Source organism: Breoghania sp. (assembly GCF_030066895.1).
In the GTDB taxonomy this organism is placed as follows: domain Bacteria; phylum Pseudomonadota; class Alphaproteobacteria; order Rhizobiales; family Stappiaceae; genus Breoghania.
In genome coordinates this window covers 337,084-391,702 of sequence record NZ_JASJAV010000001.1, presented here as the reverse complement: position 1 = coordinate 391,702, position 54,619 = coordinate 337,084, and the positions used below count along the sequence as shown (strand labels likewise).

Genomic DNA, 54,619 nt, shown 5'->3' with positions numbered 1-54,619 from the left:
CGGTCCCGGCGAAGGCGTGCTGAAGGTCGGCATCAAGCGTGTGGGCGGTGGTGCCTTTTCCACCTTCGCCAAGTCCGAACTTCACGTCGGCGACACGCTTGAGGCGATGCCTCCGCAGGGTCGTTTCGGCATTCCGGCGGGCACGAAGGCGCATCACTATCTGGGCTTTGCCGCGGGCCTCGGCATCACGCCGATCCTGTCCATCATCAAGTCGGTGCTGGAAGGGGACGTGAAGGCCGAGTTCACACTGGTCTACGTCAACCGCTCGGTGGCGCAGGTCATGTTCCGGCGCGAGCTGGCCGATCTGAAGGACCGCTTTCTCGACCGTCTCAACGTCATCCACGTCTTTTCTGGCGAGGCGCAGGAGATCGAGCTGTTCTCCGGGCGCATCGACAAGGACAAGTGCAAGGCGCTGTTCGGCTCCTGGGTGCAGCCGGAAAACGCCGATCTCGCCTTCATCTGCGGCCCGTAGGGCATGATGGAGAGCGTGTCGGAGGCGCTCTGCAGGAAGCGGGCATGGCGAAGGAGCGGATTAAGTTCGAACTGTTCGGTGCCGCGCAGCCCGGTCGTGCCAAACGTGCTGCGGATGCGGAAGCGGTCCGGGCGGTCGGTGACATGGTCAAGGCGACCGTCATCATCGACGGCAATCCGCACACTTTCGAGATGCCGCGCAAGGGGCAGTCCGTCCTGGAAGCCGCGCGCGAGCACGATATCGACGCGCCGCATTCGTGCTGCAACAGCGTCTGCTCCACCTGCATGGCCCGGGTGAAGTCGGGCGAGGTGGAAATGGCGCAGAACTTCGCGACGCTCGGTACCGCCGGTCTCGACATGAAGGCCGCACTCGACTACGGCCGCCAGGTGGGTTCCTCCGCCTTGCGTTCCATGCGCATTCGCCAGCGCGCATTGATGATGAAAGCGATCGGTCTGAAGCTACTGGAACTTAAGGAAGAGTTCTACGAGCTTTCCGCAGCCACTGGCGCGACGTGCAGCGATAGCTGGGTCGATATCGAGGGCGGTATCGGCACGTTGCTGTCCTATGCCTCGCTCGGTCGTCGCGAATTGCCGAACGGCCACGTCATTCCCGACTGCAAGCTGGAGATCCTGTCCAAGGACGGCAGCTTCATCGGTCAGCGTGTGCTTACGCCGCTGGAAGGCGTCGCGATCCACATCAACGCCTTCAACTTCCCCGTCTGTGGCATGTTGGAGAAGTTGGCGCCGACTTGGCTTGCGGGGATGCCCGCCATCGTCAAGCCGGCGAGTCAGACGACCTATCTGACCGAACTGGTCGTGCATCGCATTCTGGAAATGGGCATCCTGCCCGATGGCGTGCTACAGCTTATCTGCGGGTCCACTGGAGATCTTCTCGATCACGTAACCTGTCAGGACGTGGTGACCTTCACCGGGTTGGCCAAGACAGCGGAGATGCTCAGCCAGACGCCTGCGATCGTGAAGAATTCCGTTCGCTTCACAGCCGAAGCCGATAGCCTGAATGCTTCCATCCTGGCGCCCGACGCGGGGCCGGGGACGGAAGAGTTCGATCTCTACATCAAGGAAGTCCATCGCGAGATGACGGCGAAGGCGGGTCAGAAATGCACCGCCATCCGCCGCGCCATCGTTCCGGCCGAACATCTGGACGCGGTGATCGAGGCGCTTCGCGCGCGCATCGAGAAGACGTGGATCGGTGATCCGGCCGAGAATGATACGCGGATGGGGCCGCTTGCCTCGCTCGCGCAGCTTGAAGACGTCCGCGGTGCCGTTCGTCCCCTTGCCGCGGAAGCCGATCTGGTGAGCGTGGACCCGGAAGTCGAACCGGTTTCCGGCGGCGCTTTCATGGCGCCTTGCGTGTTGGTGTGCAAAGACCCGCTCAATGCCTCCACGCCGCATGAGATCGAGGCCTTCGGTCCGGTCTGCACGTTGATGCCGTATTCGCGTCTGGAAGATGCCGTCACCATTGCCAATCGCGGCGCGGGGCCTCTCGTGGCCTCGATCTTCACCGATGATGCCGAGAATGCACGTGCGCTCGGCCTTGGCATCGCGCGGTTGCACGGTCGGGTCATGTTCGGCAACCGGGCTTCGGCCAAAAACTAGACCGGTCACGGCTCTCCCTTGCCGCAACTCGTCCATGGCGGCCCGGGTCGCGCTGGCGGTGGCGAGGAACTAGGCGGTATCCGCTCCGTCTTCCATTTCATGCAGCGGACCGCCTTGCAGGGAATGCGGGACCTTATCACGGCGGTTGCGGGAAAATGGATGCCGGGGGCTGCGCGCAACACGGACGGTCCTCATCCCTTCCGCAAGTCGCTGGCCAAGCTGGAAATCGGCGACACGATCGTCACCGACAGCCGCGTTGTCGCGCTGGAGGATATCGAGCATTTCGCCAAGTTCACCGGCGACACGTTCTATGTCCACATGGACGAGGCCGCCGCCGCCCGCAATCCCTTCTTCGAGGGGTGCGTCGCGCATGGCTATCTGATTGTCTCGTTTGCCGCCGGTCTGTTCGTGGAGCCGAACGAGGGGCCGGTTCTCGCAAATTACGGCGTCGACAATCTGTGCTTCATGACGCCGGTCTATGCGGGCAATGCGCTGCAGGTGCAATTGACCTGCAAGCAGATCGTCGAACGCGAGAGTGAGGATTACGGCGAAGTGCGCTGGGATTGCACGGTGACCCGCGACGGCGGCGAGGTCGTTGCGCAATACGACGTGCTGACCATGGTCGCGAAGACCTGGCCGCGCGACTGAAACACGCATTGAGGCGGGCGGCGGCATCCTTGCCGCCCGCCTCATATCTCCTCCGAGAGCTACTTCTCCGTGAACAATTCCGCCCAACGCTCTTCCACGCGCTTGGCGACATCCTTGTCCATCGTCAGCAATTCGCCCCACTCGCGGTCCGTCTCGCTGCCGATCTTCTTCGTTGCGTCGATGCCGAGCTTTCCGCCCAGGCCCTCAAGCACGGAAGCGAAGTCGAGATGGTCGATCAGGGTGCGATCGATGGTCATGAGATCACGGGAAGGATCCATCCGGGTCGCCACCGCCCACATTACGTCGTCCCACGAACGGATGTCGATGTCCTCGTCCACGACGATGAGAAGCTTCGTCATGGTGAATTGCGGCAGCAGTGACCAAAGTCCCATCATCACCCGTCGCGTCTGACCGGGATAGCGCTTGTCGATGGCCAGTACCGCGATGCGGTAGGAACACGCTTCCGGCGGCAGCCAGAGATCCCTGATCTCCGGGATCTGCTGTTTCAGCAGCGGCAGGAAGATGTCGGCCATCGTGTCGCCCATCACCGAGGGCTCGTCCGGCGCACGTCCCGTGAAGGTCGTCAGGTAGGACGCATTCTCGCGCAGCCGCATGTGCTTGGCGGTAAAGACAGGATAGGTCTCCGGCACATTGTAGTAGCCGGTATGGTCGCCGAACGGGCCTTCCAGTGTGCTCTCGGTGTGAGAGACGGTTCCTTCCAGAACGATCTTGGCTTCCGCCGGCACATGCAGCGGAATGATCTTGCATTTCGTGATCTGCGCGCGCTGGCCGCCGAGAATTCCGGCAAGAGCCAGTTCGCTGATGCTTTCGGGTGCGGGCATGACCGAGGCCAAGATCGTGGCCGGCGCCGCGCGCCGATGACGATCGCTGCAGGCGTGTCCTTGCCCGTCTTGGCCCACTACGCGTGATGACCTGCACCGCCGCGCATGGAGGGCCAACGTATGACCGCGCGGCGTTCGTCCAGCACCTGCATCCGGTAGATGCCGAGATTGTATTTCGCCGGGTCGTCGGGCCCTGGCGGACGGGTCACCACGATCGCCCATGTGATGAGCGGATCGGCATCGCCCGGCCAGCATGTCTGGATCGGGAGGAGGCTTAAATCAGGGGATAAGTCGGTATGCGGCACCGTGTCGCGCACCACGCGGGGGCGAGATTTGAGCCCGGCACGGGCGGAGGGTCAGAGCGCGCGCGCTTCGCTGAGAGAGGCCGGCGGCGGCGAGCGCATCCAGGCCATCATCTCGCCGAGTGCGGTAAGTCCTTGCCTCATCGGTTCCCATGCCCGCGGCGACGCGGGCGCGCGTTCCGAACAGGTTTGCAATCGCGGGAATTGTCGAAGGGCGGCCGGAAATCTGCGGTTGATTGAAGCGGAGGACGGGGTCACCGGAGGCGATCACCCGGCGGTGAAACTCGGTGGCTTCGAGCGCCATGTCGATCGGTGCGTCGATCGTCGTTACCTCGCCCTTTGTGGAGAGGCGATCGAGAAAACTACGGATTTAGGGGAAAGGGGGAGATTACGTCGATACATTCAATGGGGTTCCGATTTGAGCGCAGACTGCCTTATCGGATTTAAATTCTCCTTGCGATGGCGCATTTACACCCGCCCCGTTCGGGCTTTATCGCAAGGGCGATGAGGAGAGTCACATGCTCGAACAAAGAATGCCGGAGCTGCCGCATCCCGCCCGTTGGCTTGCAGCAGCTCTCCTCTCGTGGCCGTTGGAAATGATTCTGACGCGGACTCTGCACGACCTTGCAGAACGTCGGCCGGAACTGTTCGAACGCCTCGGGGACCATTCCCGTTGCGTTTTCGTGGTTCGTCCCACGGATCCCGATTTTGCCTTTTTCGTCGTTCCCCATCGCTGGCAGGGGAAAGTGAGCCTGGTTCGCCCCGAAACGTGCGGCGATGTCCATATCGAAGGTCCGTTGCTTGGTCTTCTGGGTTTGCTCGACGGCACGCTCGACGGTGATGCGCTGTTCTTCAACCGGGTGATTTCGGTGAGCGGGCGCACGGATGCTCTGCTGGCTCTGCGCAACGCCATCGAGGAAGTGGAACTGCGTCCTTCCAATCTGCTCGGCGTCAGCGGCCGTCCCGGCGAGATCGCCGACATGGCCGTTCTTCGCGCTCTGGAGGCCCTGCAACGCATGGGTGAACCCAAGGACGGGACTGCCGAACCCGCCGAAGCATTCTGAATGGCAGGAGCATTCTGAATGGCACTAGAACTCGTATGCTCCGCCGGTACGCCGTCCGCCTTGCGGTCGGCCGTCGATGCCGGAGCGCACTCGGTCTATTGCGGCTTTGCCGACGAGACCAACGCGCGCAACTTTCCGGGCCTGAATTTTTCGCCCAAGGAGATGATCAAAGGCGTGGCCTACGCCGATGAGCATGGCTCCAAGGTTCTGACGACGATCAATACCTTCCCCAAGGCCCGGATGTTCGATCTCTGGCGCCGGGCGCTGGCTGCGGCGGAAGAGGCCGGGGTGGATGCGGTGATCATCTCAGATATGGCGGTGCTCGATTATGCCGTCACGCATCATCCGAACCTGAGATTGCACCTGTCGATGCAGGCAGCCGCCAATACGCCGGAAGCCATCGGCTTTTACGCCGAGACCTTCGGCATCAAGCACGTGGTGCTGCCGCGCGTGCTCTCGGTGGAAGAGATCGCCAAGCTCAATGCCGAGATCAACGTTGAGACCGAGGTCTTCGTCTTCGGCGGGCTGTGCCTGATGACCGAAGGGCGTTGCTCGCTGTCGTCCTATGCGACCGGTCGCTCTCCGAACCTGTCCGACGTCTACTCCTCTAATGAGTATGTTAAATATTTCGAGGAAGAGGACAGCATCGCCGTGAAGCTTGCGGGCTTCACGATCGATCGCTTCGGCCGCGACCAGGCCGCTGGGTATCCCACGCTGTGTAAGGGGTGCTTAGTGGCCGGGGCAAGTCCAGTCACCTGTTTGAGGATCCGGTCAGCCTGAATGCTGCCGGTCTGCTCGGCCGGTTGGCTGATGCCGGGGTGACGGCTTTCAAGATCGAGGGACGCCAGCGCGGCAAGGGCTATGTCGCGGAGGTGGTACGCACCTTCCGTGCCGTTGTCGATGCGTTGGAAGCGGGCAGGGACCCGGTTGAGGCGGAACGGCTTCTGGCCGATCTGGTCGAAGGCGGACGCCAGACTTCCGGCGCCTACCGCAAACAGTGGAGATGACCGACATGGATCGTACTGAAGGCCGTGTCGGCCTGACGCTTGGGCCTATGCTCTTCAACTGGAGCGCGGACCGGTTGCACGACTTCTACGCTTCGATCGCGGCAAGCTCGGTCTATGACCGCGTGCATGTCGGCGAAGTCGTTTGCGAAAAGCACATGCCGTTCAACGATCCGGTCTGGCCGGACGTGATCGCGATGCTGGAAGAGGCGGGCAAGGAAGTCGTCGTCTCCGCATTGGCCCTGCCGTTCACCGTGCGCGAGCGCAAGTCCGTGACCGGCGTTTGCGGCGTGGAGCAACTGGTGTTGAGATCAACGACGTGATCGCGTTGTCAAAGTGCAACGGCCGTCCCTTCGTCAACGTCTACAATGAGGGCACGGTTCGCCTGATGGCGGCGCGTGGGGCTCGCACGATCTGTGTTCCCGTGGAGCTGCCGCTCGCCTCGCTCACGACGATGGCGCAGAACTGTCCCGATATCGAGTTCGAGGCCTTTGCCTTCGGTCGCCTGCCGCTGGCATTGTCGAGCCGCTGCTATCACGCGCGTCTTCATGGTCTGCACAAGGATTCGTGCCGTTTCATCTGCGAGCAGGGTCCGGATGGCCTAGAAGTGTATACGCTCGACGGTCAGCCATTCCTGGCGGCAAACGGCATCCAGACGCTCTCGTACGGCGTGCAGGCGTTCTGTCCGACCGCTCAGGAGGCGAAGGGCGCCGGTTTGAGCCGTCTGCGCCTGTCGCCGCATACCGTGGACATGGTTGCCGCGGGCGATGTCTATCGCGCGTTACTGGACGGCAAGATCGAACCGGCGGAAGCGCTCAATCGCTTGCGCGGTCTGAATCTGCCCGGAGAGCTTGTCGATGGATATCCGCACGGCAAGGCCGGGTGTGAGGCCAATTGACTGCGTCTGACGAGCCGCGCAGCGTCTAAATCGAACCAATGAGATTGCAAAACGCGTCTTGTGAGCCTTCAGGCCGCAGGGCGCGTTTTTTGTTGATGCCGGATTTCGCGAGCGCGGCTTAGAAACGCGCATCGACATGAACGTGCGGAGGTCGCGACGAGCATCAATTCATATGAAAATTGAAAGGGGGAAGAAGGGCGGTACGCCCAAGGGGAATCGAACCCCTGTTTCCGCCGTGAAAGGGCGGCGTCCTAACCGCTAGACGATGGGCGCACACGGCTGCCCCCCTCGACCGAGCGGTTCATGGGAGCGGCTTGTGGGTCGGCTTATAGTGGCGTTTGCCGGCCGCCTCAAGAGGCTGTGGAATAATCCCCATGATGTTTTCAAAAGAGAAGTGACGTATCGGCGGCAAAGCAGCCCAATGCCCCATCGTCACCGGTCCGACGCACCCGGGAAATGGTTCCCGGAGCGTCGATTTTTCAAACAGGGGACGTCTGTGATTCCCTGAGAGCGGGGAGTGCCTACCACTCGCCCGTGTTGGCCATGGAGGCCCAGGGCTCCTGCGGGGGCAGGGCATCGCTCTTCCGCAGCAACTCGATGGAGATGGTGTCGGGGGAACGGATGAAGGCCATGCGGCCGTCGCGCGGCGGGCGGTTGATGGTCACACCCTGGCTGCGCAGCCGCTCGCAGGTCTCGTAGATATTGTCCACCTCATAGGCGAGATGACCGAAATTGCGCCCGTCCGTATAGGTCTCCGGATCCCAGTTGTAGGCGAGTTCCAGAAGCGGTGCGGCTTTTTCCTTGCCCATCGCCTCGTCGTCGGGGGCGGCGAGAAAGATCAGCGTGAACCGGCCTTTTTCACTTTCCGTGCGGCGGACTTCGGTCATGCCGAACTTGTTGCAATAGAAATCGAGTGCCGCATCAATGTCGGAAATCCGGACCATTGTGTGAAGATATCGCATGGCATCATCTTTTGATTTGAAGGAGGATTCGGGCGGATGACTGGTCTATCGGACCCGGTCGTTACATGATGCCCCGTCCAGACCCAGGATATGGAAATTCGAAACGCAAGATATGCCCTTTGTCTCCGACATCAATGGCGGTCGACAGACTTTATCCGGGCTCATCGAGCAAAGCCGGCAGTGTGTTTTCTTTACCGGCGCTGGAATGTCGACCGAATCCGGCATCCCCGATTTTCGCAGTCCCGGAGAAATCTGGTCGCGTATGGATCCCATCGAATTCGATGAATTCGTAGCTGACGAGGCAACGCGGCTAGAGGATTGGCGCCGACGTTTCGAAATGAACGAGCAGTTCACCGCCGCCAAGCCGAATTCAGGCCACCGCACCGTCGCTGCGCTTGCCGGGCGTGGCAAGGTTGCTGCCGTCATCACGCAGAATATCGACGGATTGCACCAGCGTGCCGGATGCGCTCCTGAAATGGTGATCGAACTGCACGGGAATGCAACGTACGGTGCGTGTCTCAACTGCGGCAGCCGGCATGAACTGGACGAGGTTCGCGCCATCATCGATCGATCCGGTTCGTCTCCGCGCTGCGACTCGTGCGGCGATCTGGTGAAGTCGGCGGTGATCAATTTCGGTCAGGCCATGCCGGTCGAGGCGATGGAAGGGGCGCTGGAGTTTTCCGAATCCTGCGATCTGTTTATCGTCGTGGGGTCGTCGTTTGGCCGTCCAGCCAGCCGCTTCCCTACCGTTGGTTGCGGAGCGGCAGGGCGCACATCTAGTTATAATTAACCGAGATCCAACACCCCTTGACGACGCTGCGGAACTTGTTTTGCGAGGCAGTATCGGGGATTTTCTCGGGGATATTGCGTAATTTCCGGGTTAAACTCTCAGAAATTTGCTTTTTTTCACGATTAGCGCTGGCGGTTCGGATCTTGAATGCTATACTTTGCGGTAGGAGTCGGTGTGCCGATCTACCTGTTGATTGCTGTTTGGATACGAGGCGGAGACCAAATGGGGGCCAAGCTAGCTTCGGACTTGCGTCCATTTGAGGGCCGATCGGAAATCGATGGTGCTTCAGTCGAGGTCCTTGAAGTCGCCGGGTCTATCAAGTGGTTCGATGTTGCCAAAGGGTATGGATTCATTGTTCCCGACGATGGCGCCGACGACGTCCTTCTGCATGTGACCTGCTTGCGGTGCGACGGTTTTCAGACCGCATATGAAGGCGCACGTGTCGTTTGCGAAGTGTTGAGCCGGCCCAAGGGGCTGCAGGCCTTCCGCGTCCTGTCCATGGACGAGTCGACGGCCGTTCATCCCTCGCAGCTTCCTCCGTCACGCACCCATGTTCAGGTGATGCCGTCCGGCGGCTTCGAGCGGGCGACGGTGAAGTGGTTCAACCGGCTCAAGGGCTACGGCTTCCTGACGCGTGGCGATGGCACGCCGGACATCTTTATCCACATGGAAACCCTGCGCCGGTTCGGTATCGCGGAATTGCGCCCCAGACAGACCGTCATGGTTCGTTTCGGTGAAGGGTCCAAGGGTCTGATGGTCGCCGAAATCCGTCCGGACGGGCCGAACCATATCCCTCAGTCCCACTGAGCTGGAGGTGCGAGCGGCGAGGCAGTTTCTCGCGTGCTCGTGCGGCTGAACTTCGGAATTCGTTGGATCGGATCGTGTCGATCGTCTCTTGGGCGCGTCGCGGATAGTCCTGTCTCTCAAGCAAAGGGCGGGCGATCTGTGTCGTCAGGCGACCTTGTGCGTGCGCTCTGGATCGGGCATGAAAATGCGGCGGCATGCCGGGGAACATGCCGCCGCTGAGGTCAGGAAATCCGCCGCGCGTGGCTGCGGACACTGTTCAACCCGGCGCTTGACCAGAATGGTCGTGTTCGCGCCGTCTTGAAGGGCAATGGTCTCGTAAGACACACCTGGTTTCGTCCACGGGCTGTTACCGACTAAGGTTCAGCAGCCGCCTCCGGCGTCGGAAATGATGTCCGAACCGCAGGCAACCGTAACTTCCGTTCTCAAGCAGTCGCTCTTCTTGACGACGCCGTTATCGGATCCGGAAAATCCTCCGATCGCGGCGAAAGTCAGAGCGGAGCCGCCAATGGCGATGGCAAATGCCAGACGCCCTGCGTTGCTCTTCATTTTCGCCTCCCTGGCATTAGAGCAGCGTAATATCACAAACTGACGTTACGTCTCATAAAAATTTTGCATGTTGTGAATCTGCAACGTTCCCCGAAGCTTGAAAACTCTGCGTCATGGTGCCTCGTTGCTAGGTATTCGCGATATTAACGATATCTCCCATTGTCTCGGCCGTGAAAGGTCGATAGAGAAAGGCGCATGACACGCACTGCGCTTTATCCCGGTTCTTTCGACCCGATTACCAACGGCCATATCGACATTCTGGGCCATGCGCTCGGTCTTGCCGACCGGATCGTCGTTGCCATCGGTATTCATCCCGGCAAGAAGCCGATGTTCACGCTCGATAAGCGCCGCGCGATGATCCGCATGGTCGCACAGGAGCGGTTCGGTGAGGATGCCGGACGGATCGAAGTTGTGGCGTTCGACAATCTGGTTGTCGATGCGGCCCGCGAGCAGGGGGCAACCATTCTCATTCGTGGCCTGCGGGACGGGACCGATCTCGACTACGAGATGCAGATGGCGGGCACCAACGGGGCTATCGCGCCGGATGTTCAGACGGTCTTTCTCCCCGCGTCTCCGGATGTTCGCCATATCGCCGCCACGCTTGTGCGGCAGATCGCCGCAATGGGCGGGGACGTTTCGCACTTCGTGTCCGCGAGCGTTGCGCTGGAACTTGGCCGCAAGCGCGCAATGTGATGGTCTTTGCCCGTCGGGCGTGAAAACGCGGGCGGCCTTTCAACTCAAGGAGTGAATTACGTGCTGCGCACTCTATTCTTCGCTGCCGCGCTGGCCACGGCCTTCGTCGGCGCCGTTCGCGCCCAGGATACGGATCCGGAAAACACTCTGGTCCTGCAACTGAAGATCCGCCCGGTCGTGATCAAGATGCTGCCCGACGTTGTGCCCAAGCATGTGGCGCAGATCAAGAAGCTGGTGCGCCAGAAATTCTACGACGGCATCATCTTCCATCGCGTGATCGACGGCTTCATGGCCCAGACTGGCGATCCGACAGGCACCGGCACCGGTGGCTCCGGCAAGAAGCTGAAGGCGGAATTCTCCAAGGAGCCGCATGTGCGCGGCACCGTTTCCATGGCACGCGCGGCCAACCCCGATTCCGGTGACAGCCAGTTCTTCATCTGCTTTGCCGACAGTGTCTGGCTGAATGGGCCAGTACACGGTATGGGGCAAGGTGATCGAAGGCATGGAGAATGTCGACAAGATCAAGCGCGGCGAGCCCGTGCGCGACCCGGACAACATTGTCTCGCTGAAGGTCGCGGCCGAACGCGGTCTGAGCGAGAGATGCCTTTCAAGGCACTCTTTGAGGCGGCGGTGCAGGGTTCTGCGCCGCCGTCTTCGTGTTGACCGGTTCGCACCTCGGGCCTAAGACAGCGCCCTTGTAGCTGGGTGCCCCCTGAAAATGCGCCTCCGTACCGGCTCGACGGCCTTTCATTCCCATTTCAGGCACTGACATGCGTGTCGACGATTTCGATTTCGAGCTTCCCGAGGACCGAATTGCGCTGCGGCCCGCGCGTCCACGCGACAGTGCGCGGCAATTGATCGTGGCGCCCGGCGCCGAGCCAGAACTGAGCGACGACATCGTTGCCAATCTGGCAAACCATCTGCGCCCCGGCGATGCGCTCGTTTTCAACGATACCAAGGTGATCCCGGCACAACTTGAAGGCACGCGCGAGCGCAATGGCTCGGTTGCCCATATCGGCGTGACGCTGCACATGCGCGTGGCGGCGGATCGCTGGAGGGCTTTCGTCCGTCCGGCCAAGAAGTTGCAGGTCGGCGAGCGCGTTCGCTTCGGTGCGGGGGAAGGAAACACATGTTTCGCCGGTCAGCTCGATGCGGTCGTGGTGGAAAAAGGCGAGGGCGGGGAAGTCGAATTCGCTTTCGACCTTTCCGGTCCCGATCTCGATATCGCCATTGCGACCGCAGGCCATGTCCCGCTTCCTCCCTACATCGCCTCAAAGCGTGGAGAGGATGCACAGGATAGGAAGGACTATCAGACCGTCTATGCGCGTCATGACGGGGCTGTTGCCGCTTCGACCGGGGGCTTGCACTTCACCGACGATCTGCTCAAGCGTCTGCGCGAGATGGGTGTGGAAGAGCATTTCGTGACGCTCCATGTGGGAGCGGGTACGTTTCTGCCGGTGAAGGTCGACGATGTCGCCGATCATCACATGCATTCGGAACTGTGCGACGTGGATGCGGCGACGGCGGATGCGTTGAACGCTGTCAGGGCGCGCGGCGGTCGCATCGTGGCGGTGGGCACCACCAGTCTGCGCCTACTGGAAAGTGCAGCGGACGAGATCGGCATCATCCATCCCATGCGCGGGCCGACCGATATCTTCATCACGCCCGGCTATCGCTTCCGTGCCGTCGATATCCTGATGACCAACTTCCATCTGCCGCGCTCGACGCTGTTCATGCTCGTCTCGGCCTTCTCCGGCCTGGACACCATACGCCGCGCCTATGCTCATGCGATCGCGAACGGCTATCGCTTCTATTCCTACGGAGACTCCTCCCTGCTCTTTTCTTAGGATCCGAAATGACCACCGAGGCTTTTTCCTTTTCGCTTCTCGCCAAAGATGGATTGGCTCGTCGCGGTGAGATCAAGACTCCGCACGGCACCGTGCGTACCCCCGCCTTCATGCCGGTGGGGACGCAGGCGACCGTCAAGGCGATGTATCCTGAGCAGGTGCGCGAACTGGGGGCGGACGTGGTGCTGGGCAATACCTATCACTTGATGCTGCGCCCGTCCGCAGAGCGTGTCGCCCGTCTCGGCGGCTTGCACAAGTTCGTGAACTGGCCGCATACGATCCTCACCGATTCCGGCGGGTTCCAGGTCATGTCGCTTGCTCAGATCCGCAAGCTCAGCGAAAAGGGCGTGACGTTCCAGAGCCATATCGACGGTTCGCGTCATGAGATGACGCCGGAGCGCTCCGTCGAGATCCAGGGGCTTCTGGGATCCGATATCCAGATGCAGCTCGATGAATGTCTGCGGCTTCCTGCCGAGCGCAAGGAAGTTGAACGTGCGATGCAATTGTCTTTGCGCTGGGCGGAGCGTTCTCGCGCGCAATTCGAGAAGATGGGCGGTCCGGCCAAGGGGCAGGAGCTCTACGGCATCGTTCAGGGCGGCGATGTGGCGGATTTGCGCGTCGCCTCAGCCGAGGCACTGTTGCAGATGCCGTTCGAAGGCTACTCGATCGGCGGTCTCGCCGTGGGCGAGCCGCAGGACGTGATGCTTCGGATGCTGGATATCACCACTCCGGTTCTGCCGGAAACGAAGCCACGCTATCTGATGGGGGTCGGCACGCCCGACGATATCGTGGAATCGGTTGCGCGCGGTGTCGACATGTTCGACTGCGTGATGCCGACCCGCGCCGGGCGGCACGGGCTCGCCTATACCCGGTTCGGCAAGATCAACCTGAAGAACGCCCGCCATGCGGATGACCCGCGTCCGCTCGATCCGGAATCCCCATGTCCGGCCGCCAGCACCTATTCACGAGCCTATCTGCACCATCTGGTGCGCGCCGGTGAAGGGCTCGCCGGAATGCTCGTGACCTGGAACAACCTGCACTATTACCAGAGCTTGATGCAGGGTATCCGCGATGCGATCGAGGCGGGCCGATACGCGAACTTCAAGGCCCAGGTTAAGGAAGGCTGGGTTAAGGGCGATATCCCCGCACTGGCCTGAGACCGTCTGCCCGCGCCCTTAAAGCCGCCACAGGCGCATCGCGCCAGGTTTCGTGTCGCCGCGCGGCAGGAATCGCCGGAATATCGGCGACGACGCCTGCTCCGCCCTTCAGAAATGAACAGACGAGCGCCCAATCCGGAGCACGGTTTTTTGCGAAAGCTTCGTGTGGTACGGCGAGTACCACAGCGTCAGCCGGTGTCGCGGCCCCGGCTGGAACAAGATCTAGTCCGTATTCTTCGCGGGTTTGTCTAGGATCTGCCAAAGGATCCACAACCTGCACATGGACGCTGAACTTCCCCAGCTCGCGCACAAGATTGACGACCTTGGAATTGCGTGTGTTCGGTACGTTGGCTTTGTAGGTCACGCCAAGCACCGTCACGATCAAAGGACCGGCAAGCCCGCTCGCGGCTGTCTCCTGAACGATGCTGGTCACCACGAAGTTTGCCATGTATTCGTTGATGCCGCGTTCCGCAAGGACCACCTGCGGTGTGTGGCCGATCGCCAGGGCCTTTTGTGCGTGAGGTAGTAGGGGTCGACTCCGATACAGTGGCCGCCGACGAGTCCCGGTTGGAAATTCAGGAAATTCCACTTGGTTCCTGCGAGCTTCGAGCACGTCGCGCGTGTCGATGCCGAGCGTGTGAAAGACGACGGAAAGCTCGTTCATCAGCGCGATGTTGAGATCGCGTTGGGTGTTTTCGATAACCTTGGCGGCTTCCGCCACGCGTATCGAGGTGGCCCGATGGATCGGCGCGGTTATGACGGATCCGTAGAGTGCAATGAGCAACTCTGCTGCTTCGTCTGTGCTGGCGGAGACAACCTTGGCGATCGTGGAGAAGTCGTGGTCATTGTCACCCGGGTTGATGCGCTCGGGAGAATAGCCGATCTAGAAGTCCTGGCCGAAGACGAGACCTGAGCCTTCTTCCGGTATCGGGAGCGCTACTTCTTCCGTCGTGCCGGGGTAGACAGTTGATTCAAACATCACGACCGCGCCGCGCTTCATATGGCTTGCAACGGTCCGGGCCGCGGAAGTCAAGGGACGCAGGTCCGGTTGTTTTGCGACATCAATGGGAGTCGGGACCGCAACGATGTGGACGTCGATGTCATTGAGGCATTGAGGGTCATCTGAAAGATGAAGGGTCTTGCTGCTCAACGCGTCGCCGGAGACGGCACCTGTGATATCTCGTCCCGCTTTGAGTTCGCCGATACGCTCTCGGTCGATATCGAAGCCGGTTATCAAGAATCCGGCTTGTGCGAATGCCGTTGCGACCGGCAGGTCCACATAACCAAGCCCGATGATAGCGATTTTCTTGCTGATAAGGTCATGTCTCATAATAAATCCGATACCAGTCTACAAATGCCTTAACGCCGCCCTGAACGGAAGTGGACGGTTTGAAATTGGTTGTCGCCTCAAGGTCGCTCGTGTCGGCCCATGTTGCAGCGACATCGCCCGGCTGCATCGGCATGAAATTGCGGATTGCCGTTTTGCCGAGGGCCGTCTCAATAGCTTCTAGATAGACCAGAAGAGGGACAAGCTGTGAATTGCCGATGTTAAAAATACGGTAGGGTGCAGAGCTGGTTGCGGGATCAGCTGCCTTTGCATCCCAATTGGCAACGGGCGATGCCGGTTTGACTGCAACTCGGACGATGCCTTCGACGATGTCGTCGACGAAGGTGAAGTCTCGCACCATGTTGCCGTTGTTGTAGAGATCGACGGGCTCTCCCGCCAAGATCGCCTTGGTGAACTTGAACAGCGCCATGTCCGGCCGCCCCCACGGGCCGTAGACTGTGAAAAAACGTAGTCCGGTCAGCGGGATATGGAAGAGATGAGCGTAGGAATGCGCTATCGCCTCGTTGGCCTTCTTGGTGGCTGCGTAGAAGGAGATGGGATGACTGGCTCCGCGATGCTCGGACAAAGGCATCGCGCCGTCGAGCCCGTAGACGGAGGATGTGGAGGCAAAGACGACGTGCTCCGGCTTGTAGGTTCGGGCGGCCTCCAGAATAGACAGAAAACCGGTGATGTTGGAATCGACGTATGTCTGCGGAGCTTCCAGAGAGTACCTGACGCCGGCCTGCGCGGCCAAGTGGATGACCCGGTCAGGCTTATGGCGCTCAAAAATCGAGAAGACCTTGTCGCGTTCTTCCAGGGAGACGCGTTCCTCGATGAAATGATCGTGCGTCTTAAGCAGTGCCAACCGCGCTTCCTTCAGCGCGGGATCGTAGTAGCCGTTGAGGTTGTCCAGCCCAATGACCGTATCGCCTGCGGCCAGCAGCTTTTCTGCCACATGATATCCAATGAAGCCGGCCGATCCGGTTACCAGTACGCACGCCATTTTTTCCCAAGCTCCCGTTGATCGAGGCAAACAAAACCGGAGCGGTCGTTTTGGAAGGAGGGTGCCTTGGCAAAGAGAACTCCGGACAGTCGGACCTATGCCCAGACTCGGTGAAAAATCAACGACTGTTGGAAAGCGGACCCTCTATTCGAGGATCTTTTTGCGGAAGACGCGTTCAAGCGCCAAGGCCAAAAACAGGCTGGTGAACGTGAAGGCGAGAACGTAACGCACGTCGACGAAGTTGCTTTGGAATTTCGGGAATAGACCGCTTCGAAGCCATTCGATGCAATGCATGATCGGGTTCCAGTAGAGAACGTTGCGTGCTTCAGTTGGCAGATTCTCTGCCAGGTAGAAAATTCCGGATAGAATAAAAAGAGGGCGCGAGATCACATCCAATATCTGTTCCCAAATTCGAAATAAAGACGCTATCACGCAATTGATGATTCCAACAGAAAATCCCATGAATTATATTAAATATAAGTTAATAATCACGTTTATCCAATCGTCATGAGGTCGCGATTTGTAAACGAAGCTGTGAATGGTGATGATGATTGTAAACACGGTGATCTGTGTCAGCGTTTCCAGAACAGCACGCGATACGAAGGTGTCGATAGGCTTGATGATCGGGAAGAAGAGAAGGGGTTTGTTCTGCTGGATGGCTTTTCGTACAACGTTGCTTGTGTTCTTGAAGGCTGAGAATGGCACCAGTTCTGAGGAAAAGAACACGAGGAAACTATCGCTGACCGGCGGTAGATGCGATCCCATTGCCATGAAGATCGCCGACATCATCAGAACCCAGCCGAGAGGTTCCAGCAGAGCCCAGGCGTAACTGAGTTTTTGTTCGCCAAATTTTGAGCGCATTTCGCGCAAGACCATTGATGAGGTGTTGCGAACGAAAATCTGCAGCGGTGAACCTAGGCCGTTCATTAGGAATGCTTGCCTGATCGGTTTGTCAGATCTGTCGGGTCTGTTCGTTTTGCCCCGCCCACTCTACACCATGCGTGGCGACAAAATGGAAAGGCTTTTCATCGAACCCCGCCCGCCATGCCATTGCGAAGACGCGGGCTGCGCGGTATCAGTCCGGGCGTTGCGACGCGCACGCACTATATGCAGTCATGAAAGGCAGACTTGTGACGCACTGCAATGCCACCGTCGAGATCGGATCCGTCCGTTTTTCGAACACTCTTCCGCTCTCGCTGATTTGCGGCCCGTGTCAGATGGAAAGCCGCGAAAACGCTCTCGAAATGGCCTACGCGATCAAGGAGATCGCCGATAGCCTGAATATGGGGGTCGTTTTCAAGACGTCCTTCGATAAGGCCAATCGTACGAGCCTGACCAGTGCCCGTGGTCTCGGTTTCAAGAAGGCGATGCCCGTCTTTGCCGAAATCAAGGAAACGCTTGGCTTGCCGGTTCTTACCGATGTCCATGAGTCGGACCAGTGTGCTGCAGTCGCCGAAGTGGTCGACGTACTTCAGATTCCGGCCTTTCTCTGCAGGCAGACCGACCTGCTGGTCGCCGCCGCCAAGACGGGGCACGTGATCAACGTCAAGAAGGGGCAGTTCCTCGCGCCGTGGGACATGCGCAACGTGGTCGCAAAGCTGGTCGATTCCGGCAATGCCAACGTGCTGCAGACCGAGCGCGGGGCAAGTTTTGGCTACAATACGCTGATATCGGACATGCGCGCCTTGCCGATCATGGCTCAGAACGGTGCCCCGGTGATCTTCGATGCGACTCATTCCGTCCAGCAGCCCGGCGGGCAGGGCGCATCTTCCGGCGGTCAGCGCGAGTTCGTTCCCGTGCTGGCCCGTGCCGCGACTGCGGTCGGAGTTGCCGGCGTCTTCATCGAGACGCACCAGGATCCCGACAAGGCTCCTTCCGACGGACCGAACATGGTGCCGCTTCATGCGCTCAAGGACCTGCTTCAGACCCTTAAGACGCTTGATGAGGTTGCCAAGGCCACACTCTAGCGGGTGCGCCTTTGCCTGATCGTTCTGCGGTATTCGGAGCTGTCACGGCGAAGTGCTCATCTCTCAGGCCCCGTTATGCGGGGCGCAGTTCTTGATCTAATCCCTTGGGGGTTTTTATGCGCGTCACGATGATTGGAACCGGCTATGTCGGCCTGGTTTCCGGCGTGTGCTTTTCCGAATTCGGCTTCGACGTGACCTGCGTCGATATCGACGAAGCGAAGATCGCAACGCTGAACAAACTTGAATCGCCGATCTACGAGCCTGGGCTCGATGATTTGATCTCGCTCAACCACGAAGCCGGTCGGCTGGTCTTCACCACCGATTTCGAGCGGGCGGTCGAGGAAGCCGATGTGGTCTTCGTCGCGGTGGGAACTTCGTCGCGGCGCGGAGACGGCGAGGCGGATCTGACCTACGTCTTCGAGGCCGCCAAGCGGATCGCCCGTGCCATGCGGCCAGGCACGGTCATCGTCATCAAGTCGACGGTGGTCGTCGGGACGTGTCGCAAGGTGCACGACATCGTTGCCGCGGAACGCCCCGGTGTTCCGTTCTCCATCGCCTCCAATCCCGAATTCCTGCGCGAAGGTTCGGCGATCGAGGATTTTATGCGGCCTGACCGCGTGATCGTCGGGGTGGAGGACGAGCGCGGCGAAAATGCTCTCCGTCAGCTCTATCGCCTGCTTTTCCTGCGTGAGACGCCGATCTTGGTGACGTCGCTGGAAAATGCCGAAATCACCAAATATGCGGCTAATGCCTTCCTCGCGATGAAGATCACGTTCATCAATGAGATCGCCAATCTGTGCGAGAAAGTTGGCGGCGACGTTCAGCAGATCGCGACCGGTATCGGCCTCGACAAGCGCATCGGCCTGAAGTTCCTTCACGCCGGGCCGGGATATGGTGGTTCGTGTTTTCCCAAGGATACCAACGCCTTTGCCGCCACGGGGCGCAAGGCGGGTGCGCCGCAGCTTCTCGTCGAGACGACGATCGAGGTCAACGAGACGCGCAAACGCGCCATAGCGGATCGCATTCTGGAAGCGCTGGGTTCCCATCCGGCCGGAAAGATCGTTGGCGTGCTCGGGATTGCCTTCAAGCCCAATACGGATGACGTGCGCGATGCGCCGAGCCTCGTGATCGTACCGCGCCTCGTCGGGACCGGCGTCAAGGTGCGTGCCCATGACCCGGAAGCCCGCGAGCAGGCGGAGCCGCTTCTGCCGGGCATGGAGTGGTGCGAACAGCCTTACGACGTCGCCGCCAATGCGGATGTCCTTGTCGTGCTGACGGAATGGAACGTTTATCGCGGCCTTGATCTGAAGCGGATTGCAGCAGCGATGACGGGCAAGACGATCGTCGATCTGCGCAACATCTATCGTCCTCAGGATGTTGCCGATGCCGGGCTGGGTCATGTCAGCGTCGGCAAGCAGTGGACCGCGACTGGGGCGTAACCCCGGCCGCGTTCAGGCGCGATGAAATGATGTGAGGATGGCCGGTATCCCCGACCATCCTTTTCGCGGGTGTGTTCGGCGCCGAATGGGACCTCCGTTTGGCAGCGACAGCCCGACGTTTTGATTGTGAACGCGGTCGGCCGAAGGGGCTTTCGGTCTGATCGAGCCGTGTTCGAGCAAAATGCCGTCGATCCCATAACCGGCGTCGGCGCGTTGAGAACGGGAGTGCCTCATGACTGCCATCATCGATATTATTGTCCGTGAAATTCTCGATAGCCGGGGGAACCCGACCGTCGAAGTCGACGTGTTGCTGGAAGATGGCAGCAAGGGGCGCGCTGCGGTGCCGTCGGGCGCCTCAACCGGGGTGCACGAGGCCGTTGAATTGCGCGACGGTGAAAAGCGCTACGGCGGAAAGGGCGTGCAGAAAGCGGTCGAAGCCGTCGACACGGAGATCCTCGAAGCTCTGATCGGCATGGACGCCGAGGCGCAGGTCGGCATCGATGAGACGCTGATCGATCTCGACGGCACAGAGAACAAGAGCCGCCTTGGCGCGAACGCCATTCTCGGCGTTTCGCTGGCTGTCGCGAAGGCCGCAGCGCAGGCTTGCGAGCTGCCGCTCTATCGCTATGTCGGCGGCGCAGGCGCGCGCATTCTGCCGGTTCCGATGATGAACATCATCAATGGCGGCGTTCACGCCGACAACCCGATCGATTTCCAGGAATTCATGATCATGCCGGTCGGCGCCGACAACGTCGCCGAAGCGGTGCGCATGGGCGCGGAAGTCTTCCACACGCTGAAGAAGTCGCTCAAGGATGCCGGTCACAACACCAATGTGGGTGACGAGGGCGGGTTCGCTCCCGGGCTTGCTTCCTCCGATGAGGCGATCGGCTTCATTCTGAAGGCCATCGAGAAGGCCGGCTACACGCCGGGCGACGATATCTACCTCGCGCTTGATTCTGCCTCCAGCGAGTTTTTCAAGGACGGCAAGTACCATCTGGAAGGCGAGGGCAAAGTGCTGGCGCCGGAAGAGATGGCAAAGGTCTATGCCGACCTCGTCGCGCGCTATCCGATTATCTCCATCGAGGACGGAATGGCCGAGGATGACTGGGAAGGCTGGAAGGCCGTTACCGATCTCATCGGCGACAAGATCCAGCTCGTCGGCGACGATCTGTTTGTGACCAACTCCGAGCGCCTGCGCGAGGGTATCGAGAAGGGCGTTGCCAATTCCATCCTGATCAAGGTGAACCAGATCGGCACGCTGACGGAGACGCTCGACGCCGTTCATACCGCGCATACGGCGGGCTACACGGCGGTGATGTCCCATCGCTCCGGCGAGACCGAGGATTCCACCATCGCCGATCTCGCGGTCGCCACCAATTGCGGTCAGATCAAGACGGGTTCGCTGGCGCGTTCCGACCGGTTGGCCAAGTACAACCAGCTCATCCGCATCGAAGAGGACTTCGGTCCCCAGGCCCGCTTCGCTGGCCTGTCTGTGCGCAAGGGCTGAGGGAACGCTCGTCGTTCCGATCTAACGGACAATGGGGCCGGTCATCACGTGGCGTGCGTGACCGGCCTCCGAGCCGAGGTCTCCTCCTCGGCTTCCGCTGCCGCCTTGCAAATGGCGGAGGCGATGTTTTCCGGCGTTTCTGCTCCCATCAGCACGTATTTTCCGTCGATGGTGAAGCAGGGTACGCCCGTCACCCCCATGCGATGTGCCGTTTCGATCTCGGTTTGCGTCTCCGCGACGTCGGCATCGCTCTTCAGCAGTTCTGCCACCAGCTTGCCGTCCATTCCGACTTCGCTCGCCAGAGCGACGGGGTCATCGCGCTTCGTCAGGTCGATGCCTTCCAGGAAGTAGGCGCGGAACAGGCGTTCACGAGGGCATCCTGCACGCCGTCATGACGCGCCCAGCGCACCAACCGATGGCAGTCGAGCGTGTTGGGCGAGCGTTTGATGCTGTTGAACTGGAAGTCGATACCGCTTTCGCTGCCGACGGCGGCGATGCGTGTATAGATCGCTTGCGCGCGTTCCTTGCCGCCGAATTTCTCATGAAGATACCGGGTGCGATCCTTTCCCTCTGCGGGAAGGTTCGGGTCGAGCTGGAACGGACGCCACCGGATTTCCACGGGCGCGTCGCACAGTTCGTTTGCTTGTTCCAGTCTCCGTTTGCCGATGTAACACCATGGACACATGATGTTCGAGATAACGTCAATCGTAAGCGCATGTCCGTGCATGCCTGGTCTCTGTTGGCATGGCTCTGGGCCGCTGCTTACTTTTCTCCTCCCGGCGTCAGATCTCGTTCGCTCTCGGCGAAAACGCTTCTCCTCTAAGCGCAATTTACCGACTCGTGGCTATCTGCCAATCCGGGTAAGTGCAGTTTCTCAACACGAAAGGTTGAATGCGCTGAGCCCTATCGCCGCGTCTTGGGAGTTCTACGGAAGCAATGAGAACAGTTGCCTGATCCGGCAAACGTCATCAAATCAGCAGTATACGGCCCTGTTCAGGCCGCCGTATTGACGACTGCGACCTTGGCCGAGGCATCAAACCGCAGGGGGGCGGCGCCAATTTCGAGTGTCACCGGCGTCATGCGCATGATGCGCTCCACCCCAGTTCCACATTTGCCGCGTTGGTGCCGGGAAAGGCCGTGATGATGTCCGTGCCCTTGATGATCAGCGCCAGGTCCTCGATGCGCACGATGCGCCGGATCAGTCGTAAGGCGGGCTTTTCGAGCGGAAGGCTCTGAAGATGAAGCGGGGCCGGGTCGTCGGTAACGGGTTCGATCGACAGGCGCGTCACGGTCAGCGGTTTGTTGAGCCGCCGCGCGGCTTTCTTTGCGCGCTCCAGATAATGCCGGAACGACTTGGCGGACATCATGCCCTGGGTTCCGTCCAAGGCATCCTGGCTGCGGAGCAGCATTTCCTGCGTCTGGCGGTCAAGACGGCAGGTCCGAATGCTGGTGGTCAAACGCAGGAAGAGGTCCGCGCGGGTGGAGCGCAGGGTCAGCACGTCGCTGGCCCGCGACAGATAAGCGTGCTCCGCGGTCTCCCTGTCGAGCCCCTCTGTCAGCAGGATGATTGGCAAATCGTGATGGACGAGGTTGCTGCGCAGGAGCAGCAGCGTGTCCATTGCTTCGGTGTTGGCCTGATCGAGGATGACCGCGTCGGAGGCGCGTCAGCCCAGATAGAGATTGGCCATGTCGGCCGTCAGTGCGGTGACGATCTGCACCTTTGCGCCGAGAACGGATTCGATCTGGGAGAAACTGCCGCGCATGCCCACGACGAGGAGGGCCGGTCGATTGTCCGCGCACCCTCCCGAAATGGGCATGGCCGGGCGCGGGACCTCGATATCCAGACCCTCAAGAGCGGCGGTGCGCACGGAGGCTTCGATCTTCTTGGTCTTCAATCGGGCGAGGGAATGGATCTGATTGATGACGGTTATCGGCGGAATCGGATGGGTCAGGATCGCTTCCGGCCGGATCGCTTCGGGTTTGCGGAAGGAATGTTCGGCCAGGCAGACAAGAGGGATATCGTGTTTGCTGGGGGCGCGTTCCGCTCCGCGTACGAGGCCGACGAAATCCTCGATCTTCATGTCGTAGCCGTCGACGACGATCGCTTGAAGGATATCTGGTCCCTGAAGAAGATCGCTCAGTTCCTCCACACGCGAGAATACGTGCAGACGTTCGATCTTATCGCGCAGATCTCCCCAGAACCCATCATTGCTGCTCCCTTTGCTACGCAGAGCAGCAACCGTGCCTGTCAGCGACATCGTGCAATCAACCTGTAAAAACCAACCCAGGGGGACTTTGTCACACGACAATTAAAGAGAAGCTAACGCCAGAAATACCTACGATTTTTCCACGAAATTCTATAAATAAAACTTGAGTTTAATTTTAATCAGTCGCATTCCAAGTGAAGCGCGGCCATGAATACGGCGCGTCTCACTGTCTCGTGGCATCGGTCGGGAGCGTGGATCAGCCGGCGGCGCGGATGTCGAGGCGCTGGTTCTCCAGGGCCTTTCTGTTGACGAAGCCGGCATCCGAACGCGGAATGGCATCGACCATGACGAAATCCGCCGGTCTCGCCTGCAGGCCTATCTTGCGCTCATCGAGAAAGGCCAGGAAACCGGCGCGGTCTAAGGGCTTGTCGGAGGTGCGCACGATGGTCGCATAAAGCCTCGTTCCAAGGACCGGATCGCTGCAAAAGAAGGCGGCCGCATCGAGGATGCCGTCGAAATTCCGGTAAAGTGTATCGAGTGCCGCAAGATCGAGGCTAATGCCGCCGATCAGGCCTGAATTCCCGAGGAAGGGGTTCACGTCGAGATGGGTGATCCGCTCGCCGTCGCTCAGTGCGATCAGGCGTGTGCGCAGGTAGCCGTCGGCGGCATCCGGCCAATCTTCGCTCGGAGCTCCGGGCCATGCGCATTCGGGTACCATGGCACCGCGAACCAGAAGACTGGCGGCGCCGGAGCCTGACGACGATCCGCGGTCGGGAGTGTCGAGCTTGAGTTCGGCCACGGAAATGGCACCCGGTCCTTCGCTTCGCCCGAGCTGCAATGTCTATGAATAGGTCTCGCCTTCGCGCCTTTGGGCGATGGCCGCGAATTCCTGGATGAGCGTGACGTCGACCACGGTGTGGTCGGGGATCGGCTCTTCGGCGCGTTCCGCTCCCGATTGCCAGATTACGACGAGCGTCGTCGGTTTCTTGATCGCTGCTGCGGTGCGAACGGCGAGCTGGCCGGGCATGACCATCATATCCGCCTCCACGGCGTGGGCATGGCGGGCGATCCCCGACATGTCTTCCGGGTGGTGCAAATGCAACGTGCCGCCGCTGAGCAACCACGGCACCACGCCGCTGCCGAGACCGGCAAGGCCGGTCATGGAATAGGGCAGGAGGGGATCCTGGCGCCATCCCCGATGCGGCTTTCCGGCATCGGGGCAAGTCCGGTGGCTATCCAGTGATTGTGGGTGCGCGGAACGGGCAGGGGGCGCCCCGATGCGCCGACCGTCCAGGTGAGCGTTGCCAGATGATCGGCAGCCTTGTCGCCCCGAACGATGTCGGCGGGCGGGATTTCGTCTCCGAACTCTTCCATGACCGTGGATAGGGAAATCAGACCGTCGAGCAGGTTGTCTCCAAGACCGAGCACGTAGCGCAGACCGAAGACCTCAACGGCGGCGTCGCGCATTCAGTTCGCTGTTGCGGCGTCCTCGAACCGGTCGGTGGTGATCACCGCCTTGGCGCCTGCCATCGAAAGGGTGTCGGCGATTTCGCGACCGCGCCAGACAAGCGGTATTCGGAGTGACGATGAGCCCGGTGCGGAGTGCTGCCAGAACGATCACGGCCGCATCGGTCGTGTTGGGTAATTGCAGGCCAATCACGCTGTCGGGCGTCAGTCCCAGCGCCTTGCACAGGCCTGCCAGGCGGGAGATCTCGAGATCCGCGGCCTCGTAGGTCAGGCTGCGGGCCTCGCCGCTCGTCCAGGAGGAGCGATTCGGCTCGTCCACCAGAGCCAGACTTTCCGGGTGCTTCTGTGCCATCTTGCGGAACAATGCATCAAGCGCCACCCGGCCCCAGACGCCGGAAGCGTGGTTGCGCTCGATCGTGGACGCGGTCGAGAGGATCATGCGCCCCTCCTGCACTGTGGGTTTGGGCTCATTGAACCGAGTCATCATACCACCAGGTGTCCAGGCGATAGCCCGTAAGCGGCGTGGTTTCGGTGGGGACGATACGCCGCCATCTGACGATCCAGTCGGCGGGCAGATGGAACAGCGGAACGGCATAGGCGCCGGAGATCAGAACCCGATCGAATGCACGGACGGCGGTGACGAAATCCTCGCGGCTGCGTGCCTTGAGCATCGCGGTGATCATCGCATCCAGAGCGGGTTCGCGTGCGCCTGCGAAATTGAAGGAGCCTTCCTCGTCCGCACTGGCCTGCGACCAGCGCAGGGTCTGTTCGTTGCCCGGTGACAGCGACGCCGTCCAGGTCGCGACCGTCATGTCATAGTCGAAGGCGATGCGGCGGCGTTCATACTGCGCGGAATCGACGGTGCGCACCGTTACCTCGATGCCGACGCGCTTCAGGGTTCGGGCATAGGCGAGCGCCAGCCGTTCCTCGTCGGATGACCGCGTCAGGGTCTCGAAGGCAAACGGTTCGCCCGTCGCCTTGTTGATCATCTTGCCGTTCTTGATCTCCCAACCGGCTTCGCGAAGCATCGCAACGGCGCGGGCGAGAGGGGCTCTGTCCGTTCCTGTCCCGTCGGTGCGCGGCGGGTGCCAGTCTCCCTTCATGACAGCGGGCGTCACGGCATTGGGGAAAGGGGCCAGCAAGGTCTTTTCCGCATCCGAGGCGGGCCGTCTGATCGAGGAGAGGTCCGATCCGTCGAAATAGCCTTCGGTGCGCTCGTAGAGACCGAAATAGAGGTTCTTGTTCACCAACTCGAAGTCGAAGAGCTGCACCAGGGCGTGCCGCACGCGGATATCGGAGAAAATCGGTCGCCGCGTGTTGAAAACGAACCCGGTCATTCCGGCAGGTAGGTCGTTATGGAATTCCTGCTTGATCACGTCGCCGTCCTTGACGGCGGGAAAATCGTAACCTTGCGCCCAGCGCTTCGGATCGCTTTCGACGATCAGGTCGATAAGGCCCTTCTTGAAGGCCTCGAAGAGCGAGTTGCGATCCCGGAAATACTCGATTCGGATCTGATCGAAATTGTCGTGTCCGACCTTCACCGGCACATGAGCGCCCCAATAGTGGGGATTGCGCTTCAGGACGATCGTGCTGCCCAGATCCACCTTGTCGACAGTGTAGGGGCCCGACCCGATGGGAATGTCGAGTGACGACTTCTCGAAATCGGTCGGGTCGATCGCATGTTCCGGCAGAATGGGGGCCAAGCCTATCAGAAGCGGCAGCTCACGGTCCTTGCCGTCCTCGAAAATCAGGCGCACGATCCGCGCGTCCCGGCTTTCCATGCGCACGATCTTCTTGAACCACGTGTGGTAATGCGGGCGACCGGAATTGCGCAGCAAGGCGAGGGAAAAGATCACGTCCTCTGCGGTGACCGGCGTGCCGTCGGAGAATTTCACTTCCTTGCGCAGGCGGAATTCCACCCAGTTGCGTTCGGGCGGCGTCTCGATGCTTTCCGCCAGCAGTCCGTAGAGCGAAAACGGTTCGTCGCGATTGCGAACCAGCAGGCTCTCGTAGACGTTGTTGCCGAATTGGTAATCCCACAGGCCGCGTGCCGCGACGCCCTTGATGATGAAGGGGTTGAGACTGTCGAACGTCCCCTGAACGCCATAGGTGATCGAGCCGCGCTTCGGGGCATCCGGATTGACGTGGGGCAGATGTCTGAAGCCCGCGGGCAGGGCGGGTTCGCCGTGCATGGCGATGTTGGGTGCGGGCTTTGCGCGAGCCGGGGCGGAGGCTAGTCCGCAAACCATTGCGGTTACGGTGAAAACGGCGAGGAGCGACGCCAAAAGCGGGGCGCAAAGCCGTGTGCGCATCCACGCAGCCAACGACGTCTGGCCAGGATGCGAGCGCCGCATCTTGCACACGAAAGCATTTACCATAAACAGTGTCGCCGTCGTCTTTGATGCTCTGCCGCCTGCCGGGATTTTACAGCATGCGGCCGAGGATCTGCGAAAAAAAACGTTGATTCTAAGGCAGATCCTATCACACAACAGGGCCGACCGGTCCTTCGTAGTAGTCGGAATGACTGGCATTTGGGGCGCCAAGCCGCTATTCATGCGGCGCAATACAAGGGTAGTCACCGTCTCGCCGCAATTGGCGGCGATGGAGGGCCCGAGATTTTTGGGGCGGTCCCGCGAGCCGGGGTCTGGATGGGGCGGTCCGCCGGGAAACAGGGAAGCAAGGACGATTTCGTATGGCCAATAGGTACTCCCGAGTTCGAGCCGTGGCACAGGGAGCGTCCGCCGCGCTGGCCGTGCTCAGTCTCACCAGCATTGCCTCAGCGCAGACGGCGGACACCTCCGCAGCGCAGCCCGAGGCCGAGTCCGCCTGGACCAAGGTTTGCAACACCGATCCCAAGAGCCAGAAGAAGATCTGCATGACCTTGCAGAACAAGGCGACCGATACCGGTCAGCTTCTTGCTCAGGTCGCCATTCGCGAGATCGAAGGTGAGGATCGCAAGTCCATGGCGGTGATCGTTCCGCCGGGAATGCTCCTCCAGCCGGGTCTGCGCGTTCAGATCGACGGTGGCCAGCAGAAGGCAGGCAAGTACAATATCTGCTTCTCCAATGGTTGCGTCAGTGAGTTCCTGATCGATGACGCCTTCATCAGCGCGCTGAAGAAGGGCAACAACCTCGTTCTGACCACGCTGAACCAGCAGAACAAGCCGGTGCAGCTCGAGCTGACTCTGATCGGATTCACAAAGGTCTACGAGAGCGCCGGTCTCAGCCCGCAGGACCTGCAGGCCAAGCAGAAGAAGTTGCAGCAGGAGCTTCAGAAGCGCGCCGAGAATGCTCGCAAGAAGCTGATCGAGCAGCAGAAGAAGGCGACGGAGTCCGAGTGATCGCTCGGGCATCCGAACTTCGTCTCGACGAATAAGGACGGGTCGTCACGATCCGACAGAAACAAAAACGGCGGCGGTCCGGATGGGCCGCCGCCGTTTTGCTATGTGCGGAACGGTCAGGAGCGGGGAGGCTGCCCCTGACCGTTTCGGTCAGTCTCGTGCCGCGTTATAGGCTGCAAACCCGCGCTCAAGGTCGGCGGTCAGGTCGGCCGGATCTTCAAGGCCGATGTGGAGGCGGATCAGTGGGCCCTTGGTATCCCAGTTGATCGCGGTGCGAATCGATTTGGGATGTGGCCAGGTGAGGAGGCTCTCGAAGCCGCCCCAGGAATAACCGAGCCCGAACATCTCCAGCGCATTGAGGATTGAGGAATGCCTTGGCGTCCGCATCCGGGCCGCGAACCAGTTCAATGGCAAACAGTCCGCTTGCGCCGAGGAAGTCGCGTTTCCACAGGTCGTGTCTGGGGGCTCCGGGCCGGGCCGGATAAAGAACGCGCGTCACATCCTCGCGCTCGGAAAGCCAGCCCGCGATTTCCAACGCATTCTTCATGTGGCGTTCCAGCCGCACGCTCATCGTCCTGAAGTCGCGAAGCGCCAGATAGATATCGTTCGGTCCCACGCACAGGCCGAGATCGCCGTGGGTCTGTTCGAGGGCTTTCCAAGCGCGTTCGCTGGCGGCCACGGTGCCGATCATCACGTCGGAATGGCCGACGATGTATTTGGTGCCGGCCTGAATCGACAGGTCCACGCCATGCTCGATCGGCTTGAAATAGAGCGGCGAGGCTCAGGTGTTCTCGGCCAGGACGATCGCATCGTGCTTGTGGGCAAGGGCCGCGATTGCCGGAATGTCCTGCATTTCGAAGGTGAGGGAGCCGGGCGTCTCGGTGAAGACGGCGCGCGTGTTGGGATGGAAGGCGACTTCCAGAGCGTCGAGATCGATCGGGTCGTAGTAGCTCACCTCGCCCCCGAAGCGGGTCAGCACAGCATCGCAAAAGTGGCGGCAGGGGCCGTAAACGGAATCGGCGACCAGCAGGTGATTTCCGGCCGACAGGCACGATTGCAGTGCCACGGAGATGGCGCTGAGGCCGGACGGCGCTGGAAGACGCGTGCCCGCAGCGCCTTCCAGCGCCGTGATCGCTTCTTCCAGCGCATTGGAGGTGGGGGTGCTCCGCCGTCCATAGGTGTAAGGTTGATTTCCCGTGCTCATCGTCTCGATGTCGGGGAACAGAACGGTGGAGGCGTGGATCACGGGCGGATTGACGAAACCGTGATTGTCTTGGGGGTGGCGGCCCGCCTACGTAAGCAGCGTGTCAGGGCGAGTTGATCCGGTTGATGTTTTTTTGGTCATGTTCACGGTCTGTGCAATTGCAATTGGACGTTGGGTGGGCAGATGCCGCGCATCTGGGTCGCAGGTGGGAGGATACTCTTGACCCGACTTTATAAATGTCCTCGAATAAGCCTATGGGGCGATAATCGACAACCGCGCCGTGCGAACTGAGGAATTATGAGCCGAAGATATTGTACAGGCTAGCGGGTTCTCTCTCATTGATATGAGTTTGTAATTACTTCGCCCCCAATACGCAAATGCATCAACCGGGCAACAGAAAAGGCTTCAATCAATGACCATCAAATTTTTGCCGCTCGCTATGGGGGCAGCGCTTGGAATGGCCGTTACGGCAGCAAGCGGCGCGACCTTAGACGATGTAAAAGCAAAGGGATTTGTTCAATGCGGCGTGAGCCAGGGGCTGCCGGGGTTCTCTAATCCGGATTCCGCGGGCAATTGGTCCGGCCTCGATGTGGATTACTGCCGCGCGCTGGCGGCTGCCATTTTCAACGACGGGGCCGCGGTGAAGTTCACCCCGCTCTCCGCCAAGGAGCGCTTCACGGCGCTTGGCACTGGTGAAATTGACATCCTGTCGCGCAACACCACCTGGACGATGACCCGCGACACCACGCTCGGGCTCAACTTCGTCGGCGTCGACTACTACGACGGTCAGGGCTTCATGGCCCGCAAGTCGCTTGGTGTTTCCTCCGCGCTGGAGCTGTCCGGCGCCGCGGTCTGCACCAATACGGGAACGACGACGGAGCTCAACGTCGCCGACTATTTCCGCGCCAACAACATGCCTTATGACGTCGTCGCCTTCGAGAAATCCGACGAAGTCGTGCAGGCCTATGACGCGGGCCGTTGCGACGTCTACACGACCGACGCCTTCGGCCTTTATGCCCAGCGTCTGAAGCTCGCCAATCCGGATGAGCACATGGTTCTGCCGGAAATCATTTCCAAGGAGCCGTTCGGTCCCGTGGTGCGCCAGGGCGACGATGAATGGTTCAACATTGCCAAGTGGACGCTCTTCGCGCTCGTCAATGCCGAGGAACTCGGCGTGACCAAGGCCAATGTCGATGAGATGAAGTCCTCCGACAATCCGGCCATCAAGCGCCTTCTGGGCATTGAAGGCTCGTTCGGCGAGACAATCGGCCTGACGAATGACTGGGCCTACAACATCATCAAGGCCGTCGGAAACTACGGCGAAGTCTTTGACGCCAACGTCGGGCCGGATACTCCGCTCGGCATTTCCCGTGGTCTGAATGCGCTGTGGTCCAAGGGCGGCATCATGTACGCCCCGCCGATCCGCTAAAGGTTCTGCGCTGCACCCGGTCGGACAGAGGTCCGGCCGGGTGTTTCGTATCCGGGCTTGAGATTGACAGGTGACGAAGGTCGCGGCGTCGGGAGACGGGCGTTGCAGTTCACGGACGGGTTCTGTCCGGTTGTCTGTCGATTCGGGGCTGCACAGTGATCGATCTCGGAGGACCCGCGATGGCGGCCGTATCACCGGTGCAGTGACGCATGCCGATTGAGTCGGCGCCCGGCAGGGTCCTTGCATGTCGTTGGAAGCGACCTCGGGTTGTTGCCGAGATAAATGGGCGGAGACTATGGCTATTCAGGAGCATTCTGCGACGGAAAAACCGTCGCGCGGATCATTGTTACACGACCCGTGGGTACGCGGCTTATTCTATCAGGTCGTGGTTGTCGGATTGGTCGTTGCCCTGGGTTGGGAAATCATTTCCAACACCATGGCAAACCTTGCGCGCCAGAATATCGCGTCGGGGTTTGATTTTCTCGATTATACGGCCGGTTTCGGCATCATTCAGGCCCTGGTCCACTACACCGAGACATCCAGTTACGGCCGGGCTCTTTATGTCGGCTTTCTGAACACGGTCCTCGTGGCGGCCATCGGCGTTCTGTTTGCCACGATCCTCGGCTTCATCGCCGGCGTGGCGCGGCTGTCGAGCAACTGGATCATCGCCAAGCTGGCCTATCTCTATGTGGAGATCCTGCGCAACATTCCGCTGCTCTTGCAGATCTTCTTCTGGTATTTCGCGGTGCTGCGCTCGGTGCCTTCGCCGCGCAACAGCGTGACCTTTCTGGAAAGCATCTTCATCAACAATCGCGGCATCTACACGCCGCGGGCAATCTTCCAGGAAGGGGGAACGCTCATCGGTGCGGCCTTTCTGATCGGTATCGTCGGATCGATCGTGTTGCATATGTGGGCACGCAAGAGGCAGGAAGAGACGGGCCAGCCGTTTCCCTCCGTTCTGTCGGCTCTGGGGCTGATCATCGGTCTACCGGTCATTGCCTTCTTCGTCACCGGAATGCCCGTCACCGTGGAATACCCGGTCCTGCGCGGCTTCAATTTCGTCGGTGGGCTGAAACTCACGCCTGAATTCGTAGCCTTGGTTCTGGCGCTCTCCATCTACACCGCGTCGTTCATCGCCGAGATCGTGCGCGCGGGCATTCTGGCCGTCAGTCACGGCCAGACGGAGGCTGCCAATGCGCTCGGTCTCAGGCCGCGTCCGACCTTGCGTCTGGTGGTCATTCCACAGGCCATGCGGGTGATCATTCCGCCGCTCACCAGCCAGTATCTCAATCTCACCAAGAATTCCTCGCTGGCGGTGGCCATCGCCTATCCGGACCTCGTTTCCGTCGGCGGTACGGTTCTGAACCAGACCGGCCAGGCGATCGAGGTCGTCGGTGTGTGGATGCTCATCTATCTCTCGCTGAGCCTCACCACGTCGGCATTCATGAACTGGTACAATCAGCGCATGGCGCTGGTGGAGCGGTAGGAAGGCGTCATGGCTGCAACAGATTTCCATTTCGTTCGCGATGAGATGGCCCCCGTCCTGCCCCCGCCGGCTGCGACCGGTGGATTGGTCGGTTGGGTGCGTAACAACCTGTTCTCGTCATTGACGAACACCATCCTGACGTTGATAGGGGTGATCATCCTGAGGCTCCTGTTCGAGCCGCTGGTCAAATTCGCGTTCATCAACGCGATGTGGACGGGAGAAAATCGTGAGGCGTGCCTCGGCCATCACGGGGCCTGCTGGCCCTATATCACGGACTATTTCTCGCAATTCATCTATGGCCGCTATCCCATCAGCGAACGCTGGCGGGTGGATATCGTCTTCGCCGTCTTTGCGCTCGGTCTTGTCCCGCTGCTCGTCCCGTCGGCTCCCTTCAAGCGGGCCAACGTGATCTTCATGCTGATCGTCTTTCCCGTCGGCTCTTTCTTCCTGCTGACGGGTGGCTTCGGGATGGAGATCGTGGAGACATCCAACTGGGGCGGGTTGCTGGTCACGCTCGTCATTGCCGTGACGGGCATTGCCGCATCGCTGCCGATCGGCATCGTGCTGGCACTCGGGCGACGATCGAAAATGCCGGTGGTGCGGCTTGTCTCTGTCATCTTCATCGAGTTCTGGCGCGGTGTTCCGCTGGTCACGGTGCTGTTCATGTCGTCGGTGATGCTGCCCCTGTTTCTGCCGGAAGGCGTCAACTTCGACAAGCTTTTAAGGGCTCTGATCGGCGTGACCCTGTTTGCCTCCGCCTACATGGCAGAAGTGGTGCGCGGCGGGTTGCAGGCTATCCCGAAAGGACAATATGAGGGCGCCATGGCGCTGGGGTTGCGGTATTGGCAGATGATGGGGCTGATCATCATGCCTCAGGCGCTGAAACTGGTGATCCCCGGTATTGTCAATACTTTCATCGGGCTGTTCAAGGACACCACGTTGGTGCTAATCATCGGCCTGTTCGATCTTCTCGGCCAGATTCAGTCGTCCTATACGGATCCGACCTGGGCGACGCCGACGCAAAGCCACACCGGATACCTTTTTGCAGCGGCAACATACTGGGCGTTCTGTTTTTCGATGTCGCGTTATTCCATCTTTATGGAGAGGCGCCTCCATACCGGGCACAAACGTTAATATGACGTGCTGGGGAGACTCGGCGCGCCCGAGACACCTTTGAGGGTCAAAAAATGAGTGAAACGGCAGCCATGACCGCCGAGACGAAGCCGAAGATGGAAGTGTCCGAGACGGATGTGGCCATCGAGATCGTCGGTATGAACAAGTGGTACGGCGATTTCCACGTGCTCAAGGACATCAACCTGAAGGTCATGCGCGGCGAGCGTATCGTGATCTGCGGGCCGTCCGGTTCGGGCAAGTCCACGATGATCCGGTGCATCAACCGGCTGGAAGAGCACCAGAAGGGCGACATCATCGTCGACGGGATCACCCTGACCAGCGATCTGAAGCGGATCGACGAGATCCGCCGCGAGGTTGGCATGGTGTTCCAGCATTTCAACCTCTTTCCGCACCTGACCATTCTGGAAAACTGCACGCTTGCGCCGATCTGGGTGCGCAAGATGCCGAAGAAGCAGGCGGAAGAGATCGCCATGCACTATCTGGAGCGGGTCAAGATCCCCGAGCAGGCCAACAAGTACCCCGGCCAGCTTTCCGGCGGTCAGCAGCAGCGTGTGGCAATCGCGCGCTCGCTGTGCATGAACCCGCGGATCATGCTCTTCGATGAGCCGACTTCGGCTCTCGATCCGGAAATGATCAAGGAAGTGCTGGACGTGATGGTAGGCCTGGCGGAAGAGGGCATGACGATGCTCTGCGTCACCCACGAAATGGGCTTTGCGCGTCAGGTGGCCAACCGGGTGATCTTCATGGATGCCGGGCAGATTGTGGAAGAGAACGCGCCGGAACCGTTCTTCACCAATCCGCAGCACGAGCGCACCAAGCTGTTCCTCAGCCAGATCCTGCATTGATCACTGGCGTAACACTTATTGCTATTCGAAAGGCGCACAGATTTCTCGGTGCGCCTTTTCTTTTACAGGCCTCATTTGAGTTTCGTTTGATGACGAGGCTGCCTATTTTGGCTCGATGACGATCATCAGGGGCGTGGGGGCAGATGAAGTTTCGTCAGGGCCTCGATCAACGGTTGAGCAGGATCTTTTCCTGTCCGAGTTCCATTCTCGCCAATCAGCAGGAATGTGTTCGCCTTGGCGGTAAAACCCGCGCCAGGCAGGCGCATTCTTGATCTGAGGACTGCCGGTTCGCGCAAAGGCGACCCAGCGATCGGCAAGTGCGTCGGAGAGTTTCCGGCTTTCCGGATCGGCTGATGTGTTCGCGGCGACATGCCCGAAGACATAAGGGATTTCGGAGGTGTGGATCGCGCCGCGAACCTTGCCGCGCTTCGCTTTCGGCACCCAGGCGAAGGGATACGCATAGACCGGGTTGCCGTGGTCTGCGTGCGTCTGCGTGATCGCTCGGCTGTTGATGCCCGCAAACCATTCGGTTGCGATCTGTTCTGCAAAGGCATCGTCGTTGTCGCGGCCGTAATCGTAGCAATATGGCTTGAGTTCTTTCCAACGCGCCTCACCGAGATCCTTCTTCACGCTTTGTCAGTAAGGCGGGGGAAAGAAACCTACTTCCGCGTTGTTCCAGCCGATGAGCAGGGGAATGTGCGCAGCATGGCCTTTGGCGACTTCGTCTGCTGCGGAGCCAAGTACCACCTTGCCGTCGCTACTGCGCCGAGCCCCAGTTCCGAGGCAACGGTCTCCCCGATTTCATCGGCCCCCTTGCGGGAATGGACGGGAACGGCGAGGCCTCCAGATTCCATGATCGCCTTGTCGAAGAGCCCCTTGGCGATCGGAGAGGCAAGCAGATACGAGACCGACACGCCGCCGGCGGATTCTCCGAAAACGGTGACGTTATCGGGATATCCGCCGAAAGCGGCGATTTTGTCCTTCATCCAGCGCAGCGCTGCGATCTGGTCGAGGAGGCCATAGTTGCTGTCAGTTTCGTCCGAAGCGGAGTGAAGGGCGGGATGGGAGAATATTCCGAAGACGCCGAGGCGATAGTTGATCGTGACGACGATCGCTCCGTATCTTGCGAGATCTGCACCGCTGTAGAGATCGAGGTTAACTGCTCCGAAGCGAAAGCTGCCGCCATGGATCCAGATCATCACGGGGAGTGGGGGTGCAGCATTGGAGGTGGATGCGGAGCGCCAGACGTTCAGCGTCAGGCGGTCCTCGCTTTGGGGATATGACTTCAGGCTCTTTTCGGGATTCTTTCGGGCCTCCTTCTGGATGCAGGCGGCGCCGAAGGTCGAGGCGTCGCGAACACCGGACCAGATCTTTGGAGACTGGGGCGCTTTCCATCGCAACTCCCCAACGGAAGGCGCGGCGTAGGGAATGCCTCGAAAGCTCTCTACCTCACCGGTCTTGATCCCGGCGAGGGATCCGGCAGACGTTGTCACGACGGGTTTAGACATCTGAGCTTCCGCAGCTTGGACCGGGTTGATTTATCCGCCGATCAGGACCGCAACGGCGAACGGCATTGCCAGCGCAAGAAACAGTAGGCGGCGAGAAGGAAGGCAAGACATGGTGCTCTCGGGGGCTTGTCTGATGGCAGGTTGGTGGCGGCCGGATAGTGTGGGCCGGGGCAGCCTTCGGGTAAGTCGTCTCTCTACGTAGGTCGGTCTGTGTCGGAGATTGCGTCTGAGACGGTCAGGCGAGCGTTCGGGCACCAAAGAAGAATCCAACCGGACGACGGGATCCGGTTGGCTCTTCATGCCCCGAGATGTTGATCGGGTGCGTTTCCCGGGGCCGGAGTTCAGGCGCTGGTCGGGGCTGCATCCACCTTCGGTTCCGGAGCGCTTTCAGGGGCGTCCTTCTTGGCGGCCAGCTTGTTGGCCAGGAACGGCATGATGATCACTGAGATCACCACGGACATGGCGATCTGTGCGGTGGCTGTCGTCACATAGGTCTGATGGGCGGGGTGGTTGGCCGCATAGAGCATGGGCACGGCCACGGCAGCACCGGCTGTCGGAACGACGCCGCAGGCGGCATAGCCTGGGCGACGCAGCAGGCCGCGATCGACACCCAGCAGGATCGGCACGTTGATGATGATGACGATCGCCGTCAGCAGCAGCTCGGAGAAACCGGCCGAGACAACGGCGCGAAGGTCGATGACGGCACCGAAGTAGAAGCCGAGGAAGGGCAGCACGACGACACTTCCCGGGGCCAGGAACTTCCGCAGGTCAGCGTCCAGATTACCGAGCAGCATGCCGATCAGGAAGGGGGCCAGTGTGGCGATGACCACCATGTAGTCGAAGCCCTGACCTTCGGCCAGACCGACCAGCAGCAGGGGGACGGCAGGAACGGAGACAAGGTTGAGAGCGCCGAAGGCGGAACGGTCGATGTTGTCGCCGTAGCGGGTGACAAGGGCCAGGTAGATATCTGCGTTGGTCGTTGCAATCGCCGAAATCAGCGCGATGGAGGGAATGCCCCAAATGCCGTCGGGCTTGAACAGTCCGATCGCCACCAGGGCGACGACAACGCCGATGATCAGCTTGGTGAGCAGCAGCACGAAGCCGCGTTTCACCGTGGGAGCGACATCGGAAATCTTGAATTGGGCGCCGGTGACGAAGAGCATCATGCCAATGACGGTCATCGTGCCGGTGTAGAAGAGCGCGGTCGTTGCGCCGCCGATGTTCAGGGCCGAAGGCCAGAACGTGTGGACGACGGCCGTAACGACCATTGGCACGTTCAGAATGCCGGCGGGCACCTTCTGCATTGATTTCAGAATTTGCATGTGGATCGTCCTGCGAGCGGGAAGGGGGCTCTCCGTGCGAAGGGCCCCCCGGTATCAACTCACTTCAGATCGAGCAGGATCGTCTCGGCATTGCCGTGGGTGACCTTCGCCTTGCGGGCGTCATCAATCTCGGCACCTTCGACCCAGTCGCAGGCCTCCTTGAGGCTCTCGAACGGATAGTCGGCGGAGAACATCACGTTGTCCTCTCCGAGATTGTCCAGAGCGCAGCGCAGCGAGACGTCATCGCACACACTCGACGTGGTGATCGTGATGTTCTTGCGGGATGTAATGCGACGGCTTCTCCGCGAGGGGTTTGTTCATGTAGGTGGTCGGCAGACGGCTGTCGAAACGCCACAGCAGGTAGGGCAGGGTTTCGCCCATGTGGCCGAGGATGATGCGGGCGTTGGGGTGACGTTCGAAGACGCCGTTGACGACGAGGCGCAGAGCATGGCTGGCGGTCTCAGCGCCCCAGCTCCAGAACGGGCCCCACAATGCCTTTGCGCCTTCATAGGTGATCGGCATCTGCACCGGGTTGCCCGGGTGGATGTAGATCGGGGCCTTCAGTTCGGCCGGTTTCGCCCAGAAGTCCTCATAGCAGGAATTGTCGAGGTATAGGCCGAGGGTCTGACCATTGATCATGGCGCCCTGCATTTTGAAGTCCTTGATGCAGCGTTCCAGTTCGTTGTGGCCGCCTCGGTCGGATCCTGCATGGCGAGGTGTGCCAGACCGCCGTAGCGTTTGGGATGGTCCTGCATCGCCTTGGCAAGCACGTCGTTGGCTTCCTTGGCGAGTTTGATTGCGCGACCTGCATCAGGTTCCACCTGGACGCCCGGGCCGGCAATGGAGAGAACGGCGAAATCGAGCCCGGCCTCGTCCATGGCATCGATGTGTTCCTGACCGAGCTGCTTCAGGCGCGGAATGGCGCGACTGGCAAGGTCCTTGTTGATGTTCTGGTACGTATCTTCGAGATGGGGAACGAGGTCTTCGGTAACGAAGTGTTCTTCCAGGGCGATCTTTTTCACTTTTTCACCCCTTGTTTTTCCGCCACGGGCGGAACTCGGGCATCCCCCCCGGCTCAGGATGACGGCCGGGGAAATGCAATCGTTGGGATGGATCAGGCCTTTTTCAGCCGTCCGATCAGGTTGTTGCCGCCGAAGATGAATGCGATGACGATCGCGATGACGGCAGCGGTGCCAAAGGCGGTCGTGCCGTTTCCGGGGATGAATTCCATGAAGGAGGAGAGGAACTGTCCGAGGAAAATCGCGACCGAGAGGTAGGTAAAGTTCTGAGCCCTGTGGCTGAGCGGGCTGCGCTCGGCGACCATGTTGTTGACCAGAGGAATGGAGAAGCCGAAGCCGCAGCCCATCAACACAGCGCCCGCGATCATGATCGACAGGGCGCCGGTGGTGTAGAGAATGTGGGAGGCGGCGTAGCAGAGGAACGCGAGGCCGAGTGTTCTGTGGTCCCCTAACGCCTTCTTGACGCGGGGCATGAAGAAGGTGGTGCAGACTGCGATCAGCGAGATGAAGGCCATGAAGTAGCCCGTCTCATCTTTGCTCAGCCCCATTTCCGCGAGTCGACGGGGCATCATGACAACAGCGGTAAAGAATAGGATCAGGGAGCAGCAGGCGGCGAAATAGATGTCCATCACGCGGACATTGGGTTGGGACCCGGCTGCCTTGGCCGCGACTTCTTCTTCCTGTGCCTCGGCCGAGGCCGGGACCTTGCTCGGGATGAAGAGCAAGCCATCGCCAGGAAAACCCAGGCTGCGAGGTATAGCAGGAAGGGGTACTGCCAGCCGATGCCGGCCAGGATGTCGCCGATCGCCAGGAAGATGACGCCGCCGAGCTCGATGGCCACGCCTTGTGTCGCGATCATGCGAAGACGGGCATCGCCTTCATAGAAATCTGAAATCAGGTTCGTGCCCGATGCCATCACCATGGCCGTCGCGCCGCCGAGCAGCAGACGGTCGGTGAACAGCACGATCGGGTTGAAGAGCCACATGCCAACGAGGCCGAGTGCGCCGTACAGAACCAGGTCGATGACCAGCGCCTTGTAGGCGCCGATGCGTTTCATCAGCAGACCGACGAGATGACCGAAGACGACAACGCCGAGAGAGGGGAGGGTGACAAGCCAACTGGCGGCGTTTGGCACGCCAAGCGCGGTGGAGACGCTGGGCAGGCCGGGCACGATGACACAGCCCACCATGATGGTCAGACAGGCGACGCACAGCAGTGCAAAGCCTCCCAGTGGATTCAGTTTTGACATGGCATGATCCTGATTGCGGAAAACCCGCGACAAACTTCTCCTGCATGCCTTTCGCCCGATCGGCACAAGGCACTGGAAATGCTTGAAACAGCGAGGGGAATGCCGGGTGACTGTCTTCTTGGTTTGAAGGCTAGGCAGGTCTTTTCCTGCCGACGAATGTCAGATCAGTTTCGCCGGGGGAGGTGCTGGCCTGTTGGGACAGCCTGCGGGGGACTGCGCGGGTCGATCAGCGGACCGCTGAACTGCATGAAGCTGGCGGATGTATCCGTTCCGAGCATCGGAACCCTCCACTCTCAAATTCCGTCCTGAGGCAGAATATAGGTTGCGTCGGGTGGTCAGTAAAATAGATTGATTTGACTTATATAATCAGTTTTGGTGATTTCCGTGTCCGAAATCCGCCAACTCCGCTATTTCCTCGTTCTGGCCGAAACTCTCCATTTCGGACGTGCCGCGCGTCAGCTCAATATCGTTCAGCCCGCGCTGAGCATGCAGATCAAGGCGCTTGAGGAGACGCTGGGCGTCAGTTTGTTCAAGCGAAGCCCCCACGAGGTTCGTCTCACCATCGTCGGCGAACTCTTCAGAACGCGGGCGCAGGCGCTCATGGCGTAATTGCAGCTTGCCGTGGACGAAGTGCGAATGGCCGGGGAAGGGGAGATGGGACGCATCGTGCTTGGCGTGTCGGCCACGGCGACAGCATCCGGCATCGTGGCGCATCTGGTGCGCTCCTACCGATTGCGCAGACCGCTTGTGAGCATCCAGATTGTCGAGACAGATCCCGTCACGCAGTCGCGCGCTCTTCTTGAAGGAGGAATCGACATCGCGTTGGGCCCCCCCTGAGTCCTTCCGGAAATCCAGAGAACTGGTTCGCGGTATCGATCTCGCGCATTTTCCGATTCAACTCGCCGTTTCGTCTCAACATCTTCTGGCGGGCGTCCAGAGCGTGCATCCCAAGGAACTCAAACACGAGACATTCATCGGACTGTCCGGCGAGGAAGAGAACGCGGGCATGTTCGTGACGCGCAACAGCCTCGGGTTCGAACCCGTTCGCAAGTTGCAGGCCCGCAATCCCATGACCATGCTCGGTCTGGTGGAAGCCAATCTCGACGTGGCGGTCGTTTCTGCCGCCCTTCAACGTGCGGCTCCGGAAGGGACCGTCTTCATCGAGCTTGAGGGCGTAAACGCCGGATTCGATCTCCATCTGTTCATGCGAAAGGGCGAGACGGAACCTGTCGTGCTGGATTTCATCAAGGAAGCGGAAATTCAGTAGCGGCCATCCTTCGATCATGGCCGCATCGGTGCTGGTAATTGGTCAGGCTGACGGCCGTCGGGACGACAACGGGATGCGGGCCGCGATCGCATTGTTTGACTTGTCAGAATTCCTGAAGCTTTCCGGAGGCGTTCTGGTCTATCGTCCCTGGACGAAGCCACTGAAGAACAATCATGCAAACGATGGTTCATTGAATTGAATCGCGAGGGGAGGAACAAAAACCATGAAGGTAAAGGCGGCAGTTCTGGAGGAAATCGGGCGGCCGGGGCCTTATGCGCAAACCCGGCCGTTGACGATCGAAGAGATTGATCTTGAGGGGCCGCGGGAAGGCGAAGTTCTCATCAAGGTGGAGGCGGCGGGGCTCTGCCATTCAGATTTATCCGTCATCAACGGCGATCGGCCCCGGCCCGTGCCCATGGTGTTGGGGCATGAGAGCGCCGGCATCATTCAGGAGGTGGGATCGGGCGTGGATCGCTTTGCGCCGGGCGATGACTATCTGAGCGGCAGAGTCGGAACGGACGTTCTTCGCGGCGGCGAAGGCAACGACTGTCTCGTCGACGGTGGCGGTACGACGTTCGACGGCGGCGCCGGTCGCGATACGGCCGACCTGTTGCAGCTTACCGGCAAGGTCAATGTCGACTTCACCGCCGGAACAGGCGGCTATGGCCCATAATGCGATCTTCATCGATATCGAGGATCTGATCCTCAACGCTTCCGATACCAGCGCACCTTCGGTTGGCGCCAATGTCATCAAGGCGAGCAGTGCGGATAACCGCATCGTCGAATCCGGCTGGGCCGATATCATCTCGGGCCTGGCGGGTGACGACGTGATCCTCGGCAATGACGGTGACGATATCATCGACGGCGGTGCGGGGGCCGATACGCTCGACGGTGGTGATGGCAACGACACCCTGCGGCTGAGCGTCGGCGGATCTTCGAGCGAAATTCATACCGTCAATCTCGCAACCAACATGGTTTCGGGCGGCGAATTGGACGGCGACACGATCTCCGGTTTCGAGAATGTCACCGCGGCTCACAATTCGCGGGCCGATTTCACCGGCGATCCCAATGACAACGTCCTGATGGGCAGCAACTACGACGACGTGCTGTGCGGCGAGGGTGGCAACGACACGTTTATCGGTGATACCGGATACAACGGCACGTCGAATGCCGACACGCTGATCGGCGGGACGGGTGACGATACGCTGAAGGGCGGCAGCGACACGCTCTACGGCAACGACACCGATCTCAGCGTCGAGGCCAACCTTCTGGCTCAGGACGGCGAGAACGATGTCGCCGTCTTCGACGGGACGGCATCCGACTACAATATCACCCGCGAGGCGGACGGAAGCTGGCGCGTGGAAGATACGAGCGCCGGTCACACCGATGCACTCTACGGTATCGAGGGTATCGATTTCGGCGGCGACGGCGTCGATTTGGACCTGACTACGAAGTGCTTGTCTTCGATGCCTCGAACAATCTTGTCGGGACCTACGAGACGATCCAGGACGGTATCGATGCGTCTTCCGACGGCTACCGCGTCGAGGTGAAGGCGGGCGTCTACGAGGAGCAGGTGGAAATCGACGGCAAGTCGAACATCACCCTCGTCGGTGAAGGCGATGCAACGATCATCCGCATGCCGGATACGCCAGAATTCGTCAACGACACGACTGGCGGGACCCGTGATCGAGCTGTTGTCATTTTGGTCGAGGATAGCACCGGCATCACGATCGAAAACCTGCAGGTGGACGGCAACGGCCTCGGTGATGAGATGCCGTCGGGCACGTCGCCCGATTTCGAGGGCATCTATTTCGGCAATTCCGACGGAACGATCTCCGATGTCACGATCGTCGGCGTGCGGGATGAGCTGAACGGCCACGGAACGCCTTCCGGCAATCAGCGCGGCAACGCCATCGTCGGCCTCAATGAGGATGGGACGGCCCGCAACGTCGAGATCCTGAACAGCACGATCAGCGACTTCCAGAAGACCGGCATCATCGCCAGCGGCGACGGGTTGACGGTTCTCGTGGATGGCAACGACATTGACGGCGCAGGCTTTCTGTCAGCCACCAATGCAATTGCCCAGAACGGCATCCAGATTTCCTACGGTGCGGGCGGTACGGTTTCCAACAACACCGTTTCGGAAATCGGCTTCCAGCGCGGCGATTGGGTGACCACCGGCATTCTGGCCTATTCGGCCGCAGACGGGCTGGTCATCGTCGATAATACCTTCGAGGGACCGGTCGAAGGGGGTGCTGTTCCGATCCCCAATACCCACTATGCCATCTACACCTTGGGCGAGACGGACGATGTGGAGGTCTCCGGCAACACCTTCGACGGCGTGCTCGTCGGCGTGGCGCTAGCCAACAACACGGATAACCCGGATCTTTCGTCCAACACCTATCTCCAGATGATCTCGGACGTGCTGATCAATACCGGTGACGGTACCTACGAAGGGCACTTCATCGAGGTCTATGGAGCCGACAATGATGCTCCGTTGAACCTCACCGGAACGACAGGCCCCGACTACATTGAGGGAACGGCCTTTGCCGATACTCTGGAGGGCGGCGACGGCAACGATGAGATCTCCGGCAACGGGGGAAGCGATGTGCTTTCCGGCGGCAAGGGGAATGACGTCATCAGCGGCAATGCCGGAGAGGACGTGATCTTCGGTGACGACGGTAACGACGTTCTTAACGGCAACGGCAATGCGGACGAGCTGCACGGCGGTATCGGGGAGGAAACGCTTTCCGGCGGCTCCGGTGCGGATGTGCTCTACGGCGACGAGGGCAACGATACGCTCGACGGCAGTTTCGGTGACGATGCACTGGTGAGCTGCGACGGCACGGATACGGCCATCTACAGCGGCGTGCTCGATGCTTCGGCCTTCACGGCGATCGCGGATGAGGAGCCGGGCGCAGGCGTGATGGCGGGCTGGCAGGTCGATGCCACGGGCATCGGCGAGGTCACCGATACGCTGACCGGGATCCAGTATGTCCAGGCTGCCGATCCGGACGGGGCGGGCGGTGAAACCGAACGCTTCCTGCTGGGTTGGCAACGGTGGCTTCGACACGATCCAGGAAGCCATCGACGCGGCTGTCGACGGGGATACTGTCATCATCGCGCCGGGTGTGTGGAACGAAAACATCACGCTCGACAAGGCGATCACGCTGGTCGGCTCGGGCAGCGGCGATGATCCGACGACCGACACGATCATCAATCCGGGCGGCACGGGGCGACGATCTCCGGCGATATCGATGACGGCGACAGCGCTTCCGTCACGATTTCGGGGATCAATTTCGCCGACAACTCGGTTGGCGTGCGGGTCGATTCCGGCACGATCGTCGATACGATCACGATCGAAGACAGCTCCTTCAACGACAATTCGAGCCACGGCTTCCGCATCGATGACGATACGTCGGGCGTCGGCGAGATCATTATCCGGGGGACCGATTTCGCCGATAGCGGGCAGGGAGGCTCCAACGGGTCTGCCGATCTGCTGCTGTGGCATTACTTTGGCGATGTGACTATCGAATACGTGACGATCACAAGTTCGATGACGGAGGCTGATCCCTCCGGTTCGAAGGGCGACAATGCCATTCAGATCACCGGTTTCGAGCGGAATACCTATGACGTCGATCAGGCGATCGGAACGATCACGCTGACCAACGTCACGGTCGATGGCTCCTATCACAAGCCGCAGGTGATGGTGCAGGGCTTCAATAATCTCGATGGCCTGACCTTCACGGATGTGTCGCTCACCGGTTCTTCCAATTGGGGCGATCTGCTCTTTGTGGATCCGATCGCGACGGCGGGTGACGGAACGCCGGGGACCAATGGCAGCCCGGGTACCTATACGGGTATCGGCGGTACCAGCACGCTCGATCTCTCGGCATCAGTATCACCAACTCTACGACGGCGACGCTCGGCGTGGACAGCTGCATCCGCGGCACGGATGCCGACGATCTGATTACCGGAACCGACGGGAACGATCTTCTCAACGATCTGGCTGAAGACGGGATCGATTACGGCGGTGATGATGAGGTCTACGGCGGTGCCGGCGACGACATTCTGCTCGGCGATCTCGGCGAAGACTTCCTGCAGGGCAATACCGGCAATGACCGGCTCTATGGCGGTGATGACGCCGACGAGATGCGCGGCGGGCAGAATGACGATTTCCCCGACTGAGGTCTCGGCGACGACACGATCCTTTGGCGGGTCGGCGACGGCAACGACCAGATCGACGGTGGCACCGGGGTCGAAGTGGTGGGTGACACGCTGCAGGTGGTGAATATCACCGGCACGGCGCAGACCCTCACCTTCGATGCGCCGGGCGACAACGGCGACGGGTTCACCGTTTCCGATGGCACCTACACGGCCGATGTCGACAATATCGAGAAAGTGGAAATCTCGCTCTCCGATGCCGGCGGTACGGTGGTCGTCAGCGGCGACTTCGCGAATTCCGGCGTCAACGTTTCCACCATCCATGTGGAAGGCGGGGCGGGGGCCGATACGGTCAATGCCGCAGCCATGACGAGTTCCGAGGCTGCGTCCAATGTCGGGATCGCGTTCAACGGCAATGGCGGGGATGACGCGTTCATCTCCGGTGTAGGCAACGATACGTTTGACGGCGGTGCGGACACTGATACGGCCGAATACGGGGCCGCGCTGACGAGTGTTGACATCGCGCTCGATGGTACGACCGGCTGGACGGTCACGACGGGTAGTGCCGAAGGAACCGACACGCTCAGCAACGTTGAGATCGTCGACGGTGCGGGAACCGGCCGCTTCCTGCTGGTTGGCAATGGTGGGTTCGAGACCATCCAGGCCGCGCTTGATGCGGCGGTGAGGGCGATACCGTCCTTGTCGCGGCGGGTACCTACAACGAGAACCTGACCATCTCCACCGATGACGTCACGCTGATGGGCGTCGGTGGTGAGGTGATCATCGAGGGCTCGTTCAAGGACGACAACGGCATATCCGGCACCGTCGGAGACTTCCTGAAGACCGCGTCGTCCTATGACAACGGGGCGGGCCGGGGCGTGATCGTCGATGCCGACGGCGTCATGCTGTCGAACATCACGGTGACGAGTTTCTACACCGGTGTCGAACTTGCCGATAACATCGAGAACGTGACGCTGAACGACGTTACCATCGACGGCGTGGTCAACGGTATCCGCAAGGGAACGACGGCGGATGTCGACGGTCTGACGATCAACGGCGGTGAGATCACCGACGGTGCGATTGGCATCTACTTCGCCAAGACGACCGCGTCGGGGGTCGAAGATGACGGCCTGATCACCAACGTCACGATCAACGGCACGAACTTTTCGCACCTTCTCGAGAAGGGCATCTACGCGGAAGCGCTCGATCACACCCTCATCACCGGTATCACGATGGAGGATGTGGGCGAGTTCGGTCGCGCACCGGTCTTCGGCGGGACGGGTAGCAATACCAGCGGTTTCGGCAATGGGATCGACATCAACCTGAAGAACGGCACCTACACGGATATCGTGATCGAGAGCCTCACGTTCACCGATGTGGGATCGTCCGACGGTGACGGCACCGCGCATGCCTTCGGCGGCGCGATCTCGCTTAAGGCACGCGATGACGGGAGCTACGCAACATCTCCTGCCGAATATGTCGGCAACATCATCGTGCGCAACGGCACCATCGATGGCACCTCCACCGGCATTCGGGCCGGTGAACCGGGCAAGTCGATCGATGGGCTATCCGTGACGATCCAGAACGTGGAGATAACGGGAGCGGAGCATCCCTCGATCCACGGCGATATCGACAACGTCAGCCAGTCCACGGTGACCGTGACCGGTTCAGCCGGCGCCGACAGCTATGTGGCGAACCCGACTGCAACCGGCAGCTTCGACTTCGACGACCTCGACGGTGATGACACCTTCACCGGCAGTGGCGATGACGACGCGCTCGATGGAGCCGGCGGCACGGATACGGCCAACTTTGCCGATATCCTCGCGGCTGGGGACATCACGATCGGTGCCGGTGGTTGGAGCGTTGCAACCACAACCGAAGGCACCGACACGCTCTTCGATATCGAGATCGTCGATGGGGCTGAGGCCGGTCAGTTCCTGCTGGTCGGCAACGGCGGCTTCGACACGATCCAGGAGGCTGTCGATGCGGCGAGCGCAGGTGACACGATCCTGATCGCCGAAGGTACCTATGTCGAACAGGTAATCATCACCACCAGCGACATCTCGCTCTTCGGTGTCGGCGACGTCGTGATCGAGTCGCCGTCAAGCGGCCTCGTGCAGATCACGACGAACCCGCAAAACGGCAAGGTGCTCTTCAGCATCGTCACTGTGGAAGGGGCCGACAACGTCAATATCCAGTCGGTCACGATCGACGGAGAATGGCAGGCCGGTCAGGTGACCGGCGGTGGCGACTTCAACGGCATCGCCTACGTCAATGCGTTGGGCTCCATCGATCAGGTGGAGGTCGTCGAGATCGGCGACGCGCCGATCGACGAGGCGACGGGGCAGGTTTCCGGCAACCAGCGCGGCAACGCGATCCTGGTGACCAATGAAGCCGGCTCGGCGAAGACGATCAGCATCACCAACTCCACCTTCTCGGAGTTCCAGAAGACCGCGATCGTGGCGCGCAACACCGTCGTCACGGCGCAGGGCAACACGATCACCACGGTCACAGACGGTGATTGCCCAGAACGGCATTCAGCTCTCGCAAGGATCCACGGGTAGCATCCAAGGAAACACGTTCTCCGGCTTCGGCTTCCAGGGATCGGGATGGGCTTCCGCCGCTCTGCTCGTCTATAACACGGTCGGATTGCTGGTCGACGGCAACAACTTCGCTGGAACCGGCGACAACGACAACGCCATCTACCTGATCAACAGCGATGGTGCCACGGTCACGAACAACACCATCGACGGCTTCGAATTCGGTGTGATCGAGTACGGTCAGATCTCGACGTCGCACGATGTGGTTAACACCGGGGCGGATGCCAACACCTACACCAACGTCGAAGAAGCCAATCACTATCTGCAGCTCAATCCGGCAACGCAAAAGACCGTGGTTCATGCCGGTTGGATCCGACGGTACCGATGCCTATTACGGCGGCGGCGGTGACGATACGCTCGACGGCCAGGGCGGGGATGACCTCCTGCTCGGGGGAGCGGGGGCAGACACGCTTTACGGCGGTGAGGGAGATGACTATCTCGCCGATGGTGCCGGTGATGATCTCATCTTCGGCGGAACCGGTGACGATATGATTCTGTGGAACGTCGGTGACGGCCACGACACGATCGACGGCGGCGCCGATACGGATACCTTCTTCGCAACCGGCGATGCCACGACCGAAACCTACGATATCTACAGCAATTCGGCGGCGAACCTGGCGTTCGGTTGCGGTGGTTCGGCAGAGATCATCATCGTTCGCAACGGTTCGATCATCGCCGAGATGGACGGTATCGAGGAGATCGTTATCGACGATCAGGGGGCTCCAAGCGACTTTAGCGACACGTTCAACGTGCACGGCAGCTTCGCGGGCACCAGCCTTGCAACCTCCACCATCACGATCGAGGGTGGAAGCGGCAGCGATACGGTAGATATTTCGGGACTCAGCTCCGTGCACCGTATCGTGTTCTCGACTAATGGCGGCGATGACGTCGTCCTGGGCGCGCTCAGGGGCAATGACCTCATCAACCTAGCGCCGGGGACGACGATCGAAGACTACTCGCTGGTCGACAATGGTGACGGCATCTACACGCTGCAGGCCAGCGATCATTCCGTCACCTTCTCCGGTGCCGGTGAAATTCCGATGTTCTCGGACGACAACGGCGATGTCGGCAATCTGCCGCCCGCGGCGAATGCCGGCGGGGTCTATGAGGTCGATGAGGACAGGGTGCTGACCGTCTCTGCGGCCGAAGGCGTGCTGGCCAATGACGAAGACCTCGATGGCGACAGTCTCTCGGTAGGTGTCGTCACCGGTCCGGCGCATGGCAACCTGACGTTGAATGCGGATGGTTCCTTCGAGTACACGCCGGATGCCGATTACAACGGGTCCGACAGCTTTGAATACGAGGTGAGCGAAGGGAATGGTTGGAGCGAACGGGCGACGGTATCTCTGACCGTCAACAGTGTTGACGAACCAGTGGTGCAGGGCGCGGACAAGCTGCTCGATCCGAACGGCTCGACCCTTGATCGCTTCGGTGAAAGCGTTGCGACCGGCGACTATGGTGCGGTTGTGGTGGGATCGGCAAGCGATGACGAAGGTTTTGCGGATGCCGGTTTCGTGTTCGTCTTCGTGCCCGATGGGGCTGGCGGCTATGAGGACCCGATCAAGTTGTCGTCTCCTGCCCCGGAAGAATATGAAGAATTCGGCTCTTCGGTGACGATCGGGGTCAATGGAACGATCGTGGTGGGAGCCATCGGTGATAATGTGGCTATACCGGGGTTGCCTACGTGTACGTGCCGGATGGCTCTGGCGGGTACAATGTTCCGATAACCCTAGTGGCACCGGACGGTGTGACCGATGACGCCTTCGGGGGTGCGGTTTCGATCAACGATGACGGCGTCATTGTCGTCGGAGAGGAAGAGGCCGATGGGAATGTATCCACGTTCGATTATATCGGGGCGACTTATGTGTTCGTCCCGGACGGATCGGGCGGTTATGAAACCGGCATCAAACTGGTTGCCCCGTCGGCCTCAGTCGGTGACGAGTTCGGCAAGTCGGTTGCGATCGGCGATGACGGGACGGTGCTCGTTGGCGCCTCCGAGGTCGACGTCGACGGCGATACGTCCAACGGGGCGGCTTACGTCTACAAGCCGGATGTCAATGGGGATTATCAGCTCGTTCTCACGCTGACGCCATCCTCTTCGGAAACCACACTTGCCGAAAGGTTCGGTAGTTCGGTTGCTGTGGGCGCGGATGGAACGCTGGTGGTCGGTGCGAGCTTCGATAGTCAGGACAGTGCTAATGCCCATGCGGTCTATGTTTATCAAGTAGATGACTCCGTCGACGGCTATGCCGACCCCGTCAAGTTGTTTGCTCCCGATGCGAGTTCCTTCGATTTCTTCGGTTCATCGGTCGCCGTCGGCGATGACGGGACTATTTTCGTGGGGGCAAACGGCGGTGATGGATCCGCCTTCAGTTCTGGCTTCGCCTATGTCTTTGTTCCCGATGGTGCTGGCGGCTATGACTTCGCAGTTGAGTTGACCGCCTATGACGGTTCTGCGGCCGATTTCTTCGGCCGTTCCGTGTCGATCAACTCCGACGGCTCGATTGTGGTCGGTGCATACGGGGATGATGACAACGATGCTACGTCCGGTTCTGCCTATACCTTCTACCAGACGGCGGACGGTGACTATGTCGGTGCGGATGGCACCGTCTACAGCGCAGTCAGTAGTATGTCGGTCTCGTCTGTGTCGTCTTTGGTGAGCACCTTCGTGGCTGCTGTCGACGAAGATCAGGTCTTCACCGGAACCGATGGTGATGACATTCTCGTCGGTGGTAGCGGCGATGATCTGATCGCCGGAGGGCTCGGGGCCGATATGCTCACGGACGGAGAGGGCAGCGATACCTTCGTGATCAGCTCGTTGGCGGAAGCCACCGACTTCATCACTGATTTCGAGATCGCGGGTGAAGGCGGTGACGATGGTGACGTGATCGATATCCATCAGCTCCTGGACGGTGCTTTCGGCGGTGTCGGAGATGCCAACGTGGCCGACTACGTAACTGACGGCCGACAATGACGGCAATGCCGTGCTGTCGGTCAATGCCGACGGTGTCGGATCGGATTGGACCCCGGTCGTTGAGTTCTCCGATATCTCGGTCGGGGAGACCATCCGCGTGGTGATCGACGATGAAGGCATCCAGGCGGATGTGAGCGTCGCCGTCGCCTGAGGTTCATCACCGAACTGAAAACAAAAAGGGTGGGTCCTTGTGGATCCGCTCTTTTCATGTGATGGCGCGTTCGGCAGACGGATCAGTGATCCCTGGTTCTGATCACGAAGGCTCCGGCAAGACTGGTCAGGAAAACGATGAGGCCGGAAAGGGCTGCGTAAAGAGAGAGGAACGAGGGGTGTTCAGACCTATCGGTCATTTTCAAAACCAGCGGGCCGAGGCTGAGTGCATGCGGCGACTGTGCTTCTGCCTTCTCGGTTTTCTGCTCAACATGGATGTCTGCCTGTCTCAGAGAGATGAGGACTGATCCGGGGCGAGGAGAAAACCGGCGGCGTCTTCCGGAGAAGCGTCGGCGGGGACCACAGCTCGTAGCCGTAATGTCTGCGGATTCGATGTCTCATCAATGATCACAGCGCTCCCGCCTTTTGCCGAATTCTGTGGCGGGGAGGTTGTCGTGTTGCTCTTCAGCAGGACGTTGTTCCTTGCGGAATAGGCAACGAGCGCATCGATGGAAGGATCGGTAGCCGAGGCGGCGAAGACGTCGTTGAGATAGGCTTTGAGTTCGGCCGTATTACCGCTGTCGGGTGTCATGGTGCTTGCGTGGAAGAATCCTTCGAGCAGCGGCAGTCTGGGGAGTTCCTCCAGCCGACCGGCGGCGAGCTGAAGGTCCTTTTGCAGCAGGGCGTGTGCGAGCTGAAGGCGGGCCGTGTCCGATGAGTTCAGCGCTTCGGACTGGGCGCGTTCGACGGTTTTGCCGATATGATATCCCGCCCCGCCCACAAGTATGCCTAGGGTTGCTGACAGGATCACCAATGTCCGGCGTCGTATTTTGAAGTCAAACGGTTGAATCATTCAGCCCGGGCCGCCGTCGTGTCGGTTAGACACATACACCACACGGGCTTGATCTGCCACAATACTTTACGCGAGGAGATGGGCAGATGAGCGCAGACAGCCCGCGCTCTACTCGGCGAACCGTTCCTTCAGCCTGGCAGCCAGCCGGACAGGTTGCGCAGGCTTGGTCGCATGGGACCACTGTGCCTGGTCGTTGAGGGAATAGAGCTGCTGATATTGCAGCAGATCCCGCTGCAGCCGGACGCGGGAAAAGCGGTTGTCGAGAATGAGCCAGTCGTCGTTGTAGTAGGCCGCAAGCACGGCATGGTAACGGCTTGCCGCGCGATCCTTGAGTACGACGATGCGCATGTTCGCGTCCTTGAAGCCGACTTCACGCAGGCTGCAGTATTTCAGGATTGCGAAATCCTCGCAGTCCCCGGCCTTCTTCGCCAACGTTTCTTGCGGCGAGGCCCAGTACTCGGCTGTCTTCCAGACATAGCGATCGTCGCGATAGGTGATTAGGCGGTTGATCGTGCGATTGATATAGCTGAGCTGGTAGCCTTTGCGCATCGTCCGGGCCTTGGAGACGATGTAATCCCATCCGCGCATCGCAAGCTCGGAGCAGACCCCGGAGATGCCATCGCACGTGGCGAAGCGGCCCGCGACAGGGGCCGTATCGTTCTGGATGCGGTTCCAGCGCGTGCTCACCGGGGTGAACGAGGTGGCCTTGCCGAGGCTACCCAGCAAAAGGCGTTTCGAATGCGGTTCGGCGGAAGCTTGCGTCTCGACCGTTATCTCGGGTTTGGCGGTCGGGCGGACAGTCATCTGCTCAGGGGAGGGCAGAAGGTCGTTCCACATCGCGTAAGGGCGAGCGAAATCGAATTCCACTGTCCGCATGTTCGATGTCTGAAGGAGCAGGTCATGCGCGGATTGTGCTGCCGACGTCGCGATATCGCGCTCGGCACCTGTGAGCGGAGTGAACTGTCCGGCCGTTGCGAGAGGAGCTGCAAGGCCGAGAACGATGCAAGTCGCACCGGCCAGCGCAAGAGCGCGCGCACCTATCCTGTTTGCCGCCCGCGAGGGCGCGCGTGAAATCCGTTCCATCTGCCGATCGCCCCATTATTCGTCGGGCTTTCAGCGCTCCCTGAGCGCCTCGTCCCGTACCTTTTTATCGGCTTCAAGAGATAATCGAGGACGCTTTTCTCTCCGATTAATATGTCGACCGAAGTAACCATTCTTGGAATTATTGGTAAAGTATTGTTATCTGATCCAAGGTAATTTTTATTTTTTCTTATCATCACACAGAAGAAGCGATTTCTTTTTCATCTTCCGTCGTATCGGCGCTGATACGCTCCAGATGATCGTCCAGCCCGCCGTAAATAGAGAAAGCATAAGCCGTAATCTTGACCCGTGCCTTCTGTCCCGGCCGCAGGAAGGCAACGTCCTGAGGTCGGATACGGGTTTCGATGAGAAGGGTATCCTCCAAGGGGACGATTTCGACGATATCCGAGCCGGGTTGAACCACAGCGCCAATCGTCGTCACGTTGAGGCGGTTGATCACGCCCTTGACCGGGGAAGTGAGATCTGTCCTCCGCACGCGGTCGAAAGCCCCACGGGTCGTTTCATCGATGACGGCGAGTTCTGCGCGTGCGGTCGCAAGCTCCTGCTGGGCCTCCGCGATAAAGGTCGTCTCCGCGTTGCGAATTCGCTCGGCTGCTTCGCGGCGCGTGGCTGCGGTCTTTTCCAGCGATGCCTTGGTGATTTCAAGCTCACCTTGTGTCTCCACCAGTTGTCGCTGCAGCCTCAGAAACTCGATTTCGGGAAGATCGCGCCTCTTGTAGAGCTTCTCGTTGATCTCCAGCTCACGCTCCATGATTTCCAGTGTGGAGGCGAGCTTGCGCTCTTTGGCCAACAGTTCTTCGTATTCCTGTTCGCGCTGTTCAGCCTGACTGCGCAGAACCGACAATTCGTCGTTGAGCCGGGTTTTCTTGGTCTGGAAGACCTTCATCTCCCCGGCAACGAGCACGGGAACGGCTTCCTTGAGGTCTCCGGGGAAAGTGGGCGCCTTGCCTTCCGTCTCGGCCTGGAGGCGGGCAATGCGGGTCAGCAGGGCCCAGCGCTTTTGTCTGATCTCGCCGAGCCTTGAGGTGAAGTCGGTATCGTCGATACGAACCAGAACCTGATCCTTGGCGACGATATCGCCTTCTTCGGCCAGAAGCTCTTTTACGATCCCCTTGTCGGGGGCCTGAACGGCCTGGATCTGGCGGGAGGGGACCACCCGTCCGTCGCCGCGCGTGACTTCTTTAAGCTCCGCGAAATTGGCTCAGATGAGGCCGATAATGATCAAGGCCAGCCCGATCCGCACGATATTGGTCGTATAGCGGGGCGGCCGCGTCTGAAGAATGTCGCGGATATCGTTGGCGTAGTTTCAGTCCCCCGGCTTCATCGCGCTGCACGGGCCTCCGCCGTGGTCGCCAGCTTCGCAGCCCCAAGCTCCTTCAACTGGCGCAGAACGGCATCGTGCGGCCCATCCAGCGCGAGCCTGCCATTATCCAGCGTTAACAGACGGTTAGTCAGTTGGATAAGGCTCATGCGGTGGGTGCTGATGATGACGGTGGTTCTCGGACGACTGAACGCTTTCAGCCGCTCGATCAGCCGCTTTTCAGACGTCAGATCGAGATTGCTGGACGGCTCATCGAGAAAGAGGATCCGGGGCTTGCAAGGAGCATGCGGGCAAACGCGACGGACTGGCGTTGTCCGCCCGAGAACATGCGGCCGCCTTTGCCGACCGGCAGGTCGTAGCCTTGCGGGTGTTGCGCGATGAAATCGTCGACCCCGGCGATGCGGGCCGCCTCGAGGACATCTTCATCTTCGGCGTAAGGATCGCCGGCGCTGATGTTTTCGCGAACGGTGCTGTTGAAGAGGTCGTTGTCCTGCGAGACATAGCCGACCCCGGTTCTCAGGTCGCTCGGATCGAACTGGCGCGTGTCGGTTCCGTCGATACAACAATACGGAATCCGTTACGTGATATCCGAACGAGCGGGCGATACACTTTATGGCTTCAATGAGCGGATCTTTCTCAATTGAGCGCGATCCACTGTCTTGGGTGCTCGCAGAGTGCACGTTGCTCGTTCCTATCACGGTTCAGGCTTTCGGCCTTCGATAAAACAGGGTTAATTCCTCTAAGGCGTATTCCGTTCGTTGAGCTCCATGGAAGGAAACATATTTTATTAGAATTTTCATTAAATATCGTCAAAATTGGTTAGCGTCCAAGGTACTCTTTATTTGAAGATTGAGAAAAATCTTGGAAACATATGAAAATAATAGAAAAGTTCGGAAATGAACGGCCGAAATCGCCGGGATTCCACGCGCAAATGGCGACGCGCGAGCGCGTGACCTGTCGCCGCATTATCCGGTCAACCGGCGGTTGTGGCAAGGACGCAACGAAAAATGCCGGAAGCGGTTTTCAACCGCTCCCGGCACATGCAGACGAAATCAGTTTGCGCAGCGGCTCGATGTGGAAGCTGGCAT

Annotated in this window: 62 protein-coding genes, 1 tRNA gene and 7 pseudogenes (2 of these 70 running past the window's edge); 36 read left to right on the top strand and 34 right to left on the bottom strand. The window is 60.0% G+C overall.

The features are described from left to right. Positions 1-472, top strand: the 3' portion of a protein-coding gene (locus tag QNJ43_RS02205; protein WP_300467027.1) for an FAD-binding oxidoreductase. Its footprint begins 182 nt before the window's first position; 472 of the gene's 654 nt are visible here — the last part of the coding sequence; the start codon falls outside the window, past its left edge; it ends in the stop codon at positions 470-472. Between the two features lie 44 nt (positions 473-516). After that, positions 517-2,736, top strand: a pseudogene (gene paaZ / locus QNJ43_RS02200) (phenylacetic acid degradation bifunctional protein PaaZ). Between the two features lie 59 nt (positions 2,737-2,795). Here paaZ and QNJ43_RS26585 read toward each other — a convergent pair. From QNJ43_RS26585 to QNJ43_RS26575, 3 genes and pseudogenes are all read right to left on the bottom strand, one after another. Continuing rightward, positions 2,796-3,656 (bottom strand): UbiD family decarboxylase, encoded by an 861-nt coding sequence (locus QNJ43_RS26585; RefSeq protein ID WP_346432811.1) that lies wholly within the window; start codon positions 3,654-3,656, stop codon positions 2,796-2,798. Then, complete coding sequence (locus tag QNJ43_RS26580) at positions 3,656-3,883, bottom strand: UbiD family decarboxylase domain-containing protein (protein WP_346432810.1); 228 nt, start codon at positions 3,881-3,883, stop codon at positions 3,656-3,658. Before QNJ43_RS26580 ends, QNJ43_RS26585 begins: the two co-directional genes overlap by 1 nt. Before the next feature lie 178 nt (positions 3,884-4,061). Then, positions 4,062-4,184, bottom strand: a pseudogene (locus QNJ43_RS26575) (hypothetical protein); the annotation flags it as partial. Between the two features lie 214 nt (positions 4,185-4,398). Here QNJ43_RS26575 and QNJ43_RS02190 point away from each other — a divergent pair. The 5 genes from QNJ43_RS02190 to QNJ43_RS02175 are packed head-to-tail and all read left to right on the top strand — an operon-like array spanning position 4,399 to position 6,846. Beyond that, entirely contained in the window at positions 4,399-4,944 is a 546-nt protein-coding gene (locus QNJ43_RS02190) for an SCP2 sterol-binding domain-containing protein (RefSeq protein ID WP_300467024.1), read from the top strand. Between the two features lie 18 nt (positions 4,945-4,962). Continuing rightward, positions 4,963-5,724 (top strand): peptidase U32 family protein, encoded by a 762-nt coding sequence (locus QNJ43_RS02185; RefSeq protein ID WP_346432809.1) that lies wholly within the window; start codon positions 4,963-4,965, stop codon positions 5,722-5,724. Beyond that, entirely contained in the window at positions 5,670-5,951 is a 282-nt protein-coding gene (locus tag QNJ43_RS26570; protein ID WP_346432808.1) for a U32 family peptidase, read from the top strand. The genes QNJ43_RS02185 and QNJ43_RS26570 overlap by 55 nt, the downstream gene beginning before the upstream one ends. Before the next feature lie 5 nt (positions 5,952-5,956). Then, entirely contained in the window at positions 5,957-6,271 is a 315-nt protein-coding gene (locus QNJ43_RS02180; protein ID WP_300467023.1) for a hypothetical protein, read from the top strand. After that, positions 6,268-6,846: a U32 family peptidase gene (locus QNJ43_RS02175; RefSeq protein ID WP_300467021.1), complete on the top strand. Its 579-nt coding sequence runs from the start codon at positions 6,268-6,270 to the stop codon at positions 6,844-6,846. Before QNJ43_RS02180 ends, QNJ43_RS02175 begins: the two co-directional genes overlap by 4 nt. A gap of 201 nt (positions 6,847-7,047) precedes the next feature. Here the strand turns inward: QNJ43_RS02175 and QNJ43_RS02170 are convergent. Continuing rightward, positions 7,048-7,119 (bottom strand) — tRNA-Glu (locus QNJ43_RS02170). 248 nt (positions 7,120-7,367) lie between these two features. Beyond that, entirely contained in the window at positions 7,368-7,808 is a 441-nt protein-coding gene (locus QNJ43_RS02165; RefSeq protein WP_300467019.1) for a VOC family protein, read from the bottom strand. A gap of 112 nt (positions 7,809-7,920) precedes the next feature. Here QNJ43_RS02165 and QNJ43_RS02160 point away from each other — a divergent pair. Together QNJ43_RS02160 and QNJ43_RS02155 are read left to right on the top strand one after the other, a co-directional pair. Further along, positions 7,921-8,680, top strand: a pseudogene (locus tag QNJ43_RS02160) (Sir2 family NAD-dependent protein deacetylase). A gap of 140 nt (positions 8,681-8,820) precedes the next feature. Next, positions 8,821-9,405, top strand: a complete 585-nt coding sequence (locus QNJ43_RS02155; protein WP_300467017.1) for a cold shock domain-containing protein — start codon at positions 8,821-8,823, stop codon at positions 9,403-9,405. A gap of 360 nt (positions 9,406-9,765) precedes the next feature. Here QNJ43_RS02155 and QNJ43_RS02150 read toward each other — a convergent pair whose 3' ends face one another. Then, positions 9,766-9,951, bottom strand: a complete 186-nt coding sequence (locus QNJ43_RS02150; RefSeq protein WP_300467015.1) for a hypothetical protein — start codon at positions 9,949-9,951, stop codon at positions 9,766-9,768. Positions 9,952-10,146: 195 nt separating this feature from the next. Between QNJ43_RS02150 and coaD the strand changes: the two genes are divergently transcribed. From coaD to tgt, 4 genes and pseudogenes are all read left to right on the top strand, one after another. Then, on the top strand, positions 10,147-10,644 hold the full coding sequence (gene coaD, locus QNJ43_RS02145; protein ID WP_300467013.1) for a pantetheine-phosphate adenylyltransferase: 498 nt from the start codon (positions 10,147-10,149) through the stop codon (positions 10,642-10,644). A gap of 186 nt (positions 10,645-10,830) precedes the next feature. Next, positions 10,831-11,227, top strand: a pseudogene (locus tag QNJ43_RS02140) (peptidylprolyl isomerase); the annotation flags it as partial. 187 nt (positions 11,228-11,414) lie between these two features. Then, positions 11,415-12,491 (top strand): tRNA preQ1(34) S-adenosylmethionine ribosyltransferase-isomerase QueA, encoded by a 1,077-nt coding sequence (queA, locus tag QNJ43_RS02135; RefSeq protein ID WP_300467011.1) that lies wholly within the window; start codon positions 11,415-11,417, stop codon positions 12,489-12,491. A gap of 8 nt (positions 12,492-12,499) precedes the next feature. Beyond that, positions 12,500-13,648: a tRNA guanosine(34) transglycosylase Tgt gene (gene tgt / locus QNJ43_RS02130; RefSeq protein ID WP_300467009.1), complete on the top strand. Its 1,149-nt coding sequence runs from the start codon at positions 12,500-12,502 to the stop codon at positions 13,646-13,648. Here the strand turns inward: tgt and QNJ43_RS26565 are convergent. From QNJ43_RS26565 to QNJ43_RS02110, 5 genes are all read right to left on the bottom strand, one after another. Continuing rightward, a complete protein-coding gene (locus tag QNJ43_RS26565) occupies positions 13,620-14,369 on the bottom strand; it encodes a UDP binding domain-containing protein (protein ID WP_346432807.1) in 750 nt (249 codons plus the stop codon). The genes tgt and QNJ43_RS26565 overlap by 29 nt on opposite strands. Before the next feature lie 162 nt (positions 14,370-14,531). Further along, entirely contained in the window at positions 14,532-14,978 is a 447-nt protein-coding gene (locus QNJ43_RS26560) for an NAD(P)-binding domain-containing protein (protein ID WP_346432806.1), read from the bottom strand. Further along, positions 14,968-15,978, bottom strand: a complete 1,011-nt coding sequence (locus tag QNJ43_RS02120) for an NAD-dependent epimerase (RefSeq protein WP_300467007.1) — start codon at positions 15,976-15,978, stop codon at positions 14,968-14,970. Before QNJ43_RS02120 ends, QNJ43_RS26560 begins: the two co-directional genes overlap by 11 nt. A gap of 144 nt (positions 15,979-16,122) precedes the next feature. Then, complete coding sequence (locus QNJ43_RS02115) at positions 16,123-16,440, bottom strand: ABC transporter permease (RefSeq protein ID WP_300467005.1); 318 nt, start codon at positions 16,438-16,440, stop codon at positions 16,123-16,125. Between the two features lie 3 nt (positions 16,441-16,443). Then, entirely contained in the window at positions 16,444-16,905 is a 462-nt protein-coding gene (locus tag QNJ43_RS02110; RefSeq protein ID WP_300467003.1) for a hypothetical protein, read from the bottom strand. 188 nt (positions 16,906-17,093) lie between these two features. Between QNJ43_RS02110 and kdsA the strand changes: the two genes are divergently transcribed. The 3 genes from kdsA (at position 17,094) to eno (ending at position 20,891) form a co-directional block, all read left to right on the top strand. Further along, positions 17,094-17,945: a 3-deoxy-8-phosphooctulonate synthase gene (gene kdsA, locus QNJ43_RS02105; RefSeq protein WP_300467001.1), complete on the top strand. Its 852-nt coding sequence runs from the start codon at positions 17,094-17,096 to the stop codon at positions 17,943-17,945. Between the two features lie 116 nt (positions 17,946-18,061). Continuing rightward, the gene (locus QNJ43_RS02100) at positions 18,062-19,384 is read left to right on the top strand and encodes a UDP-glucose/GDP-mannose dehydrogenase family protein (protein ID WP_300466999.1); all 1,323 of its coding nucleotides are present in this window, start codon (positions 18,062-18,064) and stop codon (positions 19,382-19,384) included. A 232-nt stretch (positions 19,385-19,616) separates the two neighbouring features. After that, a complete protein-coding gene (gene eno / locus QNJ43_RS02095; RefSeq protein ID WP_300466997.1) occupies positions 19,617-20,891 on the top strand; it encodes a phosphopyruvate hydratase in 1,275 nt (424 codons plus the stop codon). Between the two features lie 44 nt (positions 20,892-20,935). Here the strand turns inward: eno and QNJ43_RS02090 are convergent. The 8 genes and pseudogenes from QNJ43_RS02090 to QNJ43_RS02055 all read right to left on the bottom strand — a co-directional run bounded on the left by QNJ43_RS02090 (position 20,936) and on the right by QNJ43_RS02055 (position 26,757). Further along, positions 20,936-21,576 (bottom strand): annotated as a pseudogene (locus QNJ43_RS02090) (DsbA family oxidoreductase). A gap of 391 nt (positions 21,577-21,967) precedes the next feature. Then, positions 21,968-22,510, bottom strand: a complete 543-nt coding sequence (locus QNJ43_RS02085) for a hypothetical protein (protein ID WP_300466995.1) — start codon at positions 22,508-22,510, stop codon at positions 21,968-21,970. 45 nt (positions 22,511-22,555) lie between these two features. Continuing rightward, positions 22,556-23,149, bottom strand: coding sequence for a hypothetical protein (locus QNJ43_RS02080; RefSeq protein WP_300466993.1), 594 nt, complete (start codon positions 23,147-23,149; stop codon positions 22,556-22,558). A 205-nt stretch (positions 23,150-23,354) separates the two neighbouring features. Then, the gene (locus QNJ43_RS02075; RefSeq protein WP_300466991.1) at positions 23,355-23,897 is read right to left on the bottom strand and encodes a hypothetical protein; all 543 of its coding nucleotides are present in this window, start codon (positions 23,895-23,897) and stop codon (positions 23,355-23,357) included. 42 nt (positions 23,898-23,939) lie between these two features. Continuing rightward, positions 23,940-24,260: a hypothetical protein gene (locus tag QNJ43_RS02070; RefSeq protein WP_300466989.1), complete on the bottom strand. Its 321-nt coding sequence runs from the start codon at positions 24,258-24,260 to the stop codon at positions 23,940-23,942. Further along, on the bottom strand, positions 24,257-24,565 hold the full coding sequence (locus QNJ43_RS02065; protein WP_300466987.1) for a hypothetical protein: 309 nt from the start codon (positions 24,563-24,565) through the stop codon (positions 24,257-24,259). The genes QNJ43_RS02070 and QNJ43_RS02065 overlap by 4 nt, the downstream gene beginning before the upstream one ends. Next, complete coding sequence (locus tag QNJ43_RS02060) at positions 24,546-25,004, bottom strand: AMP-binding protein (protein ID WP_300466985.1); 459 nt, start codon at positions 25,002-25,004, stop codon at positions 24,546-24,548. Before QNJ43_RS02060 ends, QNJ43_RS02065 begins: the two co-directional genes overlap by 20 nt. Positions 25,005-25,032: 28 nt before the next feature. Next, entirely contained in the window at positions 25,033-26,757 is a 1,725-nt protein-coding gene (locus tag QNJ43_RS02055; RefSeq protein WP_300466983.1) for an extracellular solute-binding protein, read from the bottom strand. 530 nt (positions 26,758-27,287) lie between these two features. Between QNJ43_RS02055 and QNJ43_RS02050 the strand changes: the two genes are divergently transcribed. Then, entirely contained in the window at positions 27,288-27,905 is a 618-nt protein-coding gene (locus QNJ43_RS02050) for an invasion associated locus B family protein (protein ID WP_300466981.1), read from the top strand. A gap of 150 nt (positions 27,906-28,055) precedes the next feature. Here the strand turns inward: QNJ43_RS02050 and metC are convergent. Further along, a pseudogene (gene metC, locus QNJ43_RS02045) lies at positions 28,056-29,250 on the bottom strand (cystathionine beta-lyase). 298 nt (positions 29,251-29,548) lie between these two features. Here metC and QNJ43_RS02040 point away from each other — a divergent pair. The 4 genes from QNJ43_RS02040 to QNJ43_RS02025 all read left to right on the top strand — a co-directional run bounded on the left by QNJ43_RS02040 (position 29,549) and on the right by QNJ43_RS02025 (position 34,003). Beyond that, positions 29,549-30,538 carry an amino acid ABC transporter substrate-binding protein gene (locus QNJ43_RS02040; protein ID WP_300467282.1) on the top strand — a complete coding sequence of 330 codons (990 nt, stop codon included), beginning with the start codon at positions 29,549-29,551 and terminating at the stop codon, positions 30,536-30,538. Between the two features lie 295 nt (positions 30,539-30,833). Beyond that, the gene (locus QNJ43_RS02035; RefSeq protein WP_300466979.1) at positions 30,834-32,024 is read left to right on the top strand and encodes an amino acid ABC transporter permease; all 1,191 of its coding nucleotides are present in this window, start codon (positions 30,834-30,836) and stop codon (positions 32,022-32,024) included. Positions 32,025-32,033: 9 nt separating this feature from the next. Continuing rightward, positions 32,034-33,158: an amino acid ABC transporter permease gene (locus tag QNJ43_RS02030; RefSeq protein ID WP_300466977.1), complete on the top strand. Its 1,125-nt coding sequence runs from the start codon at positions 32,034-32,036 to the stop codon at positions 33,156-33,158. A gap of 71 nt (positions 33,159-33,229) precedes the next feature. Beyond that, positions 33,230-34,003 carry an amino acid ABC transporter ATP-binding protein gene (locus QNJ43_RS02025; protein ID WP_300467281.1) on the top strand — a complete coding sequence of 258 codons (774 nt, stop codon included), beginning with the start codon at positions 33,230-33,232 and terminating at the stop codon, positions 34,001-34,003. Between the two features lie 102 nt (positions 34,004-34,105). Here the strand turns inward: QNJ43_RS02025 and QNJ43_RS02020 are convergent, their stop codons facing one another. The 8 genes from QNJ43_RS02020 to QNJ43_RS01985 all read right to left on the bottom strand — a co-directional run bounded on the left by QNJ43_RS02020 (position 34,106) and on the right by QNJ43_RS01985 (position 39,101). Further along, positions 34,106-34,633 (bottom strand): carboxylesterase family protein, encoded by a 528-nt coding sequence (locus QNJ43_RS02020; protein ID WP_300466975.1) that lies wholly within the window; start codon positions 34,631-34,633, stop codon positions 34,106-34,108. 29 nt (positions 34,634-34,662) lie between these two features. Continuing rightward, complete coding sequence (locus tag QNJ43_RS02015) at positions 34,663-35,511, bottom strand: carboxylesterase family protein (RefSeq protein ID WP_300466973.1); 849 nt, start codon at positions 35,509-35,511, stop codon at positions 34,663-34,665. A 341-nt stretch (positions 35,512-35,852) separates the two neighbouring features. Beyond that, positions 35,853-36,833 carry a 2-keto-3-deoxygluconate permease gene (locus QNJ43_RS02010; protein WP_300466971.1) on the bottom strand — a complete coding sequence of 327 codons (981 nt, stop codon included), beginning with the start codon at positions 36,831-36,833 and terminating at the stop codon, positions 35,853-35,855. A 59-nt stretch (positions 36,834-36,892) separates the two neighbouring features. Further along, on the bottom strand, positions 36,893-37,084 hold the full coding sequence (locus QNJ43_RS02005) for an amidohydrolase family protein (protein WP_300466968.1): 192 nt from the start codon (positions 37,082-37,084) through the stop codon (positions 36,893-36,895). Next, entirely contained in the window at positions 37,074-37,484 is a 411-nt protein-coding gene (locus tag QNJ43_RS02000; protein ID WP_300466966.1) for an amidohydrolase family protein, read from the bottom strand. Before QNJ43_RS02000 ends, QNJ43_RS02005 begins: the two co-directional genes overlap by 11 nt. Next, positions 37,469-37,855, bottom strand: a complete 387-nt coding sequence (locus QNJ43_RS01995) for a hypothetical protein (protein ID WP_300466964.1) — start codon at positions 37,853-37,855, stop codon at positions 37,469-37,471. Before QNJ43_RS01995 ends, QNJ43_RS02000 begins: the two co-directional genes overlap by 16 nt. Before the next feature lie 92 nt (positions 37,856-37,947). Next, entirely contained in the window at positions 37,948-38,481 is a 534-nt protein-coding gene (locus QNJ43_RS01990) for an MFS transporter (protein ID WP_300467280.1), read from the bottom strand. Continuing rightward, positions 38,481-39,101 carry an MFS transporter gene (locus QNJ43_RS01985; RefSeq protein ID WP_300466962.1) on the bottom strand — a complete coding sequence of 207 codons (621 nt, stop codon included), beginning with the start codon at positions 39,099-39,101 and terminating at the stop codon, positions 38,481-38,483. The genes QNJ43_RS01990 and QNJ43_RS01985 overlap by 1 nt, the downstream gene beginning before the upstream one ends. Positions 39,102-39,485: 384 nt before the next feature. Here QNJ43_RS01985 and QNJ43_RS01980 point away from each other — a divergent pair, with 384 nt between their 5' ends. The 15 genes and pseudogenes from QNJ43_RS01980 (at position 39,486) to QNJ43_RS01910 (ending at position 50,257) form a co-directional block, all read left to right on the top strand. Further along, positions 39,486-39,710 (top strand): LysR family transcriptional regulator, encoded by a 225-nt coding sequence (locus QNJ43_RS01980; RefSeq protein ID WP_300466960.1) that lies wholly within the window; start codon positions 39,486-39,488, stop codon positions 39,708-39,710. Between the two features lie 27 nt (positions 39,711-39,737). Beyond that, positions 39,738-39,938 (top strand): LysR substrate-binding domain-containing protein, encoded by a 201-nt coding sequence (locus QNJ43_RS01975; RefSeq protein WP_300466958.1) that lies wholly within the window; start codon positions 39,738-39,740, stop codon positions 39,936-39,938. Further along, positions 39,862-40,368 carry a LysR substrate-binding domain-containing protein gene (locus tag QNJ43_RS01970; RefSeq protein ID WP_346432805.1) on the top strand — a complete coding sequence of 169 codons (507 nt, stop codon included), beginning with the start codon at positions 39,862-39,864 and terminating at the stop codon, positions 40,366-40,368. Before QNJ43_RS01975 ends, QNJ43_RS01970 begins: the two co-directional genes overlap by 77 nt. 16 nt (positions 40,369-40,384) lie before the next feature. After that, complete coding sequence (locus tag QNJ43_RS01965) at positions 40,385-40,567, top strand: hypothetical protein (protein WP_300466954.1); 183 nt, start codon at positions 40,385-40,387, stop codon at positions 40,565-40,567. A gap of 24 nt (positions 40,568-40,591) precedes the next feature. Further along, positions 40,592-40,858 (top strand): annotated as a pseudogene (locus QNJ43_RS01960) (alcohol dehydrogenase catalytic domain-containing protein); the annotation flags it as partial. Between the two features lie 172 nt (positions 40,859-41,030). Next, complete coding sequence (locus QNJ43_RS01955; protein WP_300466953.1) at positions 41,031-41,918, top strand: hypothetical protein; 888 nt, start codon at positions 41,031-41,033, stop codon at positions 41,916-41,918. After that, a complete protein-coding gene (locus QNJ43_RS01950) occupies positions 41,822-43,564 on the top strand; it encodes a right-handed parallel beta-helix repeat-containing protein (protein ID WP_300466951.1) in 1,743 nt (580 codons plus the stop codon). The genes QNJ43_RS01955 and QNJ43_RS01950 overlap by 97 nt, the downstream gene beginning before the upstream one ends. Before the next feature lie 123 nt (positions 43,565-43,687). Then, complete coding sequence (locus QNJ43_RS01945) at positions 43,688-44,338, top strand: hypothetical protein (RefSeq protein ID WP_300466949.1); 651 nt, start codon at positions 43,688-43,690, stop codon at positions 44,336-44,338. Next, the gene (locus QNJ43_RS01940) at positions 44,299-44,556 is read left to right on the top strand and encodes a hypothetical protein (protein ID WP_300466947.1); all 258 of its coding nucleotides are present in this window, start codon (positions 44,299-44,301) and stop codon (positions 44,554-44,556) included. Before QNJ43_RS01945 ends, QNJ43_RS01940 begins: the two co-directional genes overlap by 40 nt. A 78-nt stretch (positions 44,557-44,634) precedes the next feature. After that, positions 44,635-45,264, top strand: coding sequence for a hypothetical protein (locus QNJ43_RS01935; protein ID WP_300466945.1), 630 nt, complete (start codon positions 44,635-44,637; stop codon positions 45,262-45,264). 26 nt (positions 45,265-45,290) lie between these two features. Then, positions 45,291-47,096, top strand: coding sequence for a hypothetical protein (locus QNJ43_RS01930; RefSeq protein WP_300466943.1), 1,806 nt, complete (start codon positions 45,291-45,293; stop codon positions 47,094-47,096). Then, the gene (locus tag QNJ43_RS01925) at positions 47,050-47,481 is read left to right on the top strand and encodes a hypothetical protein (RefSeq protein ID WP_300466941.1); all 432 of its coding nucleotides are present in this window, start codon (positions 47,050-47,052) and stop codon (positions 47,479-47,481) included. Before QNJ43_RS01930 ends, QNJ43_RS01925 begins: the two co-directional genes overlap by 47 nt. Next, complete coding sequence (locus QNJ43_RS01920) at positions 47,432-48,859, top strand: cadherin-like domain-containing protein (RefSeq protein ID WP_300466939.1); 1,428 nt, start codon at positions 47,432-47,434, stop codon at positions 48,857-48,859. The genes QNJ43_RS01925 and QNJ43_RS01920 overlap by 50 nt, the downstream gene beginning before the upstream one ends. Continuing rightward, entirely contained in the window at positions 48,817-50,106 is a 1,290-nt protein-coding gene (locus QNJ43_RS01915) for a type I secretion C-terminal target domain-containing protein (protein WP_346432804.1), read from the top strand. The genes QNJ43_RS01920 and QNJ43_RS01915 overlap by 43 nt, the downstream gene beginning before the upstream one ends. Before the next feature lie 10 nt (positions 50,107-50,116). Next, positions 50,117-50,257 (top strand): hypothetical protein, encoded by a 141-nt coding sequence (locus QNJ43_RS01910; protein WP_300466935.1) that lies wholly within the window; start codon positions 50,117-50,119, stop codon positions 50,255-50,257. A 288-nt stretch (positions 50,258-50,545) separates the two neighbouring features. On the opposite strand, the gene QNJ43_RS01905 is transcribed toward QNJ43_RS01910, so the two are convergent. The 6 genes from QNJ43_RS01905 to QNJ43_RS01880 all read right to left on the bottom strand — a co-directional run. After that, a complete protein-coding gene (locus tag QNJ43_RS01905) occupies positions 50,546-51,037 on the bottom strand; it encodes a hypothetical protein (protein WP_300466933.1) in 492 nt (163 codons plus the stop codon). 180 nt (positions 51,038-51,217) lie between these two features. Then, a complete protein-coding gene (locus tag QNJ43_RS01900) occupies positions 51,218-52,192 on the bottom strand; it encodes a transglutaminase-like cysteine peptidase (protein WP_300466931.1) in 975 nt (324 codons plus the stop codon). A 193-nt stretch (positions 52,193-52,385) separates the two neighbouring features. After that, a complete protein-coding gene (locus QNJ43_RS01895; protein ID WP_346432803.1) occupies positions 52,386-53,366 on the bottom strand; it encodes an HlyD family type I secretion periplasmic adaptor subunit in 981 nt (326 codons plus the stop codon). Between the two features lie 164 nt (positions 53,367-53,530). Beyond that, on the bottom strand, positions 53,531-53,680 hold the full coding sequence (locus tag QNJ43_RS01890; RefSeq protein WP_300466929.1) for a hypothetical protein: 150 nt from the start codon (positions 53,678-53,680) through the stop codon (positions 53,531-53,533). Positions 53,681-53,757: 77 nt separating this feature from the next. Further along, positions 53,758-54,051, bottom strand: coding sequence for an ATP-binding cassette domain-containing protein (locus QNJ43_RS01885; protein WP_300467279.1), 294 nt, complete (start codon positions 54,049-54,051; stop codon positions 53,758-53,760). 503 nt (positions 54,052-54,554) lie between these two features. Beyond that, on the bottom strand, positions 54,555-54,619 hold the end of the coding sequence (locus QNJ43_RS01880; protein ID WP_300466927.1) for a TolC family outer membrane protein. 1,336 nt of this gene lie beyond the right edge of the window; 65 of the gene's 1,401 nt are visible here — the last part of the coding sequence; the start codon falls outside the window, past its right edge — the gene reads right to left on this strand; the stop codon is at positions 54,555-54,557.

Excerpts from the sequence above, each read along its gene's own strand:
- QNJ43_RS01975 (WP_300466958.1), top strand. The coding sequence starts at position 39,738 with ATGGCCGGGGAAGGGGAGATGGGACGCATCGTGCTTGGCGTGTCGGCC.
- QNJ43_RS02070 (WP_300466989.1), bottom strand. The coding sequence starts at position 24,260 with ATGACCGGCCTTGCCGGTCTCGGCAGCGGCGTGGTGCCGTGGTTGCTC.
- QNJ43_RS01900 (WP_300466931.1), bottom strand. The coding sequence starts at position 52,192 with ATGGAACGGATTTCACGCGCGCCCTCGCGGGCGGCAAACAGGATAGGT.
- QNJ43_RS02155 (WP_300467017.1), top strand. The coding sequence starts at position 8,821 with ATGGGGGCCAAGCTAGCTTCGGACTTGCGTCCATTTGAGGGCCGATCG.
- QNJ43_RS02035 (WP_300466979.1), top strand. The coding sequence starts at position 30,834 with ATGGCTATTCAGGAGCATTCTGCGACGGAAAAACCGTCGCGCGGATCA.
- QNJ43_RS02060 (WP_300466985.1), bottom strand. The coding sequence starts at position 25,004 with ATGATCCTCTCGACCGCGTCCACGATCGAGCGCAACCACGCTTCCGGC.
- QNJ43_RS02040 (WP_300467282.1), top strand. The coding sequence starts at position 29,549 with ATGGGGGCAGCGCTTGGAATGGCCGTTACGGCAGCAAGCGGCGCGACC.
- kdsA (WP_300467001.1), top strand. The coding sequence starts at position 17,094 with ATGAAAGGCAGACTTGTGACGCACTGCAATGCCACCGTCGAGATCGGA.
- QNJ43_RS02055 (WP_300466983.1), bottom strand. The coding sequence starts at position 26,757 with ATGCACGGCGAACCCGCCCTGCCCGCGGGCTTCAGACATCTGCCCCAC.
- QNJ43_RS02025 (WP_300467281.1), top strand. The coding sequence starts at position 33,230 with ATGACCGCCGAGACGAAGCCGAAGATGGAAGTGTCCGAGACGGATGTG.
- QNJ43_RS02085 (WP_300466995.1), bottom strand. The coding sequence starts at position 22,510 with ATGGACACGCTGCTGCTCCTGCGCAGCAACCTCGTCCATCACGATTTG.
- QNJ43_RS01990 (WP_300467280.1), bottom strand. The coding sequence starts at position 38,481 with ATGGACATCTATTTCGCCGCCTGCTGCTCCCTGATCCTATTCTTTACC.
- QNJ43_RS26560 (WP_346432806.1), bottom strand. The coding sequence starts at position 14,978 with ATGAGACATGACCTTATCAGCAAGAAAATCGCTATCATCGGGCTTGGT.
- QNJ43_RS02080 (WP_300466993.1), bottom strand. The coding sequence starts at position 23,149 with ATGTCGCTGACAGGCACGGTTGCTGCTCTGCGTAGCAAAGGGAGCAGC.
- tgt (WP_300467009.1), top strand. The coding sequence starts at position 12,500 with ATGACCACCGAGGCTTTTTCCTTTTCGCTTCTCGCCAAAGATGGATTG.
- coaD (WP_300467013.1), top strand. The coding sequence starts at position 10,147 with ATGACACGCACTGCGCTTTATCCCGGTTCTTTCGACCCGATTACCAAC.
- QNJ43_RS01985 (WP_300466962.1), bottom strand. The coding sequence starts at position 39,101 with ATGTCAAAACTGAATCCACTGGGAGGCTTTGCACTGCTGTGCGTCGCC.
- QNJ43_RS01890 (WP_300466929.1), bottom strand. The coding sequence starts at position 53,680 with ATGAGCCTTATCCAACTGACTAACCGTCTGTTAACGCTGGATAATGGC.
- QNJ43_RS02010 (WP_300466971.1), bottom strand. The coding sequence starts at position 36,833 with ATGCAAATTCTGAAATCAATGCAGAAGGTGCCCGCCGGCATTCTGAAC.
- QNJ43_RS02110 (WP_300467003.1), bottom strand. The coding sequence starts at position 16,905 with ATGAACGGCCTAGGTTCACCGCTGCAGATTTTCGTTCGCAACACCTCA.
- QNJ43_RS02165 (WP_300467019.1), bottom strand. The coding sequence starts at position 7,808 with ATGCGATATCTTCACACAATGGTCCGGATTTCCGACATTGATGCGGCA.
- QNJ43_RS01930 (WP_300466943.1), top strand. The coding sequence starts at position 45,291 with ATGGGCGTCGGTGGTGAGGTGATCATCGAGGGCTCGTTCAAGGACGAC.
- QNJ43_RS02000 (WP_300466966.1), bottom strand. The coding sequence starts at position 37,484 with ATGCAGGGCGCCATGATCAATGGTCAGACCCTCGGCCTATACCTCGAC.
- QNJ43_RS02190 (WP_300467024.1), top strand. The coding sequence starts at position 4,399 with ATGCTCGAACAAAGAATGCCGGAGCTGCCGCATCCCGCCCGTTGGCTT.
- QNJ43_RS02100 (WP_300466999.1), top strand. The coding sequence starts at position 18,062 with ATGCGCGTCACGATGATTGGAACCGGCTATGTCGGCCTGGTTTCCGGC.
- eno (WP_300466997.1), top strand. The coding sequence starts at position 19,617 with ATGACTGCCATCATCGATATTATTGTCCGTGAAATTCTCGATAGCCGG.
- QNJ43_RS01920 (WP_300466939.1), top strand. The coding sequence starts at position 47,432 with ATGCCGGTTGGATCCGACGGTACCGATGCCTATTACGGCGGCGGCGGT.
- QNJ43_RS02015 (WP_300466973.1), bottom strand. The coding sequence starts at position 35,511 with ATGTCTAAACCCGTCGTGACAACGTCTGCCGGATCCCTCGCCGGGATC.
- QNJ43_RS02150 (WP_300467015.1), bottom strand. The coding sequence starts at position 9,951 with ATGAAGAGCAACGCAGGGCGTCTGGCATTTGCCATCGCCATTGGCGGC.
- QNJ43_RS02030 (WP_300466977.1), top strand. The coding sequence starts at position 32,034 with ATGGCTGCAACAGATTTCCATTTCGTTCGCGATGAGATGGCCCCCGTC.
- QNJ43_RS02180 (WP_300467023.1), top strand. The coding sequence starts at position 5,957 with ATGGATCGTACTGAAGGCCGTGTCGGCCTGACGCTTGGGCCTATGCTC.
- QNJ43_RS01965 (WP_300466954.1), top strand. The coding sequence starts at position 40,385 with ATGGCCGCATCGGTGCTGGTAATTGGTCAGGCTGACGGCCGTCGGGAC.
- QNJ43_RS02115 (WP_300467005.1), bottom strand. The coding sequence starts at position 16,440 with ATGGGATTTTCTGTTGGAATCATCAATTGCGTGATAGCGTCTTTATTT.
- QNJ43_RS02185 (WP_346432809.1), top strand. The coding sequence starts at position 4,963 with ATGGCACTAGAACTCGTATGCTCCGCCGGTACGCCGTCCGCCTTGCGG.
- QNJ43_RS01955 (WP_300466953.1), top strand. The coding sequence starts at position 41,031 with ATGGCCCATAATGCGATCTTCATCGATATCGAGGATCTGATCCTCAAC.
- queA (WP_300467011.1), top strand. The coding sequence starts at position 11,415 with ATGCGTGTCGACGATTTCGATTTCGAGCTTCCCGAGGACCGAATTGCG.
- QNJ43_RS02120 (WP_300467007.1), bottom strand. The coding sequence starts at position 15,978 with ATGGCGTGCGTACTGGTAACCGGATCGGCCGGCTTCATTGGATATCAT.
- QNJ43_RS02065 (WP_300466987.1), bottom strand. The coding sequence starts at position 24,565 with ATGCGCGACGCCGCCGTTGAGGTCTTCGGTCTGCGCTACGTGCTCGGT.